The sequence below is a fragment of the Paenibacillus foliorum genome (assembly GCF_013141765.1).
Lineage (GTDB): Bacteria > Bacillota > Bacilli > Paenibacillales > NBRC-103111 > Paenibacillus_S > Paenibacillus_S foliorum.
This window is the reverse complement of the sequence record NZ_WHOD01000109.1, coordinates 57,672-115,342: the sequence shown is the minus strand read 5'-3', so window position 1 is coordinate 115,342 and position 57,671 is coordinate 57,672. Positions and strand designations below refer to the sequence as shown.

Below are 57,671 nucleotides of genomic sequence, written 5' to 3'. Positions count from 1 at the left end.
ACAGTCCGGAGCTGGCTTACCGCAATATGAAATGGGCAAGCCTATCGCAATAGATGCATTAAGTAAAACAGTAAATCCACAAATGGAGGTAGCGCTTCAGGATCTAGATTGGTTTGAAAATGATGGACAAAGCTATAAAACAGCTGTTGCCAAGATCAAATTTACCAACAAAAGCGACAACACAATTCCTGTGCCGCAGGTAGGTGCAGAAATCGTCTCCCCTAACGGGACTTCCTATGATGGAACGGGCATCGCCAGTACTGTAAAAGACGTTCTTCCTGGAATAGGTGCAGTGGGTACGTACACGTTCATCGTTCCTAAATCGGAGGAAGCTAATCAATATACACTCCGTTTAATGGAACAGCAAGGCCAACAGGTTCAACAAGGGCAAGCAGCGGGTCAGCAAGCTGAACAAGCACAAACACAGCCAACCTACAAAATGCCGATTGCCCAAGTCAATGTAACCATGAAAACGTTGAATCAGATAGGTAAAGTATACTCGTTCTATCCGTACGAGCTGACAATGGATAACTTTAATATTACCAATTATGCTGCAAAAAATGGGGTAACCAACTCCTATGGGTATAGCTACAAGCTGGAGATGGGGCTAGACATTAAAACAACGGATGCTGTATTAGCTGATCCGTCCAATCCCAAATTACTATTCCAACTAGAAGGTCCAGACGGTAAACTTTTAGGTTCCAAAACGTATTCACTAGGTGGGGAAAACCGTCTAATGAGCGGCAACCAGTCCGTCATGTTCGACAATGCGGGAGATACCTTAGAATCGCCAGTTTCGACAAAGGTTTACGAAGTCGTTAGCACGCCGTACGGTGATGCGAGACGTTTATTAGCAACATTAAAGGATTAAGATTAAACTAAACAATAAGCAATGATCAACATACGAGCACGATAAAAAATGAGCGACATGATGTAATAAGGGTTTCAGTCTTTATATATCAAGGGTGGGTGTCCTTCGAAGGAACTCCCATTCGATCCCATCGAAAAATAGGCTTCTCATGAGTTCGGATAATCGAACTTATTGAGAAGCCTATTTCTATATGGTCTTTGTGATGACCAGATACAAACGTTTTGTAGTCACGTCCTTCACGTCCTCCTGCAGCCCCAAACGTTCTCCGATCTTATGTATGTCAGGCCGCGATTATCCAAGCTCTGCTCCTTCAATGACCTTCATTTCGTTCTATTCAATTTGCTGAGTGCTGCGAGTCCGCGCTAAGCTAGATTCTCTAACGATCAGCCTTGGATCGAACTGCACCCGCTCATAAAGACCTTTCTTCTGCTCATGTATACGCTGCAGCAGAAGCTCCGTCGCAACCTTGGCTACTTCCGCCCCCATAATTGAGACTGAGCTGATCTTAGGTGTAGTGATCTTACACAATAAATTATTATCGACTCCAACGATAGCAATATCCTCTGGTACACGAACACCCAATTCTTTGAAGCGATTCAGCAGCCCGATTGCGACCATATCATTTCCTGCATAAATCGCATCAGGCATATGAGTCAGATTGACAAAATAATCGGCTGCTTTAGCTCCTGTCTGCAGTGAGAAATCATCACCGAAATAGACTAATGATCGATCCATCTGATCTAGAGCATCTTCATAAGCAAAAAATCTTTCCTCAATGATTTCTTTTGGAGCACCTGCGTAACCAATTCTGGTTCTTCCTATACTAATTAAATGCTCCATGACTAGCTTACCCTCAGGAGTGGAGAGACTTACAATATCCGCCTTCACATCTGTATCCAATGTTTTTCCGTAGTTGATGATGGAGATTGGAAGACTGGCTTTATTGATGAGATCTTTGAATGTTTTGGGGTAAGCAAGCGGTAAAATAATTAACCCATCCACATGAAGTTTCTTCATATCACGCAGCAGTTCTAACTCTGATCTTATATTCCCTAATGTATTAATCTGAACAACACGATAGCCATAATGCTTCGCCGCTTGTTCGACGGAATAGGCTATTTCCGGTATAAAAGCATTGCGAATATCAGGTACAGCCAAAGCAATCTGTTTGGTTTGACGAAACTTCAAGTTTTGTGCAAATGAATTTGGAATAAATCCAAGTTCCTCGACTGCGTTCAGCACTTTTTCCTTTGTTTTCGGACTAATACCGTCCATATTATTAATGGCTCTAGAAACGGTTGCTATCCCAACACCCGCCCGTGCTGCTACATCCTCTATTGTAACTTTATGAGTACCCAAATCCCAGCACTTCCTATTCGATATGAAATTGTTTCCATAATTGTTTATATATTATACCTTTTAATTATAACATAACTGACTTAAATGACGAATACAGTCTTGAAAATAGGTTGTAAACATTGACAATATATCAGTGATGTGACATAGTAGGTATCGGAAACGTTTCCGAAAATAATTAAATATTTCCGTAATTAATAAAGTCATATTCGTAATTCTACATTTATAGGGGATGAAACATATGAAAGCTTTAAGATGGCATGGCCTTAAAGATTTGCGTTTAGATAACATTGAAGAACCAACCGCTCAACCAGGTAAAGTGAAAATCAAAGTCGAATGGTGCGGAATTTGCGGCAGCGACTTGCATGAATATACAGCAGGCCCAATCTTTATTCCAGAGGCGTTACCACATCCAATCACTGGAGAAAAAGCGCCTATCGTGATGGGGCATGAATTTTCCGGTAAAGTCGTAGAGGTTGGTGAGGGTGTCAAAGTAAATGTTGGTGATCGTGTCGTTGTAGAGCCGATCTATTCATGCGGTAAATGTGATGCATGTAAATCGGGTTATTATAACCTATGCTCCACAATGGGCTTCCTTGGTCTTGCGGGCGGCGGCGGCGGTTTCTCCGAATATGTGGCGGCAGAAGAATACATGGTTCACAAAATCCCGGATACCGTCTCCTATGAGCAAGGTGCACTTGTGGAACCTTCCGCAGTTGCGCTTCACGCGGTTCGTCAAAGTAAACTCAAAGTTGGCGATAAAGCTGTAGTATTCGGTGCAGGTCCAATCGGCTTGCTCGTTATTGAAGCATTGAAAGCCTCGGGCGCTTCAGAGATCTATGCGGTTGAGCTGTCTGCTGAACGGAAGCAAAAAGCGACTGAACTTGGTGCTATCGTAATTGATCCGAAACAATATGATGTTGTAGAAGAAATCCATAAACGCACGAATGGCGGTGCAGATGTCGCTTATGAGGTTACTGGTGTTCCTCCTGTTCTTACACAGGCCCTTAACTCGACGAAAGTTGGCGGCGAATTGATGATAGTAAGCATTTTCGAGAAAGAAGCGCCTATTAAACCTAATAACATCGTTATGATGGAACGAAGTGTTAAAGGGATAATCGGTTATCGCAACGTATTCCCTGCTGTTATTAGCTTGATGGCTCAAGGCTACTTCTCGGCTGAGAAGCTTGTAACGAAACGGATTAAGCTTGATGAAGCTGTTGAAGAAGGCTTTGAAGCTCTCTTGAAAGAAAAAAATCAGGTGAAAATTCTTGTAAAAGCTGAATAACAGCTGTTACTAAAGATAAGTAGCTCATGTAAATCTACTGCATTATTCAATAGAAGCGCTAGGGAGTTGTCCCTAAGGCGCTTGGTTTAAGGCGTTTACAAAGAGGATACCACTGCTTTGATTTTACTAAATGTCATTGATGGATAGCATTTGCCCTGACAGTGAATTGATTATTGCCGATAGTTAAGGTAGCATCGTAATAACCACGCCCGCCAATTGGATTACATTTATAAGCACCGGAACATCCGGTCACAATAAATTTCGTTTTTGTAAAACCGGGATAGATGTTCTTGTATAGGGGAATTGTCCAATTTGTGAAGATTTAGACGATGAGATGACTCTGGAAGTTGTGGGCGGGTTTCAAAACTGCGAAAGTGCAGCTTTTTCAATCAAAATTGACCATCTTGAGAAAAAGGATACAATTGTGCAGGAATTTTGACGAATGCATGCCTGAAGTGAAGGGTGGGAGTTGAAAGGATGCATTATCGCAGGAAACTTATACACGGATAAAAACAGACTCGTAAAAACTGTAACATCGCAGGCTTTAGATAGTTGCTGCCTTTACTCACCTGATTTTTTCTGCTTTTGGCTGCTTAATGTTATTACAGGCACGAACGCAAACTGGACGAGTTGAAAGTGGGGGAATGGCGAGCGCATCTTAATTGGATTCATATATATATATATTGAAAACAAAAAATCCGAGTTGCTGTTAATGCTCAAGTGTGGGCAGGCAGGACTCGTTTTTTTTTGCGTGCGCAGGTCGTCTATCCTCATTAGTTTACTATAAACTTGTCATCGTTCGTAGTAACGTTTGAAACGGTTGCGAGGCATCGATACGGACGTTTTTTTAAATCCATAGTCACCTGCTGAGTCCACTAGTTTTTTTATTCATATACTGATTCCATGTAAAATTATTACAGTTTAGACTATAGGCAATTATTCAGCTAGCCCATGGGAGAGTGACAGTTGTGGATGATCAACACAATATGGCAGCATTGAAATCGTCGGATTGGTATACAGAGGTTTATGAAAAGGAAAACCCGTTGGTCACCGTTTGTGTTCCAACCTATAATCGGTCTTCCTTACTTGTGAACCGCTCGTTACAATCCATTATCAATCAAACCTATAAAAATCTTGAAATTATAGTAGTGGGAGATCATTGTACAGATAATACGGAACAGCTCGTTACAGGATTAGCTGACCCTAGAATTCGTTTTGAGAATTTGCCGCAGCGAGGACAGTATCCGTCCGAACCTCATCAGAGGTGGTTGGTTGCCGGAAGTATTCCATCTAATCGGGCATTAGATATGGCTTCTGGCGACTTCATTACACATCTGGACGATGATGATGAGTTTGTGTTAGACCGTATTGAGAAGCTGGTGGACTTTGCTAAAAAAACGAGAGCTGATTTTATTTTTCATCCGTTTTTGTGCGAGGTTTATCCAGGTCATTGGAACACTAACTATGCGGAAGCGCTGGAGTGCAACAGAGTAACGACCTCTGCCATTTTTTATCATAAATGCTTTAAGCATGTTCATTGGGATCCTACCTGTTATTTGTGGAGTGAGCCTGGAGATTGGAATCGAATTCGAAGGATGGTAGCGTTAGGTGTTTTATCAGCGAGACATCCGGAATCTTTGACCAAACATTATAAAGAAGGTGGGAACAGTAATGTTTGACATCCCCTTTCTTAAGCCAAAGCTAGTTGTAAAAGAAGATTATATGGACTATTTGAAACAGATTGATGATTCGAGATCCTATAGCAATTACGGTGCATTGAATACTTTATTTGAACAGCGTCTAATTCGTGAATTGTTTAATGGTCAAGGCAGCGCTGTAACTGTCAATAACGCAACTACAGGACTTATATTGTCAATTTCTCAATTAAAACGCCGAGGTAAATATGCTTTAATGCCCAGCTTCACTTTCGCAGCAACTCCTTTGGCAGCAATGTGGTGTGGCTTGGAGCCCTATTTTATAGATGTATGTGAAAAGGATTGGTGCATGAACGAGGAGCTGCTTGAGAAAGAAATCAACCGATTGGGAGATGAAGTTGCAGTCGTCATTCCATACGCCACATTTGGAACCAACCTGGATACCACTTCCTATGAAGCGCTGCAAGATCGTGGCATCCCCGTAGTTATCGACGCGGCGGCAAGCATGGGTTCGAAGCTGACTACCCATTTTGGCCAAGGCTTTACAGGTGCTGTTGTCTATAGCTTTCATGCAACGAAGGGCTTTGGGATTGGGGAAGGCGGACTTATATACAGCAGTGACAAAGAGATGATCAACAAGGTGCGACAAGCTTCAAACTTTGGATTTAATGAAGATCGAGAATCTAAACAAATGGGGATCAACGGTAAATTATCTGAATACGCTGCGGCCATCGGGCTCGCTACACTCGAAGTATTTGAACAGAAGAAGCTCAAGCGTGAACAGGTTTTTGGCTGGTATATGGAGGGGCTTGAGCAGTTAGGGCTGATGGAGCAAGGCTGGCAGCACCAAGAAGTAAAGGGAAGCGTTGCCTATTCGTTCCTTTCTTTACTATGTCCTGAAACATACAGGAATACCCACTTCGTAGAAAGGCTAGCCTCAAGTGGAATTCAAACCCGTACTTATTTTTCCCCGTCCTGCCATCAGCAAGCTCTTTTTCAGTCCTATCCTCGAACACTTCTTCATATTACGGAACAAATTGGAAGGCGAATCATCAATTTACCTTTGTGGGAAGATATGAACCAAGGCAATGTGGAAACTATTTTACAGGGACTTTCACATGAAGGATAGCAAACTTGTCATATGGGGCTGCGGTGGGATGGGCAGGGAGGTTAATCATCTGTGTGAGCAATTGGGGTATGAAGTGGTAGGTTTTCTCGATGAGCGACCGGAAATGCGCGGACAGATGGTGGATGAGACGCCAGTGCTTGGTGACTTGCCGGATATTATGCATCTACAAGATCAATTAAAGGTAGTTTGTGCGGGTGTCGGGAGTCCCCAATTAAAGAAAAGGCTTGTTCAGAAAACTAGAGATTACGGATTTTCGTTAGCAGAAACCCTTGTGCATCCCGCGGTACAACTCTCCAGAAAAATAAATTTGGGAATCGGGTCCATAATATGTGCAGGTACCATCATAACGATCAATGTTCACATTGGTCATTTTGTTATCGTTAACAGCAGTGTGACCTTAGCCCATGATGTCAGAATCTCCGACTACGTCACCCTATCTCCCGGAGTTAATATAAGTGGAAATGTCACCGTGGAGGAAGGTGTTTTTATCGGGACTGGATCAGCTCTGGGTGAAAAAATTACAATAGGTCCTTGGTCGATGATAGGCGGAGGTGCATTTGTAAAAGACGATGTCCCTGGGGGAGTTTTATATGCCGGGGTTCCGGCTGTATATAAAAAAGATTTGATTTAATAGTGTAGGTAAAGAGTTAATTACCGATAGACGGCGAGAAGAGCAGCGAGAAGAAATTCTTCTCGCCTATTTGCTTTTCAAATGTCATAGGTCAGTGACCTATGACAGTCCTGAACCCTCTTGTCCTGTGATAACCTCGACTCCGAGTTGTTCAATATGCTGAATGATGGTTTGATCTGTTTGATGATTGGTTATCAATGTATCCATTTCAGTTAACTCGGCAAACGAGATAAGAGCTGTTCGGCCGAATTTGGTATGGTCGGCAAGTAAAACCTTTTTATGTGATGACTTAATCATCCGCTTCTTCAGCTCCGCTTCCTCCCGATGAAAAATCGATAAGCCTCTCTCCAGATCAACACCCGAGCATCCCAAAAACGCGATATCCACATTAAGCTCACTCATCATGCTCAGAGCGCTGGGGCCGATGATCGTATAGGTGCTTTTTCTGCGGTAGCCTCCGAGGATACACAGCTCGATGTCATTGCTGTCTGCGAGAGCCGTTGCGATGTTGGTATCATTCGTAATCACCGTAAGCGAACGGTGCTGCATTAATTTGGCTAGCTCCAGAGTAGTGGAGCCTGCATCCAGCAATACGACTTGTCCATCCTCTATCAGCTCGTAGGCAGCAGCAGCAATCTGTTCCTTTTCCCCATATTGTCTAGTTCTTCTTTTGTGAATAGGCAGCATGGATTCAGAATGCTCGATGACTACGGCTCCTCCATGAACCCTTTTCAAGAATCCTTTTTCCTCTAGCTTTTCCAAATCTTCACGAATAGTTTTTTCGCTAACCTGTAAAGACTTGCTAATTTCAGAAACTTTTACAGAGCCGGTGCTGTTTAAAAATTCTACAATTTTAGTATGTCGGACGTCAGATAACAGGGTCAATCAACTCCATAGTATGATTTCTAATTCAGTTCAATGGTTCGAAAAGGTATATTTATGTTTGAATATGTTCGATTTATGTGGTAGTGTAGGAGTTAAGTATAACAAAACTTACTTGCAAAAGCGATATGGGATGTAAAGAGTACCATTTGGAATGAAAACGGAATAATTCGGAAGGGGAAATTAAAATGAAAATTGATTTGAGTAATAAAGTAGCATTGGTAACTGGATCCGGAGGAGGGATTGGCCGAGCTATCGCTATAGAATTGGGCGGCTGCGGTGCCAAGGTTGTGGTTCATTATCTTGGAAATCGTGAGGGTGCTGAAGAAACGGCTAATGAAATACGCAAAGCAGGCGGGGAAGCAGCTGTTGTGCAAGCGGATTTGACTGATTTAGAGCAAATTGAAAGATTAGTAGCAGAAGCTGAGAAAGCATTTGGCAGCGGTCTTGATATTCTCGTAAATAATGCGGGTAACATGGTGGAAAGACGTAGCATTGAAAACATGACCTATGAGCTTTACAAAGAAATTATGGATGTTAATGTATTGTCCACTGTTTTTGTTACGAAGGCCGCAATTCCTGGTATGAAAGCAAGAGGAGCAGGTTCTATTATCAATATGAGCTCACTCGCAGCACACAATGGCGGCGGACCGGGATCAGGCATTTATGCTGCTTCCAAAGGGGCTGTTCTTACGCTGACCAAAAGTCTGGCGAAAGAATTGGCGCCAAATGGCATTCGAGTGAATTGTGTAGCACCAGGCTTTATTGAAGAAACGAAGTTTCATGCTACCTTTACATCTGAAGAAGGCAAACGTGCATCCATTGCGGGCATTCCGCTCGGACGCAGTGGCGTACCTCAGGATATCAGCGGGATTGTAGCTTATTTTGCATCTTCTTACAGCTCGTTTATTACAGGGGAAACATTTGAAATTAACGGTGGAAATTTCATGCGTTAAGCCGTATCGCGAAATTCCAATTTATATCATTAACTTGCAAATGAAGATAGCTTTTGTCAAGATGTTATGACAAGAGCTATTTTTATTTTTTTATGAAAGTTTTCATACAAGGGGGGACATGATGGAATTGTAATAGAGGTAATGTGTTAATACAAACACAACAACATTGTTAAAAAACACATTCCTGATCTAACAAAGGAAGAGTAAGATGTGTATATATCCAACACAACGGATAATTTCGATAAAGAATGGGGCAGAAACTAATGAAAAAAGGGATGGTTGTCACATTGGCCTTCACTTTGACAGCTGGCACCTTAGCGGGTTGCGGTGGAGAATCGAGTCAAAAGTCTGGCGATGCAGCTAAAAAAGACGAAGTACAAAAGTTCTCCATGTCAATGAGTACAAGCGGATTCAAATATGCTGAGAAAACAGCAGATGTTAACAAGGAAAAATGGGTGAATAAGCTTGAGGAGCTTTCTAAAGTAGATCTTGATCTTCGTATGATCCCTTTGAAAGATTTCGACCAAAAAATGTCTCTTATGTTTGCATCCAACGATATTCCTGATGTAGTTCAGAATGTTGGCGGCGCTACTACCAAGGGGATGTCCGGGTCGGTTGAAGCTGGCGTTTTCATGCCTTTGGATGATTTGCTCAAGCAATATGCTCCAAACATAATGAAAGCGGTCCCAAAGGAAGCGTGGCAGGAAACAAGCTTTAACGGGAAAATTTATGGTATTCCATCATGGCTTTCCAATCCTTCACGCCGTGCGACTTTCATTAGAACGGATCTGTTAGCGAAAACAGGGTTTCCTGCTCCGAAAACAGTGGATGAATTCATGACCGTGATGAGAGCACTTAAAGCGAATGGGGTTGAGAACCCTTTCCAAATGCGTGAAAACTTCAAATATGCAGATACTATCCTAGGTGCCTATGATGTACTTCCTGCTCAGTTTGAAGTAAAAGGAGATCAAGTAGTCCCTAAATTCTTCGATGTGGAGAATATGACCAAAGCGCTTCAAACCTTTAAGACTATGTTCGATGAAGGCTTGATCCCGAAAGACTTTGCATCCATCAGCTCATCCGATTACAACAAAAATATTGAAGCAGGCAAGGTAGGCATGTGGTCTGCCAATGCTCAGGGCTTGTCCGGTTACAGAAGCAAATTGAAGAACCTAGTACCAGACGGGAAAATAGAGATTATTCCATCTCCTCGCGGACCGGAAAATTTCGGCGGACATTTGCTCTACTCCAGTATTAATACTTCTTATTACATTAATAATAAAGTATCGAAGGAAAAAGCAATCCGTATTATTCAATTTTTTGAATGGATGCTAACACCGGAAGCAGAGAAATACTTCTCTTTCGGAATTGAAGGCGAGACTTATACCATGGATAATGGCAAAGTTAAATTCACGCCTCCAACTGCAACTGAGGCAATTGAAGAGGATCAATTCCGTGGTATGTTCTGGTTTGTACACGATACAGTCTATAACAAAGCCAAAGAAGAGATGACAGCGGACGGACGCGACATGATCAAGTATTTTGATACGGTTGTTTCCAAAGAAGGTTTGGGTTCCATCCGTTTTGTGCCGGCACTTGAATCATACTCGAAATACCCTGACGTAGCACCTCAAGGTGATGACGTTGGACCTAAATTGATCATCGACCATATGGTCAAAATGATCTACGGCAAGGAACCGATTTCAGACTGGCCGAAAGTCATTGAGGAATACAAAAATAAAGGCGGTAACGATATCCTGAAAGAAGCTACTGAGCGTTATAAGAAAGGCAATGGAGCTATCGTTACTAAAAACATAAATTAATTCAAAGAAATAGAAAAAGGATTTGTTCCTGCAAGCGCGGACAAATCCTTTTTTTGAGCGTATAATTAGAAAGGATAGGCTATAATTCTAGCGATGACAAACGTGAAGGGTGGAGGCTGGAACAACATGAGATTGTTAATAGTAGATGATGAACCGGTAATTCGCAGCGGCTTGATGATGATGGCACAAAGCTATACCCATAAATTCCAACAAATCGAAACCGCAGTAAACGGTGTTGATGCGCTGGAGCGAATTATTCAGTTTGAACCAGACCTGCTGCTGACTGATATCCGCATGCCCAAAATGGACGGCTTGGAGCTTTGCAGGAAAGTACATGAAAGCTATCCCCACATTCTGAAGGTTGTTGTTTCGGGGTATAGTGATTTTGATTATGCGCAAAAGTGCCTGTCGTATGGAGTCAAGCACTACTTGCTAAAACCAGTTACACCGCCGGATTTGCATGATGTATTCGATATCATTATGAGATCCCAGTCAGAGGGCTATATTCCGGTATCCCGTTATGTGGATTGGGTTGAACGGATAGAACATAGTATTTGGTCACTTCAAGAGGATGAAATGTCTAAGATTATGGTTGAATGGAGAGAGCATTGCTCCCATTTATCCGCATCGCAGCTAAAGGATCAGCTGAAGGATGCAGCCGTACTGCTGCAAAAACACTTTCAGGAGAAGAACCGTCCGCTCAACACCGATTTAACAGAAGCCTTCAGCTCTTCTAGCAAAGCCGATCTTTTAAAGGAATTCGAGGAAAGGCTGCAAACGGTTATGACGGATATTTTGGCTGTGCGGCGGGGCAACTTTAAGGATCCGATGGAGGAAGCCAAGGCCTATATTGACAATAATTTGTCCGTCGATATTTCCTTAAAGGAAGTAGCGGATATGATAGGTATTACCCCGAATTATTTCAGTACATTGTTCAAAAGAATGAGCAACGAAACGTTCGTAAGTTACCGGATTAATAAGAGAATGGACAAGGCTCGTGAACTGCTGTCCATTCCCCATAAGCGTACGGTGGATATAGCGGCAGAGGTAGGGTATGATGATTACCCGCATTTCACGAAAACATTTAAGAAAATCTTTGGTATTTCACCTTCAGAATACCGGGCTTCGTTGGGGATCAAATGAGAAAGCTTAATTTATACCCGAAGCTGTTTCTTTCCTACTTGATTGTCATTATGATTTCTTTGACTAGCGTTGGTGTTTTTTCATATTGGACTTCATCCCGCGAGCTTGACCAGATTGTGGAGAACCAGCTGTCACAGGTGGTAGGCAATGCAGTTCACCATACAGACCTATATATTCGTAATTACGAGCGATCCATGGTGTCGTTATTGAACAGTAGCTATGTTAAGCGTTTCATTGATCTTCCCCAGGAAGAAACAGGGTATCCCTATTACGAACTGCGTAAGCTCATTAAGGAGCTTCTAATTGAGCCTGCGTTTGGCCGTAATCCGGAGATTGCCGATATTTTTATGATTAGCGCTGCTAATAATGCCATGTATTTTTATAATGATTCGAACGGCGAATCTTTCAATAAGCTGCAAATTCAACAACAATTGGATTTCTACAAAGCCAATACGGATATTGAGGGAAGCTTGAGTGTACTTAATCACAGCATCCTGGCAGGACAACAGAATATGATGGTAACCCTTGTTCGACAGATACGTGGACTTTCCTCTACAGAGCCCAAAGGGATTCTTGCAGTCGAATTGCGAGCGGCGGAGCTTTCGGAGCTGTGGAAGGGCATTGATTTGGGTGAAAATGGATACTTCTTCATAGCCGATGAGAATGGAAAATATGTGTACCACCCAGATAAAAACAGGATAGCCACAAGTTTACCCGACCAGATTCAAAGCCAGGTGCTGGAGGCGGGCACTAATGCGTTTATAGGTGTTATTGACAATAAGCAGCAGATGTTTATGAGCCGCCGCTCTAATTATGGCAATTGGAGGCTAGTAGTATCCATGTCGGTAGAAGAGCTGCGCAAACCGAGCGATACCATCCGGACAACGACGATCATCATCGGATGCTTAACACTTGGTATTGCTCTATGGTTAGCCTTCAGGTTCGGAAGATCGATCACTGGCCCTATACGCATCTTGAAAGGAGCTATGCGTCAGACGGAGCAAGGGAAGTGGATCACCATTCCGCTACCGGAATATCGAGACGAGATCTCAGAACTGATGAGTCGCTACAATCTCATGGTGACCCGGCTTTCGGAGCTGGTAGATAAGGTCTACCAAGCCGAGTTAAGTGATCAGAAGAGCCAGATGGAGCGGCAAAAGGCAGAGCTGCAATCATTGCAGCTGCAGATCAATCCTCATTTTTTGTACAATACACTGGAAACCATCGTGTGTTATGCAGTAATTAGGGATTCCAAGGAAATTTATGAAATCGTCAAAGCTCTTGCGTATATGCTGCGTTACTCCGTACAAACCAACTTGGAACAAATAACGGTGGCTAATGAATTAAAGCACGTCATGTTCTATCTGGTGGTGCTTAAGCATCGCATCGGGCGGGAATTTGAGGTAGACGTTGCTATTCATCCCGATTATTTGCTTCATGATATGGTCCGGCTGACGCTGCAGCCGTTGATTGAAAATGCTTTTCAGCATGCCTTTGCAGACGGGGTAGAGGATTATCATTTTATTCGAATCGATGCTGGCGAGGACAAGGATACATTCTGGATTAGCGTCGAGGACAATGGTCTTGGCATCCAAGAGACGAGGCTGGAGGAGCTGCGCGAGAAGCTCGGCACCAATCAGCTCGCAGATAAGGAGAAGGAGAACGGCTCTTCCCGAGGGATTGGCGGCATTGGTATTGTCAACGTTCACAGGAGGATTCAGATGGTGTTCGGTGAGCAATATGGCTTGCAGATCGAGAGCCAGGTGGACAAAGGAACGAAACTGACTATGATCATGCCTGCTTCACATCGAGGTAAAGAAGGTTGATGAGGTAAGCGGTTGATCTACGAAAACTCTGGGGGAGGAAAATAAATGCCGGAACAAGAAGATCTAATGGACAATGCAGGGCATAGCGAGCAGGAAGGTGTGCCTGCACACTCAATAAGAGCAGATCATGATGCCCGAATGGCTTGGTGGAGAGAAGCCAGAGTTGGATTGTTTATTCATTGGGGCTTATATTCGCTTCAGGGCGGTTTCTGGAAAGGGGAAGAGGTACAAGCCTCCTATGCGGAGCATTTGATGCTTCGGGCAAAAATTCCTGTACAGCAATATGAAGAAATTGCTTCCGAATTTCGGGCGGAACGCTTTGAAGCTCGCCAATGGGCTCGGTTGGCGAAGCAGGCGGGGCTCCAATATTTGATTTATACAGCCAAGCATCATGATGGCTTCGCCATGTACGATTCGGATGTGTCGGACTATAATATTGTGCAGCGTTCGCCATTTGGTCGCGATCCGCTTCGAGAGCTGGCTGAAGCATGTCGTGAGGAAGGTGTGAAGCTGTGTATTTATTATTCCCATTCGATGGATTGGCATCATCCCGACTCACAAGGAAACACATGGGATTTCCCGGATAACATAGGTGCTTATGACGATGTGGAATCATGGATCAACAATGAAGATAAACGAACCCGTTACGAAAATTATTTGAGCACCCTTGCACTTCCTCAGGTGAAGGAGTTATTGGAAAAATATGGGGATATAGGTCTGGTTTGGTTTGACTGCGGCCATAAGATAACGGCTGAACAGGGTACAGCTTTTGTGGAACAAGTTCGCGAGGTGCAACCGAATTGTTTGATTAACCGACGTGTTTGGCTTGAACCCTATGGGGATTATGGCAACTCTTCTGATAATCAGCCGCATGTACGGGTTCCACGTGAGGACTGGGAGTCAATCGCCACCTTCAATGATTCCTGGGGCTACAAGGCTACAGACCATAATTGGAAGACGGCTGAAGTGGTGCTGCGGCAAATGATTGACGTGCTCAGCCTTAACGGTAATTTTGTCATTAATGTTGGACCGACGGGGGATGGAGCCTTTGATCCCAAATCCATTGAATTGCTGGAGCAAATAGGAGCATGGATGCAGATCAACAGTGATGCTGTATACGGTACTCGTAAAAGTCCAATAGGTAAGCCTCCTTGGGGAAGATGCACGATAAAAGACAATACCTTGTACCTTCACATCTTCGAATGGCCGAAGTCCGGGAAACTGGTTGTGCCCGGTCTGCGCAACGCTGTTTTGAAAGCTTACGCGCTTGCAGATACAGAACACAGAGCCCTGCCGGTACATCGTCTAAGCGAAGATGATATGGTTATCGATGTTCCGCAAGAGCTTATGTCTTTGACTATTCCTGTGGTTGCTGTAGAGTTTGAAGGCGCTTGCGATGCCAGCTCGGTTTCTCTGTTGTACACGCAGGACTATCCGAATAAATTCGGTGCGTTCGACGCTGATATTGCAGGTCCAACCTTACGTTATGATACAGGGAAAAAGGACCGTGACAACCTTATTAATTGGAGAAGCTTAGACGATGAGGCTTCATGGAAATTCCGCAGCAATGGTAGGGGTATTTGGAAGGTAGCTCTAGAATATGGGGCGGATGATAAGAACGCAGCAGGAGGCTGCTACGAGCTATCTGTTTATTCTAAAAGCACAGGTGAGAGTGTAGCGCGTATTCTAGGACAAGTTTGCTCTACGGGCGACTGGTATGCCTTTGATACTGTTGATATTGGTAGCTTTACTATTCCTCATGCGGGAGAATATCTGTTGAAGCTCAAGGCTACGGCTATTGAAGGCGATTCGTTGATGTGTTTGAAAAGAATTGTATTGGAAGCAAATTAAAGTCAGGAATGAAGACTGCTTACATGGCGTATACAAAAACGAAGAGATATCCTAAGGAATGAAGAATAAGCGAGCACGCTCCCTTACTTACATGAGTGCTTAGCTTAGTAACGTCCCCCGTGATCAGGGGGAGTGTTAAACGGATGGCTTTGAAGTTGCTATGAGCCCTGAAGGGGTTGAATGGAACAGAGATTTCCGTTATTTCCGCAATCGCCTCCAATTAGAGGAGATAGCGGAAGTCGGAATTCCGCTATCAGGGGCAAAATAGGAGCGTAATGCACAAAAACAGAGAGATAAAGGAACTAGCTGTTCCTTTATCTCTCTGTTTTTGTGCATTCCAGCTGATAAAGGAACAAGTACTTCCGCTATTGTCCTTCGCTTCCATGGATGCAGCTAGGTTATTTAATAGGATAACGGATGTCCTCTCAAACTCAGCTTCTGAGATCGAATACGTATATACCAGATTAGCGAAGTATGTCTGAGTGATATAGGCATGTCACGGCTCAGCTTTGAAGCTGAATGTAAACGGAATTCTGAAAAAGGGAACGTAGTTGTGAAAAACGGATCGAAGACCGGTCAGGGAAGAATGGTCAGTTAGCACAGAGTAGAACAAGAGAGGTTATAGGTGTGGGTGGAGAAGCTTCAGCATCCGCCATAACTGCTCATGTTACCACTGCTGCAAGCTGTAGTTCTATCGCTGCATTGTTAAAAAACACATGTAGAATTGAAGTTTCTCCATGGTTTCGTAAAGGGGCTCATAGTATGATGAAACCATAAAACTTCAGGCATAAAGAAAGGAAAGACAATCATGGCGTCAAAAACGGATTCTTCTGGACAAACTTTATACACGTTTACATCGAAAAAGGCGAAAAGAGCGTTTGTTATTAAACATTGGCCTTTGTATTTGATTTCTATTCCAGGGCTTTTTTATTTTGTCATTTTTAAATATATTCCTTTGTTGGGATCATCCATTGCTTTTCAAAACTATAACATTTTTAAAGGGATAACGGGCAGCCCATGGGTTGGTTTTGAACACTTTAAACGGATGTTCGCTTATGAGGAATTTCTCGTTATATTAAAAAATACATTGCTTATCGGGATGTATGATCTGGTGTTTGCATTTCCGATACCGATTATACTGGCACTTCTGTTAAACGAAATTCGTTTCACTGGCTACAAGAGAGCTTTACAAACGATCATCTACATGCCGCATTTTCTTTCCTGGGTCATTGTAGGCGGGATTATCATCGGGTTACTTTCACCCACTACAGGGATAGTTAACCATATTCTAGGCCTCTTTAACATTGAACCTATCTATTTCCTTGGGGAAAACAGCTATATTCGTTCGATTCTGATTAGCTCAGGCATTTGGAAGGATAGCGGATGGGGCACAATTATTTATTTGGCTGCTATTGCGGGTATTAATCCAGATCTATATGAGGCAGCTGAAATCGATGGAGCAGGCAAGTTTCGCCAAGTCATGTCGATTACCCTGCCTTCGATCCTTCCTACGATAACTATTTTGTTCTTGCTGCACATTGGAAGCTTTTTAGATTTTGGCTTTGAACGCGTTTATGTATTTTTAAACTCGCTTAACAGTGAGAATGGTCAAATTCTGGATACTTACGTTTATCGTGCCGGTCTTCTTGATCGTCAGTATAGCTATACAACAGCAATTGGACTTTTCAAATCGGTTATTGGTTTATTGCTCATTATGCTGGGTAACACGCTGAGTAAAAAAACGACTGGAAACGGTCTATACTAACTTAATTTCAGGCAAAAGGAGGTAAAAAACGTGATTTTAACTAAAGGACAGCGTGCATTCCAACTATTTAATATGATTTTTCTGCTCGTTATCGGACTCACCATGGTTCTTCCAATCCTGAACGTGATTGCACAATCCTTCAGTAACGCAGGTTCGATTAACAGTGGAACGGTTGGGCTATGGCCAGTAGGTTTTACTCTTGAAAACTATCATATGATTTTGAAGGATCCTTCCATCTGGGTCTCTTTCCGAAATAGTGTCATAATCACCGTGTTTGGTACATTAATTAATTTGACGGCAACGGCAAGCTTAGCCTATCCGTTGTCCCGTGCCGAATATATTTACAGAAAACCGGCGCTGTTACTAGTGTTGTTTACGATGATTTTCCATGCACCTCTTATTCCGAATTACCTGCTGCTAAAAAATCTGCATATGCTCGATACTTTGTGGGTATTGATAATTCCAGGCGCAATTAGTGCCTATAACTTATTCGTTATGCGGTCTTTCTTCATGAATTTGCCGACGGAGATGTTTGACTCTGCCAAAATGGACGGATGTGGCGAGTTCCGTATGATTTGGAGTGTTGTTCTTCCGTTATCCAAGCCGGTTATGGCGACGATGGGGATCATGTACGCAGTCGGGAATTGGAATATGTATTCCCAAGCTATTTACTACATCAGCAGCAGATCTTTGATCCCCCTACAGGTACGGTTGCGTGAAATAGTAATCACGGACAACTTGGGTTCAGCTGACGTATCCTCCGAATTGCTGCTGTCCGTTTCACCAGAAGGACTGAAAATGGCGGTAATCGTTGTTGCAACCATTCCGATTATGCTAGTATATCCGTTCCTTCAAAAGCACTTCATTAAAGGTATGATGGTCGGATCTATTAAATCCTAATTGCTCGTTCGAGTTAGGAAGCAATTGTTTGAACTTAAATCAACGCACCATTAGGTTGATAAGCTTAGTAATGATCTGGTTTCTCCCAAGCGGAGTCCAGCTTGATTGTAGCCAATTAGGGATGAAATGTGCTTTATAGTTAACCACTGCAGAAATGGACTTCCACGATTGAGTTCGCTCTAGCTTGGCTAGTACAGCTTCAACGTCCGGATGTCCTAAATACTTGATAATAAACAGATGATCGGATTCCATTGTTGGAAATTGTTCCGGAAGTAATTCATCCCTCATTTTATTAAATGGGACAGCATTACCTGGATGAAGCCTGCGCTCTGAATATAGCAGTTCGTTTAATGGGTGATTGACTACGCCTTGAATCCTTATACCTTGCGGTAATATCTGCATCAGAGTTACACTTTCATTTCCTAGAACTTCACTCAATATATCACGGGCCTCCAAGGTTCTTTCATCTAATTGATGGAACGTTTGGATGGCCTCTTTTTCTCGTCCTACGAGTTCGGCGATATTCATATGAATAATACGCCAATCCAAATGATGATCCAAAATGACCGTAGGGGCAATCTGCTTTAAGGATTCGTAGAGAGGCTGATGAAAATAATCGCCGATTATTAGATCGGGCTTTACAAGCCGCAATTGTTCCAGCTGCGAGGTTAACCGTCGATTGTACTCAGCGTCATCCATCTATGGATATCTGTAACAATCGACCCCAGCTGCCACAACCATACTGATAGAAGCAAGGTTGTCTTGAAAGCAGGTACGAGAGGCAGTAGCTACTCTGGATATGGCACATCAAGTAGAAATATTGGACTTGCTTTATGATTTGAACCAGAATGAACAGCGTACCATTGTGATGGTGCTGTATGATTTGAATTTAGCTTGTCGGTACGCTCACCATATTATCGCAGTCCACAACAAGGGGATTCATTCTCAAGGCTTGCCGGAGTATATCGTAACCAAGGAGATGATTCGCGAGGTATACGGTATGGAATGTGAGATTGGAACGGATATGCTATTCGGAACGCCGGTGTGTATCCCGCATGGGAAAGGAAGGAAGATATCCGCCAAGACGGGAAGTCCGAATAATCTTGATTTAACTTCCAGCGTATCCTACTAACGAGGCTGTCCATTAAGTCTATGACTTACTGGATAGCCTTGTTCCTTTTAATATAACAGCGTAAATGATGACAAGTCACCGTAAATTATTCAATTCAGCTCTGCTCAATTTTTAGTTAAGATGAATAAGCGGATGAATGAAACCAAAGAGAACCAACGGAGAGGAAGAGAGCTTATGTCTCAGCATAGGGAACCATTTATGAAGGAAGTTGCCGGATTGCCTGTATTAGATACCCACACACATCTGGTAGGAGATCGACTTTGCGCAAAAGATTTTTGGGAGATAGCCCATTACTTTTGGTTTTTCCGTGAGCTTCAAGCAGCAGGCTACCCTGCGGATGCGATGGATTTGCCGGAGGAAGAAAGAATCATTCAGTTTCTTGCCGCCTATCGGGCTACAAGAAATACTTTGATGAACTGGGTCGTTACGAATCTGTTCCAAACACTTTATGACATAGAACTGTCGGATGAAGCTGCAGTTCGCCGAGCCGATGCTGCTGTACGTGAATCAAGTCAGCGTGATGGCTGGGCTCAACAAGTAGCGGATAAGCTGCAAATTCGCGGATTTGTCGTTAATATACCGGAGCATGCTGAATTTCAAGGGATGAATCGAAATGCGCTGCTCATTCCGCGTATCGACGGAAGACTGGGCGAATGGGTCAAGAGCATTCATCAAGCCGAGGATCCTTCTGCTGTGTTTGAGGAAATGTGCGCAGTTATTAGCAAGCTGTTGGATGACTATCAGCAGTTAGGCTGCACCGGAATAATGACTACCCTTCCTGCATACGAGGCTAGAGCCAATGAATCCTATCCATTAACACGCGGCATTACTAAGGATCAGATCATGATGAGGTTGCTTCATAAGATTTGCGAAGAGCTTGAAAGTAAGGGGATGTTCCTGCAATTATTTCTTGGCGTAGAGCGCTCTTGGTGCGGTACTGCGGTTCCGGTCAACGATCCGGCGCGCATTCTTAAGCTAACTGGACTTTTTGAGAGGTACAGCTGTAAGTTCGAGTTAGTTGTGGCTTCAGAAATTAACAATCTCGATGTAGTTCAGGCGGCATGGAACTTTCCCAATGTTCATCTGGGAGGCTTGTGGTGGTTTAATTTCCGCGCGAGTACATACCGTGACTGCATGCAGTACCGATCCGAAGCGCTCCCGGGCATCAAATGCTCACTAATCGCCTCGGACGCACGGTGCATCGAATGGAGCTATGGGAAAATATTGCTAGTAAAGCGGCTTATGGGCGAATATCTGTATGAGCAGGTAGAAGCCGGCTGGTTAGACCGGGATACTGCGCTGCAGCTTGCGGAAGCGTGGCTGTATAAAAGCGCGGCGCAAAGGTATGCTTTTACAACATAAAAAAACACAATCCGGCTGCAACTATTTCCATGGAATCATGAGCCTCTGCATCGTATGATTATACAAGGAAGATGAAACTGGAAGGTGAGGAAATTTATGGGCAATAAAACAGAGGCAACCAAGCAAGCATACGGGCTTTCAGCCCGTATGTCCAAGAAGCCGCTAGTGCTGCCGAAAAACTGGGTGCTTTACTTGATTTCGGTTCCAGGCCTATTTTACTTCATTATTTTCAAATATATACCGTTGATGGGCTCGGTCATTGCATTTCAGAATTATAACATCTTTAAGGGGATTTCCGGCAGTCCATGGGCGGGTCTTGAGCATTTTCGGCGGATGTTCGCTTATGATGAGTTTCTGACCATTTTGAGAAATACAATTTTGATTGGCTTGTATGATTTAGTGTTCGCATTTCCGGTACCTATTATATTGGCTTTGCTACTAAATGAGCTTCGGATCGTTATATTCAAACGCGTTGTGCAGACAGTTGTGTATATGCCACATTTCCTGTCCTGGGTAATTGTAGGCGGGATTCTAGTAGGTTTACTTTCACCGACAACTGGATTTGTCAATCATGTACTGGGGACGTTCGGAATCGAACCGATCTATTTCTTGGGAGATAACGAATATATCCGAAGTATTCTAGTAGGAGCAGGAGTCTGGAAGGATAGCGGCTGGGGAACGATTATTTATTTGGCAGCCATAGCCGGGATCAATCCGGACTTGTATGAGGCTGCTGTTATCGACGGAGCTGGGCGGCTGAGGCAGACTTTTTCCATTACAATACCGAGCATTATGTCAACGATTACAATCCTGTTTTTGCTGCATATCGGAAATTTTTTGGATTTCGGTTTTGAAAGGGTTTTCATATTTTTAAATCCTTTGAACAGTGAGAATGGAGAAATCATTGATACTTACGTGTTTCGAGCGGGTTTAGTAGATCGACAGTACAGCTATACGACAGCTATCGGGCTGTTCAAGTCGCTAGTCGGGTTCATGCTTATCGCCATTGGCAATACGCTGAGTAAGAAAGTGAACGGTGACGGGCTATATTAAGGATGCTTAGGAGGTGAACCTATTGATTATTAGCAAAGCGGAGCGAAGCTTTCAAAAATTTAATGTTATATTTATGATCGTGATCGGCCTGAGTATGATCCTTCCGATAGTGCATGTTATAGCGCAATCTCTTAGCAGCAATGCCGCGATTAACAGTGGAAGGGTGTCCTTCTGGCCGGTTGACCCTACATTGGGTAACTATAAGGTTATTTTGGCGGATAAATCGATGTGGTATGCATTTCGTAACAGTGTCATTATTGCGGGCTTCGGTACGCTTATCAATTTGACGGCAACGGCGTCGCTAGCTTACCCTTTATCCAGACCGGATTACAATGGGCGAAAAATCATCCTCATTTTTATTTTGGTCACACTTATTTTTCATGCGCCCCTTATTCCTAATTATTTGTTAATCAAACAGCTTGGGCTGCTAAATTCATTATGGGCGTTGATGCTGCCCACGGCGATCAGTGCGTTTAATTTGTTTGTGATGCGTTCCTTCTTTATGAATTTGCCAAGTGAGCTGATCGATTCTGGGAAAATAGACGGATGCGGCGAGCTGCGGCTCATATGGCACATCATTCTGCCGTTATCCAAACCGGCGATGGCAACGATGGGAATTATTTATGCGGTGTCCAACTGGAACGCTTACTCGGCAGCGATTTATTACATTAGCAACCGGACGCTTCTTCCTTTGCAGGTAAGGCTGAGGGAGATTGTGTTTACGGATAATTATGGCCAATCTGATATTAGTTCTGAGCTCATAGCTCAGCTGTCTCCCGAAGGCATTAAAATGGCCGTCATTGTTGTAGCTACTTTGCCGATTATGCTCGTCTACCCATTTCTACAAAAACACTTCATACAAGGTCTGCTCGTAGGTTCTGTAAAATCATAAAATATAACATATCAACATAAAATTTCCAATTTAATGCTAGGTTTGCTTGCGTTAAGATTAACAGTAATAGCGGTTTGTCACTTAGTTAATCAACTGATGACAGCGCATACATTTGCTGAAAGAAGGGGTATCAATGAGGAATAAAAAAGCAATCTGCGGATCACTGGTTGCGGTATTAGCAGTAAGCAGTCTGGCTGCCTGCTCTGGCGGTAATCAAGCTCCTGCTGCTGAAGCTCCTGCGACTGCTGCTAATAAAGGGCCAACGAAATTTTCGATCACCTTTCCAACGACAGTAAATACGGGCTACCATACCCGAATTCCGGATCTCAATAACGATAAATGGGTGAAGAAGCTGGGAGAACTCTCCAATACGGTTCTGGATGTGAAGGTTATCGAAGAAACTAAAATGAGCGTCATGTTCGCCGGAAATGACATTCCAGATGTAGTTGGTAATATCGGTACGCCCTCTAATAAAGCGATGTCCGGATCCGTTGAAGCGGGAGTGTTCATTCCACTTGACGACCTTCTGAAGCAGTATGGGCCTAATTTGATGAAAAAAATCCCCAAGGTCGCGTGGGAAGCCGTATCCTATAAAGGAAAAATCTACGGGATACCCGACTATTTGAACAATCCTTCGCGGCGCGGGACCTTTGTCCGAACCGATTTGTTGGAGAAGACTGGCTTGGCTGCGCCTAAGACTGTGGATGAATTTTTGAATGTTCTAAGGGCATTTAAGAAGCTGGGCGTGGAGAACCCGTATCAGATGAGGGAAAATTTCAAGTATGCGGATACCATTCTGGGAGCTTTCGATGTGCTTCCGTACAAAGATCAATTTGAGCTGCAAAACGGGCAGATTGTGCCGAAATTTTTCGACTCGGAGAATATGCAGAAGGCACTTCAGGTATATAAGACGATGTATGATGAAGGTCTGATAGCCAAAGATTTTGCCACCATCTCCTCAACCGATTATACGAAGAACATTAGCGGGGGCAAAGCGGGTATATGGTCAGCCAATGCAGCAGGTCTTGTCGGCTTCAGGGTAAATAACCAGCAGGTGCTGCCTACAGCCAAAGTAGATGTCATCCCATCGCCCAAAGGTCCTGAGGGTAAAGGGGGCTACTTCTATTACACGCCTGTTGTACGTTCCTTCTATATCAATAAGAATGTTAAGCCTGATACTGCAATCGGCATTGTGAAATATTTCGATTGGATGGCGACGGATGATGCGGCTAAATTCTTCACCTTCGGAATCGAAGGAGATACGTATACGATGGAGAACGGTAAAGTGAACTACAAATTTCCTAAGACGAAGGAAGAGAATGAGGAGGAAGGCTTCCGCAGTACATTGTGGGGAGCTCAGGATTCCACTTACAACAAGGCGAGATTAGAGATGGATGATAATGGAAGGGCTACGTTGAAGGCATTTGATGATGTATTGGCTAAAGAAGGTCTTCCAGGTATAGGCTTCAATCCGGAGCTAAGCACCTTTGCTAAATTCCCTGATCTGGCGACTCCACAGCAAGACGTTGGACCCAAATTAATAATTGATCATATGGTCAAAATGATTTACGGCAAGGAACCGATCTCCGACTGGCCTAAAGTCATTGAGGAGTACAAGAGCAAGGGCGGTAATGAAATTATTAAGGAAGCAACGGAGCGCTTTAACAAGAAGGATGGAGCTTACGATCTTTCTGTAAAATAATCACAAAAAAACACAACCCCCGGATACCTTTTCCCATTGTAGAAAATTGCACTAGGCAGTATGATCAAGCCAAGGGCAATGATGTACAAGGGAAGGTAGAAGGGGGTTATATGTATGCAAATACTCATTGTAGACGATGAACCGATTATTAGTTTAGGGCTTGTTAAAATGGTGCAAACCTATACACCCGCCTTCACAGGAATTCGGACAGCGATGAACGGGCAAGAAGCCTTAAAGCTCATCGATGAACTGACGCCAGATATTGTATTAACGGATATCCGGATGCCGAAAATGGACGGTTTAAGCTTGTGCCAATCGATCCATGAGCACTATGAGCGTGTTCAAACCGTTGTTATATCGGGCTATAATGATTTTGAATATGCACAAAAATGTATGGATTACGGCGTTAAGCACTACTTGCTGAAACCGGTTACAAAATCAGACATTCATGAGGTACTCGATAAATTAACGCAAAAAACGGTGCGGGGATATGTGTCGGTTGCCTTGTATGTGGAGTGGGTCGACCGGATGGAGCAGAGTATTTGGTCATTGCAATTGGATGAGCTGGAACGGTTGACGGGTCAATGGAGGGCAACCGTCTTGTCGTCTAGTATGACGCTAGTGCAAACCAATGAGCTGCTGCAGGATTGCTTCGCCTTGTTAATTAAACGCTTTCATACGAGGCGCTTTTCACCGTGTCTTGCCAAGACAGAAGTGACTGCGAACAGTGTGAAGGAAGCCATGGACATTTTTGAGTTCCGGCTTAAGCAGTTGGCGAATGATCTGCTTGCCATACGTAACGGAAATTTCAAAGATCCGATGGAGGAAGCCAGAGCTTATATCGACAGCCGCTTGTCCCAGGAAATCTCACTAGACCAGGTAGCTTTGATGGTGGGATTGACGCCCACTTATTTCAGTGCGCTTTTTAAAAAGACGACTCAAGTGACCTTCGTACACTACCGGATTCATAAGCGAATGGAAAAAGCAAAGGAACTGTTGGCTATTCCGCATATTCGAATCGTTGATGTGGCATTGGAAGTAGGCTATGAAGATTATCCGCACTTCACCAAAACATTCAAAAAAATTGTAGGTGTTTCGCCATCCGAATATCGGTACGGGATAGGTATCAGATAAATGAAAAGGAGAAGCCTATACCGCAAACTGTATATCTACTTTTTTATCGTCATTGTAGTTTCCTTAGCTAGCGTTGGTATCTTTTCCTACCGTACGTCTACTAAGGAATTAGATATTCTTGTACAAAACCAAATGACTCAAATCGTTACCAATGCGGTTAATCATACCGATCTGTATCTTAAGGCTTATTCACGCTCCATTGTTTCGCTGTTAACCATTCGCGAGCTGAAGCAATTCATTGACCGTCCACGCAATCTGCATGAGTACGAGTTTTATGAATACCGCAAACAAATTAAGGAGATAGGTGTGGATTCGCTGTTTATACGAAATCCAGAGATCGCTGCTATCTATGTGATCAGCTTTAATGGGAACGCCGTATATTATTATAATGAGGTCCCTGATCAGCCAACCTTTACAGCCGCTGAAACGCAGGCTCAACTGGATTATTTCAGGGAGAACACAAGTGAAAACGGACAATTAGGTATTTTAAATCATAGTATTATGAGTAATCAATCCAACCAAATGTTGACCCTGGTGAGGCAAACCCGCGGACTTTCCGATCCGTCGCCGCAAGGTGTACTGGCCATTGAAATCCGTTCTGCCGATCTGTCAGCTTTATGGAAAGGGGTTGAGCTCGGTCCGAATGGCTACTTCTTCATCATGGATGATAAAGGGCGTACTGTTTACCATCCACAAACGGATCAAGTTGGAACTACCATGAATAATGACTTAAGACAGAAGATAATTGAGGCAGGCCCTTCGATGTTCACGGATAATAGCGGCGGAGAGCAGCGTGTCTATATGTCAATGAAATCGGATTATTCGGGATGGAGTCTAGTTGTATCCATGCCTTTGGATGAGCAGCGTAAGCCTGTCGAGAACATCCGATCAACGACCTTAATTGTCGGCTTATTTACGTTGCTGTTTGCCCTTGGCTTAGCGTATCAATTCGGACGCTCGATTACCGGTCCAATCAAAATCCTGAAGCAAGGAATGCGCGAGACCGAGAAGGGGAACTGGGCGATCATTCCGCTGCCCAAGTATAGTGATGAGATCGTTGAGCTGATGATGCGTTATAATTTGATGGTCAATCGGTTGTCTGAGCTGGTTGAAAAAGCATATCAGGCAGATTTGAAAAATCAGGAAATCCAGTTGGAACGGCAGAGAGCAGAGTTTCAGTCGTTACAGCTGCAAATCAATCCTCACTTTTTGTATAACACCTTGGAAGTTATTGTTTGCTACGCATCCATCCGCGAATCGGAGGAAATTTCCGAAATCGTAAAGGCACTCGCTTACATGCTGAGGTATTCCGTTCAGACGAATTTGGAAGAAATTACAGTAGCGAACGAATTGAAGCATGTTATGTATTTTCTGGTCGTGCTGCGACATAGGATCAACCGGGAATTCGAAATTGATGTTGCGGTTAGTCCTAAGCTTTTATTGCAAAAGATGGTTCGTCTTACGCTGCAGCCCTTAGTGGAAAATGCTTTTCAGCATGCGTTCCCGGATGGATTGGAGGATTACCATATGATCCGGATTGATGGAGGTATGGATGAAAAGATTTTCTGGATAAGCGTGGAGGACAATGGGATCGGTATTGCAGGAGACAAGCTAATCCGCTTGCAGGAGCAGCTCAATACAAACAGATTGGCTGATGGAGAGATAGATGAGAAGGGAAGAAAAGGCGGGATCGGTATCCTTAACGTACACCGTCGGATTCAGATGGTATTCGGTGATCAGTATGGATTGCGAATTGAAAGCGAGCTGGAGCGGGGGACGAAAATAATTATGGAAATGCCTCATACAGGAATGGCTAGATCGGTATCCCAAGACTGGAGATGAACTAATAAGTATCTCTAAGTTGTTTCTTTGAGGGAAGCTAAACTTGCAATCATAGGCTAGGGTTATTCAAATTGTTTTGCAGCCCTAAAAGAAAAATCGATAGCAAGTAATGCATACAACGGTACATGAAGCGCAAAAAATATCGTTTTTGTAATTCAAGGCTGTGCTAGACTTAGAGAGTGATGAAGGCGCTTACGTAAGTAAGTTAGTAAGCTAGGGGGAAATCCAGCCTGACGCATGGCATGGGACGAAAACTATAATGAATTTTAAACACAGTTAATCAGTGAGTGAAAAATTCAGCCAGAGAAGGGAAGGGAATATAAATGCGGGTAATTCATACCGATCAAATTCGGGATACCATTGCAGTTATGTGCTGGGAGGCCTGTTATTATTTGCCCCAAGATATACTAGATGGGTTTCGCAGAGCGAGTGAGACAGAGGAATCGCCATTAGGCAAAAGTATCCTTGATCAATTGATTGAGAATGCTCAATTGGCGGCTACAGAAGACCGTCCTTATTGCCATGATACAGGGTTAACTGTGGTATATGCCGATATTGGGCAAGACGTTCATATTCAAGGCGGCGATTTCACTAGCGCTATCCATGAAGGGATTAGAAAGGGCTATAAGGAAGGGTATCTGCGTAATTCAATCGTATCCGATCCTTTACTTCGCAAAAACACGAATGATAACACACCGGGAGTCATTCATACCCGTATTGTTCCTGGAGAGCAGATTAAGCTGACTGTCTTGCCAAAAGGCGGGGGCAGTGAAAATATGAGTGCGATGAAGTTTTTACTTCCAGGTGACGGTGTGGCAGGTGTGAAAAAATTTGTTTTGGACACCATTATCGCTGCCGGAGGAAGAGCTTGTCCACCGCTTGTAGTTGGCGTAGGTATTGGCGGAAGCTTTGATAAAGTGACCGAGATTGCGAAGGAAGCTGTGCTGCGTGATGTAGGCTCATTCCATCATGAAGAACATATAGCCCAGCTTGAGAAGGAATTATTAGAGGATATCAATAAGACGGGAATCGGGCCGCAGGGCTTGGGAGGCTCCAATACGGCAATTTGGGTTGCTGTTGAGACCTATGGCTGCCATATTACTGCGCTTCCAGTAGCGGTCAACATACAATGTCATGCAGCTCGCAAAAATTCAAAGGTCATTTAAATAACCTGTTTAGGCAGTGGAAAGAAAGGAAGGTTTCTCACCATGGCAAAAGTTTATTTGGAAACGCCTCTCACAAGGGAGAAGGCTCTGAATCTGAAAGCCGGAGACGAGGTGTTTCTCAACGGTACTATATACGTTGCCCGAGATGCAGCGCATAAGCGAATGCTCGAATTGTTAAAAAATAACGAAGAATTACCGGTTAATTTAAAGGATCAAATTATCTTTTATGCCGGTCCAACACCCCCGAAGCCAGGCCAAATTATTGGTTCCATTGCGCCAACTACGGCATCCCGAATGGACCCCTACACGCCAGCTATGTATGAATATGGTGTCAAAGGAAAGATTGGTAAGGGACCGAGAAGCCAGGAAGTTAAAGATGCATGCGTGAAATACGAAGCTGTCTGCTTGTCAGCTATTGGCGGTTTATCGGCTTTGCTGGCAAACAAGGTGAAATCTGCCGAGGTTGTTGCGTACGAAGATCTGGGGCCAGAAGCGATTCGTAAGCTTACGGTTGAGGATTTTCCTGTTCTGGTAGTTTATGACGCTCATGGCGGTGATCTCTACGTGCAAGAGATTGCGAAATATAGAAAACTATAAACATTGTTTTGAATTATAGGATCCAATCCTTTTGTCGGTAGCATTCAGGCTGACAAGGGATATGGATCCTTATTCAGTTCAGCGAAGAAAAACCGGGGTATAATAAATGATCTTTTAGAAAACACTTAACAGTAACCACCATGTTAAGGAGGATTATCTCATGTTTGCTAAACTTAAAGCCGTACTCAAGGATTATTTTATTATGGAGCATCCGGGTGATGATTATGGATATTATCCAAATGAATATGGAAGCTATCCTTTTTATAAGCTTTCGGGTACAAGCGATGATTTGTTACACGATGAGATGGATAAGGACGCGCTTAAGTAAATTTAACCACCGATTTCTCCCCTGCAAAGGGGATTTTTTGCCTAATTCGATTTATCGTCCACGTATTTATCGATAGTATTTAGAACCTCACTCAATTTCGGATGGCTAATATTAATTTCTTGATTAGTCGCTTGATATCTTTTTTCGTCCTGGCTCACTAGGAATCCTCTGTAATTTTCATAAATGGTTCTCATAATCTTTATTCTCCTATTCTATACCTGTATAGTGGGTTGATAATGCTATATCTGCCATTCAGATAGATGGTTCTGGAGTTGTATTTGGATATTTTACATCAATATGCCCAATAAATATACGATGGAAAAGAGGAGGTTTTGTCGGATCTTGCCAAGCTGAGCATATACTTTCTGACAAGATTTTTATGCTATAGAAAGCTACCTCTAAGACACTCTTGACAGAGGTCCAAGGTTAATTGAATCGCCCCCTATGTTCAAGCAATTGGGAAGTAAAGGGAACTAGGATGCGTTATTTTAAGGTTTAGACGTGATCATTCAAGTGGAACGGAACTACGATCACTTATTTGCTTGAAAATGGGGGTTTTTATCCTATTAGAGAGGAGATAACGCATCGTAGTTCCGTGAGATCATGAATTCGATAGGATGCAAGACTAATAACGGATTGACGTTCCGTAAGAGAAAGAGGAACGTCGATCCTTAAGAGTAAGCGAGTGAGAGCTACACCCCAAGATTGCTGCTTGATTGATTTGCAAGTTCCCTCCCCACCAGATCGAGGTTTGGTTAGGAAGCGAGGGAGTACAGAGGAGTTAATACTAAATAAGAGTACCTGACAGCCTATTGGTGTCGGGTACTCTTTATTTTGTTACATGCTTTGTTATGCTTATTATTATTTGTTTGGATTCAATAATAGAGTTGTAGAAGTTTTATAATTGCTCGACTTTATTAATCGCTTCTATGAGCATGTCTGCAGTAACAAGAAATGGCATATTGCCCATAGTGCCGTCCGGTGATAAAGATACGCGCGCGATTTCATTCAATTGCTCAGCATTCAACGACTCTGTGATGCCAAGCTCACGTAGCTTGGAGGGAAGACCGATCTGCTTGTAAAATCTAAGCAGCTCATTAATTTCCTCAGCAGGGCGATTTTCAAGTACGAGCTGTGTGATGATGCCGTAGGCTACTTTCTCGCCGTGGTATGAGTGGTGTGACTCGGGCAGAGTAGTCAGCCCATTATGAACGGCATGCGCAGCGGCGGAACGGCAGTTATCCTCACCGAGCCCACCGACCAAGCCACTGAATAAAATAACAGCGTCGATTACTTTCTGCAAGGCTTCCGAGGATCGTCCCTCTTTAGCGTCGCGGATAGCTTCATCGCTGTGAGCCAGCAGAATATCAAAGCATAGCTTGGAGGCTTGTACGCCGCCAATGGTGGGAAGGTTCTGAGTCCGTCCAGTAGAGCAGGCTGTGGACTCGTACCATTTGGCGATTGTGTCACCGATACCAGCAACAAGATAACGTACAGGAGCTGCCGCTATCACATCGGTATCAATTAACACTAATAAGGTGTTACGATAGAATACTGGAAAGTCCACATATACACCTTCATCCGTATACATGACGGATAGATTAGTAACCGGAGCACATTGGGCAGCCAATGTAGGGATGGCAACCAGCGGCTTATTCAAGTCGTTGGACAGCTTTTTGGCGGTGTCGATAACTTTGCCAGCTCCTACGCCAACGATTAATTCGATCTCAGGCTTAACCAATGCTTGCAGACGAGCTACTTCATTATAGGAGCATTCTCCATGGTAGGGTGCCACCTCATACTCAACACCTGCTGCAGCTAGACTCTCGGTAAGCTGAGGTTGGACACTTTCCCAAGATTTGGAACCTGTTACAATAAAGATCTTCTTACCGAACTTGGCGATCCATTCACCTGCAGTCTTCATAAGACCGGGTTCTTGAATGTATGCATTAGGCGTACCCGCCACAAAATGTACTTTTGACATGATGGTTCCTCCTTGTGCTTGTATGGAATTACACAGAATACCTTATTATATTCCAAGTTCATTAGTTTCTCCAAGGTAATATATTGTGAACAGCTTCTATAAATGACAAACAAGCTGAACCGGATAGAGCTGTTGTCAGCAACGGCATGAATATCGGAAAAAGTAGGGCATGATCTAATTTTATCCAGAAGCCAAACATGTAGCTCGTGATGACTTCCGGATAACCTTTGAAAAGGCAGCGTGTTTCCATTATGATGAAAGCAGGTTGAAAACCGCATATTGCCAATTTGCAGAGAAGGGTGGTTTTGTTAATGACCATTGAAAATGAAAAACGGATGCAGGAATCGATTCAATTAGCTGTTGATAATGTACTGACTGGTCAAGGAGGGCCTTTTGGTGCCATTGTTGTAAAAGACGGCCAAATTATCGGGAGAGGAAGCAACCTGGTTACATCACTTAACGATCCTACTGCCCATGCCGAGGTACAGGCAATTCGAGAGGCTTGCAAGCACTTGAATGATTTTCAATTAAAAGGATGCGAGATTTACACGAGCTGCGAACCGTGTCCTATGTGTATTGGCGCTATCTATTGGTCCAGACCCGATGCAGTCTATTATGCTTGCAGTAAAGAAGACGCTGCCGCAATCGGTTTTGACGACCAATTTATTTACGAGCAAATCGCATTGCCTGTTGAAGAACGCTCCATTCTTATGAAACAATTGAAGCCGCATGATTATAAGAAGCCATTTGAACAATGGGCTGTTTCGGATATAAGGAAGGAGTATTAAATGAAGGATTACAAACAGGTTTGAATTTTTCAACAATCATGAGGAGCTGCAGAGGATGAAGCCGCGTTTTTATTTTATTATTGCTATATTTTTATTAGTGTTTACGCTTATTAATTTTTATATCGGCTGGCATGGACAATTATGGATTCAATATGTATTTCACTTCAATCCAGGACCGCTTTATTGGTTTTTCTTTTGGTCCATCGTTTTTTCCTACGTGATAGGAAGGCTTTGCTCAAGATTTCTACCGTATGGTCTTTCCAGCTTTCTTAAATGGATAGGAGCTTATTGGCTGGCGATCATGTTATTTACTTTTGTTATGCTGCCTTTTGCTGATCTCACTGCATGGGTGATGGCGCTATTGGCGGTTGAAAAAACTGTATATATCCCTTTCCTTGGACTGGTAATGATCTTAATACTACTGGTGCTAATGATTCGTGGTTCCTGGAATGCGCGTAATCCGGTAATTCGTCAATATGAGATAACAATTCCTAAAAGCGCAGGCGGTCGGAAGGAGCTAAGAATTGCAGTAGCATCCGACCTCCATCTGGGAACTATTGTTGGCAATAAGCAGCTGCAGGTTTTGGTAGAAAAGATGAATGAGTTGAAGCCAGACTTGATTTTACTGCCTGGTGATATTATCGATGATGATATCAAGCCGTTCATTCGTCAAGATATGGGAAGCATCATGAAGCAGCTGAAGTCGCGGCTAGGCATTTATGCAGTGCTCGGCAATCATGAGTATATCGGGGGCCATATTAACGAATTCGTCAGTCAGATGAGCGCCATTGGTATCGAAGTGCTGCTTGATCGTTCAGTGCTGATTGAGAATAGCTTCTATGTAATCGGCCGAAAGGACAAGGCTGTTGAGCGGTTTGGGTCGGATGGAAGAATGGATTTGGAAACATTGCTTACAGATGTGGACAAATCATTACCGATGATTCTGATGGACCATCAACCCTACGGGTTGGACAAAGCTGCTGCTGCAGGCGTGGACGTCATGCTCTCAGGTCATACCCATCGGGGACAAATGACTCCTAACCATTACATAACAAGTCGTATATTTGAATTGGATTGGGGGTATTTAAAAAAAGGTGACCTCCATGCTATCGTTTCGTCAGGATACGGAACATGGGGCCCGCCAATCCGGATTGGGAGCAGGTCGGAGATCATTGAGCTGGTTGTTCGCTTTGAAGAGGAATAGTTGGTTTCTGTGCTTATGAGCTCTATTGGGATATTCCTTTATATGGTATGCTATTTTGGTGGAGAAATAGTGTTTACGAAGGGCGGGGATTTTGATGGGATTGTTCGATAGTTTAATGGGGAATGCATCCGAAATAAAATTAGATGATATTCAAAAAGAGATGGCACATGTTCTGGCAAAGTCAGAACGGATCGAAAAAGCGTATAAACTCATTCGCGATTTGTTTATTTTCACAGATAAACGTCTGATCTTAGTAGACAAACAAGGCTTAAGCGGCAAAAAGATGGAGTTTCACTCCTACCCATATAAAAGCATAACTCACTTTAGTATAGAAACTGCAGGCACATTTGATTTGGATGCAGAGCTGAAAATTTGGATAAGCGGCAATCCGGTGCCTGTTGGAAAGAAATTTAACAAAAGCTTAAATATTTATGAGCTGCAAAGCGTTTTAGCTGATTACGTGCTCAAATAGTTAGAGTGAAAATGGTCATGTGAAGACTCATTCCATGATTGCGGGGGACTTTTTAAACAGATAGGGGAAAGCCTCTATGAGCCCTTTAGGAGTGGAACGGAATGGAGACTTCCTTTATGCAATTTACTGCCTCCAATTTAAGGAGATAGCGGAAGTCGGACTTCCGCTAGTAAGGCCAAATATGAGCACAATGCGCAAAAACAGAGGGATAAAGGAATTAGCGCTTCTTTTATCTCTCTGTTTTTGAAATTTTCAGGCTGCAATAAAGGAAGAGTTGTTCCGCTAAGGGCGCCATTTAAAGTACAAACACAGATTGTACATCAAGGAAGCGACAGGGCGGTTTCTTTAACATGCAAGAATTTATATGTTACAGGGTTTGTGTTGAGCAAAGCTTAATCCTTATTGTGATTGATGCGACGAATTAACACATAAAGCTATGCTGTAAATCAATCTAGACAACGCGTACATGTGGATTACTGCCACAACTTATGCAGGGTTGATTTGGAATTGGAGGGTCCTTTACAAATATCGTGCTTGAATGACGCTGCGATGATGAAGCTCATGTCCTGCAATTATGTAGCTCAACGCTCTTGTGGTAAACTTGCTGTCATTTGCTGTGCCCCAATATCCCCATGCTTCAGGCGTCAGACGTTCGAGCATGAATAGAGTCGATTTCCTGACCGTACTGAATTCATCCAGAATACTTTGTAGCGGGTAAGCCTCATAGTTAGCCTCTTTTGCATAAGCATCTTCATCAAATCCAGCCATGGGAGTCGCGTCTCCACGAGAGACACGAAGCAAACGATAGCTCATGATGCGTTCAGTATCAACCATATGTCCTACCACTTCGCGCAAGCTCCACTTGCCGGGGGCATAACGGTAGCTTGATTTCATATCGGGTACGGGTTGTAGCAGCTCCAATGTATCTGTCAGTTGGCTTCTTAAATGGGATATAAGGTCACCGGAGGGAACAAGCTTGATATATCTCTCGTAATAGGGAGCATACTCATCAGCTTCAGGGCGTTTAATCATCGTGAATCCACCTTTCATTAGTTTTCATTCATTATAACAAAGAGGTTGAGAAAAAATCTTGATTCCGGAGTTTCATTGCTTTAAAATTTAGAAATCAACTTTCCAGTAATAAAAGATACATATAGAGGAGCGCTACGGATGGAAACCAGACTCGTTAAGGAATCAAGATGCTACAAGACAGCAAGGGTTTTTCCTACAGATGTCAATAACCACAATACTTTGTTTGGCGGAAAATTAATGGCTTACATTGATGACATTGCCTCGATTGCAGCTTCAAAGCATTGCCGTGCTAGCGTTGTTACAGCTTCAACCGACTCCGTTGACTTTCTATTGCCTATCCACATGACAGACTCCGTATGCTTGGAATCGTTCGTTACCTGGACCGGCAGGAGCTCCATGGAGGTATTCGTAAAGGTTATCACCGAAGATTTGCAAAACGGTGAAAGAGCAATTGCGGCTACCGCTTTTTTAACCTTTGTAGCCCTTGATGAAAACAAGAAAACCGTACCGGTGCCCCAAGTCGTGCCTGAAACGGAAGAAGAACAAAGACTTCACGAGACCGCATTATACCGAGCTGAAGTGAGAAGGCATCGCAGAGAAGAAAGCAAGAAGTTCGCAGATTATCTGATCACGAAGTTTCCTTGGGAGTAAATATTTTTCTTATTGATGATTGAGGTAGTTCGTAACCTTTAAATGGACATTTATTCATTTCATGGAGGTGTATTCGTGGGCGTCGCTGAACTTAACCCTATTCTACTTTCAATACCCGAGAGCTTTGAAACGGATCGTTTAATTATTCGAGCGCCGTTATGGGAAGATGGAGCAGCTGTAAATGAAGCGATCAAAGAAAGCATAGAACAATTACGCCCATGGATGCCGTGGGCTCATGCTCTCCCATCCATCGAAGAGTCAGAGGCAGGAGTACGTCAGGCTCGATTAAAATTTCTAGAACGCACTGATCTTAGATTACACATAATGCTCAAGGAAACCGGACAATTCATAGGCAGCAGTGGCTTGCATCGGATAGATTGGAAAGCAAGGAAGTTCGAAATTGGTTATTGGGTACGTACGTCTTTTAGCGGACAAGGGTATATTACTGAAGCTGCTGATGGGATTACAAACTTTGCTATCCAACATTTGAATGCCAACCGTGTCGAAATCAGATGTGACTCTCGTAATAGTCGAAGCAGTCAAGTCGCGCAGCGTTTAGGTTTTACTTTAGAAGGCATTCTTCGCAGTGAAGAACGTGGTGTTGATGGTGCTTTAAGAGATACGATGATATTTTCAAAGGTTCGTGGAGCTGAATTTTGTTAGTATTTTTAAGCTAAATGAGGATCGATGGAGGAGGAGTAAGCTGCGGCTGCTGCTCCTTTTTTTGCATGAGGTGATTAAATGAAATTTAAAGAATTATTCGAAATCTAGCAGATAAATTAATTTGAGGAAAGCTGATTTGTGATTTACAAAGAGCCAAAGCCCCTCAAATGAGGGACTATGGACGTGGACGGGCTCGGTTTGTTGGCATCGCAACAAGAGGGTCATCCGGCCAGTAATGCTTCGGGTAGCGGCCTTTGAGGTCCTTTTTGACCTCAAAGTAGGCATTCTTCCAAAAGCTGGCTAGATCCTGAGTTACTTGCACCGGCCGCTGGGCGGGCGATAGCAGATGCAGGGTGAGTGGAACTTTACGACCGGCAATGCGGGGTGTTTCCTGCAAACCGAACATTTCCTGCAGCCTAACGTTAAGTGATGGTGAAGCGGGCTCGCTATAGTCGACAGGAATTCGTGAGCCGCTGGGCACAACGATATGTGTTGGAGCATTGGAATCGAGCTCGCGGCGCTGATCCCAAGAGAGTATGGATTCGAGCACTTCGATTGTATTCAGTCGTTGGAGTTCTCCTCGACTTTTCAGTCCATAAACATGAGGTCCGAGCCACTCCTTCAGCGAGGACAGCAGTGCTTGGTCGGAAACATCCGGCCAATTGGAGTCGTGGAGATGCATGAAGCTTAAACGCTCCCGATATTGTCGGGAGGCTTTCGTCCAAGGCAGCAGCTCCAGCCCTTCCTCTGCAATGCCGCTTAGCAGCGCGGCAAGTGTATCTTCTGCATGGGGAGCGGCGAGTGGAGCTTCCTTCAGAACTAGCGAGCCGAGCCGCAGCCGGCTTCGACCGCGAACCGCCAGGGCTGACTTGTCCCAGAGGATCAAAGCTTCCACTTCAATCTGATCTTTGAAGTGGCGCTCCAGATCGTCGAGGTCGACAGGTGCTGCCGAATAAATTCGGCTCTCTGGCCCGAGATCGTCTAACTCAGCTGCCACCAAGTAGGGAGCATTGCTAAGCACCTGCTGCTGTGTAAAAACAGCTCCGCGTCCGTTACTTAGAAGGAAGCGTCCTGCTGTTCTTCGCTGTGCAATACGGTCTGGATAGGCGAAAGCTAACAGCAGCCCACACATATTTACATCTGATGGCTGAGTTGTATGGATCGCCAGAGCTCGTTTCCATTGCTGAGCTTCTGTGCGGATACGCTTGCAGGCCGCTGTATCCACAGAAAACCCCAGATAAGATGCGGTCATCGATGATCCTTGAGCTTCGGCTTGGTTGCTCCTGAGTGCTTCTAGGCGCAGCCGCAGATCACAATCAAAAGCAGTGTCGCCGCGCAATATATCGCGCTCGTTCAATAGTGCAGCGAGATCGCATGCGAGACTACCCAAGCCGAGCGGGACGGCTTGGAGGATCATATGCGCGAGCCGCGGGTGAAGTCCAAGGTCGGCCATCTGCCGACCTTGGGCACTGAGCGTGCCGTTTGCCGCTAAGGCGCCTAGACGGCCTAGCAGCTCGCGCGCCTGCGCATACGCGGCCGCAGGCGGCGGGTCGAGCCACAGCAGCTCGTCCGGCGCTGCGCCCCATGCGGCGAGCTCGAGCGCCAGCGGCGCTAGATCTGCCTCGAGCATCTCGGGCGTACTGCGCGCGGCCAGCTGCCTGTCCTCCTGCTCCGTCCACAGGCGGTAGCATACACCGGGCTCAAGCCGCCCGGCGCGTCCGCGCCGCTGATCTGCCGATGCGCGGGAGACCGTAACCGTCTCCAAGCGTGTCATGCCGGTCCGCGGCGAGAAGCGGGGCACGCGCATTAGCCCGCTGTCGATGACGATACGCACGCCCTCGACGGTAAGGCTCGACTCGGCGATTGTAGTCGCCAGCACGACTTTCCGCGTGCCGGCTGGGCTTGGCGCAATCGCCAAATCCTGCGCCTCCTGCGGCAGGCTGCCGTGCAGCGGAGCGATCCGCACGTGAGAGCCCAGCTGCAGTGCTCGCAGCTGGGCTTCAGTCCGCCGGATTTCTCCTGCGCCCGGTAGAAACACGAGCAGATCGCCCGACTGCGTGTCCAGCGCGCTAACGATACAGCGCACCGCGGCTGCTTCGATGCGGCCTTCCATACGCTTGTCGAGATAGACCGTCTCGACCGGAAACATACGGCCTTCGCTACGGATGATAGGCGCATCGTTCAACAGCGCTCCTACAGGCTCCGCGTCCAGCGTAGCCGACATGACCAGAATGCGCAGATCATCGCGCAAAACAGCCTGGGCTTGCAAGCAGAGCGCCAAGCCTAGGTCTGCATGCAGGCTGCGCTCGTGATATTCATCGAAGATGACGATGCCCACACCCTCCAGAGAGGGGTCGCTCTGGAGCAGACGAGTCAGCACTCCTTCGGTGATGGCTTCAATTCTTGTATTCGGCCCGATCTTACTGTCGAGCCTCACCCGGTATCCGACGGTTTCGCCAACCTGCTCACCTAAGGCGGAAGCCATATAACGTGCTGCTGCTCTGGCAGCTAGTCGGCGCGGCTCCAGCATCAAAATACGCTGACCTGCGAACATCGGATTCTCCAGCAACGCAAGTGGAACTCGGGTTGTTTTACCTGCGCCTGGTGGTGCCACTAGTACGGCACTGGATGACGAGCTCAATGCCTCTATTAATTCCGGTAGTACCGGCTCAATTGGTAATTTGGTAATCATCGAATCACTCCACTTAGCTTTAGTTCCAAAACTCACATGGGTCTTTTTACGGTTCTCTGATTGTACCATCAATGAGCCTATAAATAGAAATAATAATAAACACTTTATTGTGTCCATCGTGTACAATTGACACTTGTATGTTTTGTAGGAATAGACGCGGATTGCTACCGCTTAGTTCATTCTTGTTCATTTTAACAGTTGTAGTCGTGTTTCTTGCGGAAGCAATCCTTCCTTTATTTCTAGCAATAAGCACAAAAACGAAGAAATACAGGAATCCATCGTTCCGTTATTTCTTCGTTTTTGGGGAAATTAGCCTGCATTCTCCCTAATAACGGAAGCAGGACTTCCGCTATTGTCTCGAATTTGACGAAGCAGCTTGAATAGCGGAACTTTCAGTTCCACCAAGCACAGTATTTTGTTGTTTATACTATGTCCACACTGGAATAGAGTAAGAGGCTTCAATTGAAGCCCTTTCGATGAAGGCACTTATTTTTGCAGTTACAGAATGGTTCAGATTGGTACAGCTATGCTGAAAACTTGTACATTCCAGCAGTCTCCCAGCAGTCCTTCAGCAGATCACGGCGACCATGGTGTCCTAGCAAGTCCTTGCAAGTCCTAGGAAGTCCTCCAAGCAGTCCATCCGATATTACAAAAAAAAGTCTCTCTTAATAGAGAGACAAGGCAAGCGAATCTGTTTCATTATAAGAATGGAGGATGGCTTCGCATCCAACGATTTCAATGCTTATTAATGAATCAAGGCATTTTTTGATGGCACGTTTGCCTTTTAACAGTTTAGAATCTAGTGCAGAAATCAATAGATTAAATTTCTTTTTATTTTTTTCATCGGAGTATACAGGTACGCTTTTATTCTGAATCGTAATAAATAATTTCATTCCAGTCACCCGCCTAATAATTGGATATGTAAATAGTTTATATTACGATTATTAAAATAACCTTAAAATTGTTTGACATTTTTATTAATTTCACAAATATTTTTGTGAAAATTGCTATATTTCTTCCATTTTTATTGAAATTAAGCTACTTATACAGCACTCTTGCCAAAATATCCTGATTGTAGTTGCCGAACTTGCTTCCATAAATGGTTAGGCCATGTAAGTTTTTGGCTTTGGAAGGAACGGAGAACCTCAGCTTAATATCACTTTTATAGTCGAGTCCGATGCTTGCAAGAGTGGTTTCCGATATTTTCTGGCCGTCAATGAAGGAGCCGTCCTTGTTAATCCGAATCATTTTCAGAACCCCGTATTGATTTAAATTAGGCAGCCACCAGTCTGGATTGAACGTGCCTTTCTCACCGCCAAAATCTCCGGGACTTGTCCAAAAGCCCAGCTCAATATCATTCAAATGAAAATAAATATCGGACGGCCAATTATTGCAATATCCAGGCGCCTCCGAACCAAGCTCCATAATAAACTGAAGCTCCTCAAATTGTTGATTAGGCTTCAAGTAATTCGGAATTCTGTATTCAAAATATCCCTCAGTCAGCCAGATGATTTCGGCATTAATATGCTCGGGGTCGGCAAAATAACGCGGATCGTCGAATTCACCAATAATCCTGTCCTTTGTGGCAAGCCCGCAGGTTGGATGTGCCTCGTATGCGCTGTAATGTCCGAGCTTAATCTCGACCTCATACAAGTTTTTGTTTTCTTTGTTCCGCAAATCCACCATGAGCTTGTCTTCGTTGAGATAGCATATTTTTTGAATGCCATGCTTGCCTACCGCGGTGTTAATTTTAATCAGTCCGCTCTCCTCAAGCTTCTTTATATGCATAGTAACGGCACCGTTGGTCAGACTCAGCTTGCCTGCGATATCATTCAGATTCAAAGAATCATGAGTGGCCAGTAATTCAATGATTTGGATGCGGATGTCTGAGCTGAGCGCCTTGAAAATAGGTAAGCCTGATTTCAGTTCTTTTATATAGATCATAGGGATGTCCTCGTTTGCATAGACTATTTTATAAAATTATAAAATAAAACAATTTAAAAAGAAAGAGCAAGCTTTTTGAATTATAACTTGTAACCGTCAACATTTTGATTGACATGGGCTGCTTGAATCTCATAAAATAATATACATAAGTATGAATTGATTTATATAAATATAAAATAAAAGATGAAATGAGGACATGATAATGGCAGAGATGAAGAAAGCGAAGATGATTTTGGAGAAGGATTATAAAATCGCTGAGGTGGACAAGCGCATCTTTGGTTCGTTTATCGAGCATCTCGGACGTGCGGTTTATGGGGGGATTTATGAGCCAGGACACCCAGAGGCTGACGAAAAGGGATTTCGTAAGGATGTTATTAATCTGATTAATGAAATTGGGGTGCCTCTTATCCGTTATCCGGGCGGGAATTTTGTTTCTGGATATAACTGGGAGGATGGTATAGGACCGGTGGAGCAGCGTCCGGCAAGGCTGGAGTTGGCTTGGAAAACGGTTGAGCCCAATTACGTAGGAACGAATGAATTTATGGAATGGGCCAAGCTGGTCAACTCCGAGGTTAATATGGCTGTCAATCTAGGGACACGTGGCATCGATGCAGCTAGAAACTTGGTAGAATACTGTAACCATCCCTCAGGCTCGTATTGGAGCGACCTTCGTGTTTCGCATGGCTACAAGGAACCACATAAAATAAAAACATGGTGCCTGGGAAACGAAATGGATGGTCCTTGGCAGATTGGTCATAAGACCGCTGATGAATACGGTAGAATCGCACAAGAGTCTGCAAAAGCTATGAAATGGGTTGATCCAACCATTGAACTAGTTGCATGCGGAAGCTCCAATCGGGCGATGAAAACCTATGCAGAGTGGGAAGCGACCGTTCTAGATCATACCTATGAGCATGTTGAGTACTTATCCTTGCATACCTATTATGGAAACCGTGATAATGATCTGCCGAATTTTTTAGGGCGCTCTCTTGATATGGATTATTTCATTAAGGAAATTATTGCGACCTGCGATTACATAAAGGCGAAGAAGAGAAGCAAAAAGACGATGTACCTGTCCTTCGATGAGTGGAATGTATGGTTTCACTCTAATGCTGCCGACCGCAAATTAGAGCCTTGGTCAATTGCTCCGCCCCAATTGGAGGATGTATATACATTTGAGGACGCGCTGCTTGTCGGCTGCTTGCTGATTACATTACTGCGTAACTCGGACCGAGTGAAAATTGCTTGTATGGCGCAGCTCGTTAACGTAATTGCTCCGATTATGACGGATAACGGCGGCGATGCTTGGCGCCAAACGATCTTCTACCCGTACATGCATGCTTCAGTATATGGGAGAGGCGTTGCGCTTAATCCGATCATTTCTTCACCAAAGTATGACAGTAAGGACTTTACGGATGTGCCATACTTGGAGTCGACAGCAGTGTACAATGAAGAAAATGAAGAGCTAACCGTATTTGCAGTAAATAAAGATACTGAAGCATCACTGCTTCTGGATGTGGATATTCGCGGGTTCGTAGGTTATCAGGTAGTCGAGCATATTGTGCTTGAGCATGATGATGTCAAAGCTACCAATACTGCTGCCCATCCTCATTCCGTGGTACCGCATAATAAAGGTGGCGCGGCTGCGAAGGATGGCTATATTCAAGCGAGCCTGCCTAAGCTTTCCTGGAATGTGATCCGTTTAAAAGCAGGTTCGTAGCACTCATTATAAAATGAAATAATGATGCCCTTTATTTAGCCGCGTAATATGGCTTTTATAAAGGGCATTTTGCGTGAATGTAATTTCTTAGTGCCATGTGCTTGAAATGCTTATCATTGCAGCAATCCTAGGGGCTAGATGCAATATAGTCCAAATTAAGCAAGAAAGTGCTAACAGAATGAGGCTGATTATTAAAAAAGGCTGATTGTTTGAAATTAAAATGGTTGTTATGTTGGTGAGAGGCGGAAAAGCAAATGGTCATTTATAAGAAAATAGCTGGGGGCTGAAAGTGAGGGTTTTAATTTAATGGAACATTTAAAAAGTGCTTTTTGGGAACCCGAAGATGAGTTTACTCCGATTCCATTCTGGTTCTGGAACGATGAATTGAATAAAAATGAGCTAATTAGGCAGATACATGATTTTAAATCCAAAGAGGTTATGGGCTTTGTCCTTCACCCGAGGATGGGGCTTCCAAGAAGTCAGCCTTATTTATCGGAACCTTTCATGGAGTTGGTTGAGACAGCTGTGTTGGAAGCAGAGGCTCAAGGAATGATTGTCATTTTGTACGACGAAGGGATGTATCCGTCTGGTGCTGCCAATGGCTTGGTTGTTAAAGCCAATCCTGAATATGCGAGCCGTGGTCTGCAAATGGTTGAATATCCCTGCAGCGGCTTGACGAACATTTCCTTCACACTGCCACCCGGGGATAAGGTTATTTCTGTACAAGCCGTCCGCAAACGTTCCGTGAATGAGATTGATCTTGATCACGTCCAGGTCATTGAAGACTATGATAGTGGAGGAGTCACCTTCCGGCAGCCTGATGATGGAGAATGGTCTGTGCTTGTTTTTATAGAAACGTTCTCGAAGGGGACGATACGTGGCATTCACGAGGGACAGGATGATGGGGAAGATGACGCGCCGCTTGCTGCGGACTTGTTGAGTTCTGATGCGGTACAGACGTTTATTACCCTCACTCATGAGGCATATTATGGGAAGCTTAAGAGACATTTTGGCAAAACGGTCATCGCGATGTTTACGGATGAGCCTGATTTGCTCGGTCGTAATCATAAGAAGGGATTAAAGCCTTGGACAACTGGATTTATGGCTGATTATAAAGCAGGAGGCAATGAGGAAAAGGAGCTTGGTGCCATCTGGTTCGAAGCAGGAACTCGTACTGCCGCGATTCGCAGAACCTATGAAACATCTGTCCATCACCGATTAGCTGCGAGCTACTATAAGCCGCTGCATGAGTGGTGCGAGAAGCATGGAATTGCGCTTACTGGACATCCAGCAGCTAGCGATGATATCGGTGCTCAAGCATGGTTCCATATACCCGGACAGGATGTAGTGTGGCGATACATTGCTCCAGAGGAAGGGAAAGCGGTAGATGGAGTGCATAGTACAATGGGTAAATGTGCTTCTGATGCTGCTCGCCATAGGGGACGCCGACGTGTTATTAATGAATGCTTCGGGGTTTGCGGCAAAGAGAGTGGATGGTCCCTCAAGGCCGACGAGATGAAATGGTATTTGGATTGGCTGTTTGTCAGGGGAACGAATATGATTTCGCCCCATGCATTTTATTATTCAGTCCGTGATTCTCGACGGGATGAGCGTCCGCCGGATGTCGGACCGAACAATATATGGTGGTCAGAATACCAGCAGTTTGCCCGCTATATTAAGCGAATGAGCTGGCTAATGACGGATAGTGTTAATCAAACAGAGCTGGCTGTGTTGGTGGGGGCGACCTCACTGCCTTGGAAATCAGTTAAGCCGTTTTTCGAGCAGCAGATTGAATTTAATTACCTCGAAACGGAGCTGCTTTCTTCTTGTAATTTTACTGAGGAAGGGCGAATTTGTATTGGACAGCAGCAGTATAAGGCTGTATTGATAGAGGATATTGGCATTATTGGCGCGAGAGAGCGTGAGCTGCTGAACGGGTTTGCCGAATGCGGCGGGCTAGTTATCGAAGCATCAGACGAAGATGTGTCAATAGTCAATGAGAAGGGAAAAGGTCGAAGGTTTTTCCGTCTGGATGAAGCGGAGAGGCTGCCTTCTCTTTTGAATGGACTGCTTTCCAGGGATATGGTGATTGCTCCAGCTTGCAGTTCAGTTCGAATTAGCCATGTTGTGAAGGATGGAGTAGACTTTTACGTTTTCGTGAACGAAGGTGAAGAAGTCTTTACAGGAGTTGTGCATACACCGTTATCAGGAAAAGCAGAGCTTTGGTGTCCTTGGTCTGGAGTTGTCCGTGCAGCAGCAGCTCTTAGAAACAGTGTGGGAGAGGGAGCCTTGATAGAGCTGACTCTGCAGCGTCGAGAATGCTTGTGGCTGGTTATCGATACTTCCGAGCAAGGGACGCAGAGAATGGGTGGCGAACCAGAAATGGTGGAGCTGCTTGATTTATCAACCGAGTGGCAAGCTGAAGGGGACTGTGGCAGTAAGGAATTGGAGCAGCTAAGTTCATGGACGGAGTGGGAAGGGAAGCAGAAGATATCGGGTACCGTGTTATATGAGAAACGATTTAACCTTTCTGAAGGGGTAGCAGATGGTTTCAAATCCATTGAATTGAACCTGGGGGATGTGCATGAGTTTGTACGAGTATCGCTTAATGGTCAAGAAATAGGTGTGAGAATGTGGAAGCCTTATGTTTTATCGGTTCGTGAGGCACTTTTGTCTGGATCCGGCGAGCACGTACTGCGGATTGAAGTTACGAACAGCTTAGCTAACCGATATGACGGTATGTCCCATCCATCCGGCTTGTTAGGCCCTGTAAAGCTTAACGGATATCGATGTTTATTTTAATGGTAATGGTTAGTTTAGGAAATGAATGGAAACGATGAGTTGGTATGTTAATTGGCAGCTTTGATGGAGAGTACATATATATGCTGGAAAAAACGTATCCTTTTGCACAAGGGAAGGTTTGCTATATTAAACCCTCCATTTCCATCGTTGAAAGGTATACATCTTGACCATTTTACGGTATAAATTGGATGTAGGCCTTGGCATGTACCTGCTGTGGCTGCCAATTCGGAATTTGGGGGACATTTGCTATGAGAGTGGATGCGCATCAGCATTTTTGGAAATTGGAGAGAGGCGACTATGGCTGGATTTCTCCTGATATGAAAGCTATTTACAAGGATTTTGGTCCGGCAGATCTAGCCGGTCATTTGAATAAGAATGGGCTGGATAAATCGATTGTAGTTCAAGCTGCGCCTACCTTGCAGGATACAGAGTTTATGCTTGATTTGGTTGGAAATAACGAATCGATAGCTGGAGTTGTAGGCTGGTTGGATCTCCAAAGCCCGAATTACCGCGAGCAGTATCAGTTGTTTAAACAACATCCGGCGTTTGTAGGGATTCGCGTCATGATACAAGCAATGGAAGACGCAGACGAAGTTCTGCAGCCTGCTATTGTGGAGGCTCTAAGGTACTTTGCCGAGGAAGGATTCCCTATCGATCTTCTGATGCTTTCCCATCAACTGCCGTCGGTGCTAAAGCTGCTAAAAGCGGTGCCGAATCTGCACGGCGTCATCGATCATATAGCGAAGCCGCAAATCATGGAAGGGCAATGGGAGCCTTGGGCATCCCAGATGGAAGAGATTGCTTCGTATCCTAACCTATACTGCAAGCTGTCGGGAATGGTGACGGAAGCGGATCATCAGCATTGGAAGCCGGAACAAATCACACCGTACATCCAACACATTGTACGCCTATTCGGTACTGACCGCGTCATGTTCGGAAGTGACTGGCCGGTATGTCTGCTAGCTGCAAGCTACGATCAAGTAGTAGAAGTGCTGGAGCAGGGGCTGCCTGAAGCGATAAGCGAGCAGGATAAGGAAGCATTGTTTGGCGGTAATGCGCTGCGGTTTTATCGTTTGGAGCATCTGAGATAAGGGGAGAGCAAGGCTTCAAGAAGATGTCGTTGATGAAGCGGCATGTCGGTTATATCAAGTTTTCTACTGCAACAGTGAATCGCCCCTTGGTCTGTAAGGGGCGATTTATTTAGGTTTGTGGGGATTAGGGTGAGCGAAGCTTATTCTTTTTTAACTACGTCAAGCGCGTTTCTCCATTCTTTAATTGGGCATGTGTAGGGAGGAACGTAGGTACACTATTCTGGTATGCACATGTGATCATTCAAGTGGAACGGAAGTACGATCCTTTATTTATATCAAAATGTGGCAGGTTGGACGCTAGGAATAATGTACCATAGTTCCGTGAAATCATGAATTTGAGGGAATCGAGACGTTCCGCAGAGAGAGCAAGTAAGATAAAGTTTTAATTATCTGGAATAAGTAAACTCATATTATCCCTATCTTGCTCAGCTCAGATCAGCCATACCGTTCCTATAATAATTAATGTGAGTTGTGGCAGGAATCAGCGTTAAAAACTCTAGCATTTGGCCATGAACCCTCCCGCGAATTTAGATCCAGCTTTGTTGTGACACCTGTGGACGCATGATGGGAACTCCTGAAGAGGCTTCCCTATTTCTATTGATATTTCAAACATAACATTCAGCAAACATTCAGCTAACACTCAACTGGGATTAATGTCCTTTTAAGAAAAAGAGTCTATACTTCTATTTGTAGGTAAATTCCATATAAAGGTGGACATGACAATGAAACTATTCGAAAAGAAAATTTTAACAGGTGCGATAGCAGCTAGTTTATTATTGGGAGGAGCCGGATTGCTGAGCCAAGCGAATGCAGAAAATGCAACAACTGGCACAGACGGCAAGACAGGAACTAAGGTTTCAGAAAAGGGCGCTCGTGGCGATCATCAAGGACCTGGCTTCCGTGGAGGCAATATTTTAGAAGAAACGGCAACTCTGTTAGGCTTGGAAAAAAGCGTAGTCTTCGATGCACTTAAGGAAGGCAAAACATTACTGCAGCTTGCCCAAGACAAAGGCTTGACTAAGGAAGTTTACTTACAAAAGCTAACGGATGCTGAGAAAACAGCAATAGCTGCAGCCGTTACTGCCGGCAAAATTACACAAACACAAGCAGATAAAGAAACAATTGCTTTGGCAGAACGTTTACAGAAGGACATTGAACGTGCAGGCTTCGGCAAACCAGGCGAAGGGCCAAGAGGCGGATTCCCAGGTGGACCTGGCGGTCCGGGTAAAGATGGTGGCTTCCATCAGGGCAGCAATTTAGTAAAGGAGACAGCTACATTGCTTGGAGTCGAGCAGAGTGTTGTTACTGACGCCTTGAAGGCCGGCAAAACATTATCTCAAATCGCTCAGGAGAAAGGGCTAAGCGAGGCTGACTACCTGCAAAAGCTAACCGATGCTCAAAATAAAACACTTGCTGAAGCGGTTACCGCCGGCAAGCTTACACAAGAGCAAGCAGACAAAGTGAAGACCGGTCAGGCAGAACGTTTGAAAAAAGAGATTACAAGCACGAAGACCAAAGGCGAAGGTAAAGAAGGTTTTGGCGGAAAACAAGGCTTTGGTGGCAAGCAAGGCATGGGCGGCTTTGGAAATCCAGAAGCATTGGCCAAAGCTCTAGGAGTCACTGGAGAAGAACTTCAAGCTAGCTTGAAGGCTGGTAAGTCGCTAGTAGAAATTGCACAAGAAAAAGGCATTAGTGAGGATCAATTGATTACTAAAATTAAGGATGGCTTAACTGACCATATCAAGCAATTCGTTGAACAGAAGAGACAGCCACGTAATTAAACAACTAAATAAAAACAGAGTGAAGCCGGTTGCTTGAAGCATCCGGCTTTTTGTTGATTAAAGTATAAGTCTTAACCCCTCGAATCGAATGTATGGGATTAAAATAAGACCTGGTCCTCGGCTAGGTTTATTTTGTATGGTGTGAGCTCATCTTGGCAAGTGAATGGAAACGTTTACAAATCGCAAAAGGAGAATAAAGTAGAAAAATGACGAAAATGTTTAGTATTTGTTGAGAGGCAAACCTTAAAATAGGAATCATAGTGGTTGTAAAGAACTAGTGAGAGTAATGAAAGCGATTATTGATGGTTCTTAAGGACTATTAGCTTGTAGAAATTTAGAAGGAGGTTGTAATGATGTTTAAGAGCAAGCTCATCAACAAGTGGATCGCAATAGCTCTAACGCTCTGTCTGCTTATTACGCTGCAGCCTAATTGGTTTGCGGATAAGGCCGAAGCGGCGAGTTTAACAAGTGAGGATAAGGAAGTACGTTTCGGGTCGGGAACAAGGCTTGGAAATTTGTCGTATGATGCGGACAATGCTTTTATTAATTTTAAAACGGGGACGGATGGGTTTACAAAAATAAACTCTGATGGAACAATCGATTGGGCTGACGGTGGTGTATTTCCTGTTGGTGACAATGGTGCTGGGATCAAGCTTGAAATTAATATCAAAGACAATCCAACCTTACTTGCTTTAGCCGAAAGCGGACACGCAGAAGCGATAGTAGGCTGGGACAGTCTTCTTTACAATGAATTTGGTTGTGTTTTTGGTTTTTGTAAGACGCGAGTTACATCAGCAGCAATAGAGATTGATGGTGTGAGATTATCAGACAGCTCGCATCAAGGTACCACATCCGCTAAAAGCATGAAGGTAGGGATAACCAAGGAGACTGTTATTAAACTATCCGCTGGAGTTGAAGGCCAAGGGGCTGGTGTAGAAGGTATGTACATCAAATTTCAGGATAAAACCCGCCCTAAACTGGAAGGTTACACTTTTACAGGCAACGGGGCTGAAAGATTAAATACGAAAATCAATCAGCAAGAGCTGTATGTGAAACAAAATGAGAATATCACATTAGCTTATGACTTCAGCGAGCCAGTTAAACCAACAACATTGGTTGCAGGCAATGCTGATTATTTTCTGCGTCATCCGCTGTTTGTCAATCCCGATGAGACGGGATTGCCTGCTGCTGGTGAGCAGCAATATTTGAAGAACCTAACCTATACGACTGGCAATTTAGGTACTGTAAATAAAAGCATCGTTTATCGTTACACGGGGTCGAAGTATCATCACAGCGGCAACCTTCCGCTTGAGCCCAAAATAACGGGAGCAACATCGGGTGTAGCTCCTATCGATATGACCTTGGAGGAGAAATTGCGGTCAGCCGATCTAACGGATGAGGCTGGTAATGCAGCAATCATAGTATCTCTCAACAAAGCCAGCAACTCAAGTAATGGTCATTTAAGAAACAAGACAGTTAATCCTTTTGACTACGAGAATCAGGGATATCGTGTCATTGTAGATGCGGTAGCTCCTAAATATACGAAGGTCGGCAACGGGATTCAACCGGAAATCCTCACTGGAGTGACGTTGAACAAGGACGATACCATTGATTTCACGCTTCAAATGACCGAAGAGGCTGTGGTGAAGGTAGGTTGGGATGTTGAAAAAACATTCATTTATCTCAACAATGGGATGAAAGCCTATTATGTATCTGGTCAGGGTACGGCCAATTGGACGTTCAGAACTAAGATTCCTACAGGACTGCCGATCGAAACTCCGCTGCTGAAGGTCATTGCCGTATCACATGATCAGAAGCTGGACGACTCCGATACTAACGTCATTCAGGATTATGCGGGCAATATGCTCATTCAACCAGCCAATTATACAGGCATCCATGTGGATGGCGACCAATCTAATGTCAACTCCAAGATAGATTGGGCTAAGCTTTCCATAGACAATACTAAACCGGAAATTTTCTTCCATTATGAAAATGGTGGGGCTAGCGATCAGATTTACTTAAAGAACGGTAAGGTTACTATCGACGCTAACGACCCGCCTTTACTTATACCATTCTTAGATCCGAATGTCAGCGAACGCGGAAAAGAAAAGCCGAGCAATGGCATCTATCGTCCTTCGAATCTGACCGGATCCGCTTCACCATCAGTAGGTCTCGTCTATTATTATTGGAGTCAGAGCCCAACAGATCCCTTTGCTTCCAAAAGCAGCGATCATTTTGCAGCGGTAAAAAGGTACGCAATAGCAGGGCTGCAGCCAAGACAAGATTTATATACGGAGAAAGAATTCCCCGATTTTAATTTCAGTGTTGTGAACAACAAAACCAACATGCTTGCTCCTCCGGCTGAGGCTCTAACTGAAGATAAGAGCGGTTTGTGGTACTTACACAGCTGGACAGCGGACATGACTTGGGATTCGGCAAGAGAGCTGATGCAATATGAAAAGAAGAAGAACTATGTACAGAGCCACTCAGATCAGTATGAGGCTTGGAAAGCTGAGGCTGCAGGTTCAGAAGCAGAGAAGGTGTTTTATGCGGATAATAAAGCACTTGCAGCTGTCGGGCAATATGGTGATATCGACGTCTGGCCTCTGGCAGATTTTAAAAAAGATGATTCCAACTGGTCTTACAATGTGGGAACTATCAAGCTGGACAATAAAGCTCCAACTATTACATTTGACCCGACTGTTAATGACAACACGATCGATGTCAAGGTGCCGGTAACCATCTCAGATGATCACAGCGGAGTTAAGAAAAGCTTTTATCAATGGGTTAAGCAAGGTCAGGTGCCGACTGAGCAATGGAATCCACTTGCGTCTGCAGCAGGACGGGTTGTACTTTCTACCTTAAATGAGGTTATAGAAGATGGATTGTATCAATTAAATATCAAATCGGAGGATTTGGCGGGCAATGAACGAGTTGTCAAATCTGAGAATGTAACCATCAACTCATCAGTTCGTATTCCAGTAAGCTTTGATCCTGAACCTAGTCCAAACTATGTGAAAAGCCATGATGTTAAATTCATAATCAGCGGCCTTGGTTCTCAGCAGACTGTTACAGGAGCAAGCTATGGGAATTCCGTTACCAATTCGACTTATGGATCAAATACAAAATCCGTTAGTTCAGTAACGTATTCCAACTACTCCAGCTTCCTAGCTGGTGTGCCGACTGTGAGTTACGCATTTAGTAAGGAAGTTTCACGACCTGCTAATGATACGGATTATACTCTGTTTACAACATATACAGAATTAAATGGAATCCGGACCTACCTAGTCCCGGCAGATGTGAAAAAAGAAGGCCAACAGTATATTCATATTAAGGTGAGGGAAGCCGATGGCCGGGAGAATTACTTCTACAAGTTATATAAGTTCGATAATAGTCCACCGAAGGTTACCTTCAGCTCGAATGGAGTTGCTTATCCACTTCCTTTCCATGAGGTAAAAGTATCGCTTGAAGATACTTACAGTGAAAAAGTGGTTGTAAAGAAATACCAGTGGATCAAGCAGGGAGAAGCGCCTCCAACAGAGAGTTCTGACAAATGGGATGATTTACTCATCGATGGTGTAACCAAAATTGAAAATAAGACTTTAGCAGCTGGAGACATTGTAGATTTCCAATTATACGTGTGGGCTGCAGACATAGCTGGAAACAGCGTTGTAACTGGCACGACCGGATTCTTCAAGGTTTCCAAAACCGGGGGAGCGGATGTGCCGCCCGCTCCAGGACAGTCTGATTTGATCTACGTCTATGGTGATGAGGAAGATGGCTATACCGCCATTGTGAAGTTGAGCCTCGACACCTTAGATAAAAGTGGCTATGAATACTCCGTATCTCCGGATGGTGGCCAAAGATGGTTGAAATGGCGCCCTTATACGAACTTTGTTGCGATTAAAGTATCTTCAAACAAAGTAGAGGAGCTCCGTATTAAGGTGAAGTATAAAACTCCTGGCGGAGCAATCGGAGAGCCTATCAATTTAATGACCGAAGCCGTAAAAGCAGCAGAACCTGTGTATGCCTTGGCAACACAAAGCACAACAACACCGGTAAACCCGACCAAAGGGGTAGATATTGACATCGCGGCTCCACTTGGCATTAAAGTAGTGGCCTCAGCTGTGAATCCTTCGGTTCCGGTTCGCACTGGCAATAAATTTAACGTAAAGGTTAACGGCTACTATTCCTTCGACCTTACGGATACGGCTGACACGAGCAGAAAAGATACACTTTATGTCGTAGTTAGCAATGTGGATGGGACAAAGCCTGTTGGCAGCATTACCAATCTAATCACAGCCAAGACTAATGGCAATGTTACAGTGAAGCTCGATGCTTCCGAGCCTATCCTGATTACGAATAATGATGGCAGAGCTGTCCGCACCTTCACGGAAAACGGGTCGTTTGAGTTTGAGTTTATGGATGAGGCGGGCAATACAGCCACAGCAAAGGCCACAGTCGACAACATTTACAAGGAAGGTCCTCAAGTCAAGATCGTGCGCTCTTACGCGTACGGTGAAAATGGAAGCAAAACCTTTCATACGATCAAGGATGGAAGCGGAAATGTGCTTCTAGCCTCAGGTGTGACACTTGAAGTGCAGAACATAAATCCTTCTGCACCTGCCTTTAAAGTGCCGGATGGAAAAAGAGTAATATCGCTGCAAGAAAACGGAGTAGCTGCCTTTACGGTTTACGATGATTATGGCAACATGACGACCATTAAAGAAGAAGTAAACAATATTGTCTCAGCGGCCCCGAAAGTGGATCAAATCGCCTATACATTTGTGGACGAGGCAGGTAACGAACTGCCTGCAGACAAGCTGGTGAACATCAACGGTCAGCCTTATGCACAGGGGAATGTGAAAGTGACACTGAGCGGACATATGGACGCGCCGAACAAGGTGTTTACCGGGGTTGTGCCGGATTTTGTAAATCACACGAATCAAATAAGCGGTTCGGATGGAAAGTTCACCATGTCCAAAACTTATTTGGCTCAAGGTTCAACACTTATCGGGCTAGTGGATGCATTAGGCAATGTCAATAAAGTGCCTATTGTGATCAAGGGGCTGGATAATAAAGCGCCGGAAATTCAGCTGAAAATGAAAACTGTTCCTGTGGCACAAAACAAACCCAATTTTGATTTCCGGGTTGATTTGGGAGGATTCACGGTGTCTGACAACATCTCCCAAGCGGATCAGATTAATGTTTCAATTAGTGGGCTTGATCTATCCAAGCTTGGACGCCAACGGGTAACCTATACAGCGAAGGATCAGGTAGGCAATACTTCGGTGGCCTATCAAGAGGTAGTTGTTGTCGGCTCAGACGGCATGCTGATCTTCGCCAATGACATCCTCGTATCGGGATCCAGCGGGGAAACGGCTCTGTTTGACAGCAATAAGCTAACCTTTAACGTTTCCAGATACAATTTGATGGAAGTTGAAGGGCAGGAGCGGGTCAATGAATGGGGAACCTTCGATCTGCTGTACCAGCCTGGCTTGTATCGTGAAGGACAAATGAAGTACATCGCAAGCAAAATTACGTACAAGCAATTGCTGGACGGCCGTTATGAAGTAACGTTCCCTAAGGTCGGCTGGTATACGCTGATAGTAAGAAACCAGGAGCGTGAGCGTGAATACGCAACCTTCTTTATAGGAAAGACAGAATAAATACGAATGGTGCGGCAAGAAGGTGAAGGACGGGACATGGGAGTGTCCCTTCTTCACTCGATTTGCTTAAATCAAAGGAATAGGAGGCGCTCAAGTGAAGCTGATGAAAAGAACGCTTGTGTTGGTTCTGGCTTTTCTTTTATTTTTTAGTTCCTTAGCCGGGGTTACGAATGTTCTTGCTGCAGAGATCAACACGCCTAAGCTGACGGTGCTGCAAAATGATTTTATAAAAATTACGGTTGACAATAATACAGGTCGCTTTGGGATCAGAACGGTAGAAGGGCAGCCAATTCGCAAGAAAGATCAGAACGTTAACATGCTGTTTAAAGGGGATGATCCGGAGACCTCGTTTACGACCTTTCGAATCGATGGGACCGATTATATTTTTGGTAATCCTTATAAATTTGCAGTTGATTTCTTCTCGGAGGTCACACAGCCCCAGATTGTTCAAAACAGCAATGGCACCAAACAGATAGAGACCATCTGGAAAATCAAAGGTGTTGAAATTAAACAAATTTTAATGCTGTATTCAAGCGTAGCTGATAAGAAAAATGCGGGTAATGTAAACATTCGTTATGAAGTTGTCAACCGAAGTGGGGCTGAGGTACAGATGGGGACCCGTGTTTTGCTCGATACAATGGTTGCGGGAAAGGACGGACCTGAATTCCAGATCGGAACAGCTTATAAAGTTCCTTTGATGGTTGAAAGGAAGCTGGTCCATAACCCGGAGAATGATCCGACAATTTCGGAAGAGGATAGAGCTTTGTACAAGCTGCCACCTTATTGGGTAATGCGGGACAAGCTGGATTTGACTAATCCATTGGCAACGAATGTCATGGCTTATGGATTTAACAACTTTGCTGAGAAAAATATAAATATTGTGGATGAAATGATCGTTGGGCATTGGAACGGGTTAGCCAACAGCAAGTGGGACTACACTCCTAATCCTAATCTCGATTTCACAAGAGATACCAATGATTATGGAACGGCTGACTCAGCAGTTGCTTTCTACTGGCAGCCTAAGGCGCTTGCAGATAAGGCTGTGCAGTCATTTGAAACGGTGTATGGATTAGGGGAAATTATTGAACCGGATAAAATCTTTTCCATCCGTTACATGGATACGCCACAGCAGTTGGCCACATTAAGTGATAACAGCAATTATGTCGGTGAAGGCATATTCGATATTATCTCAGAAGTAGAAAATTTATCTATGTTTGGTATGGAGCATTCCAGTATTTCTGTTAACCTGGCTCTGGAAAGCGGACTGAGTTTCGTCAAGCTCGACGAGGCGGGTAATGTGGTTCGAGATGCCAGTGGTAAGCCGCTAACAGAAGCGTTCCGCAGCAAGGTGCTTGAATTCAAGAAGACAGCGACGCCGGAGGAAGCGGCACTAGGGATTAAGCCAAAGTACAAGCCGGGTGACTCGATCACCGCTTCTTACAAAGTGCAGGCCAAGGGCAAGTCATGGCCTACAACCAAAGAATATATGCTTACAGCAAGCAGCCCGGAGACCCGAGCCAAGATCGAAGGGGTTGAGGATGAGGGAATCAAAGCGCAGTATGAGTCAAACAAGGCGAATTTTCTTCTATTGCCCGCGATTGGACAAGCTGCGGCAACCTATGCCTTCGGGATGTCGCCTAAGGAATTGTACAGCAGCGATGTGAAATATATTACGGTCAATCTGACGAACATTGAGGCTTACAATGCGGGTAATGATATTGCTCCACCGAATTTTGACTTGTTTCTGAAGGAGAAGGTGACAGGTAAACGGTATAAAGTTCCTGTTAAGCAATCGGTTATGCTCCAGCCGTCGGATGACGGTTTCTCAGGAGATATGAAGATCACGTACAGGGGTGGGGAGCTTGTAGATCGACTGGGCAATGTAGTACAAGCTGGTCTTGGACCGGAGCTGCCTCTAGGAGACTATCAGGTTCAAATTGATTTCAAAGGTGATGCCGGAGGTGATGCGGAGCTTGCTGCTCTGTTCGATATCACAACAGGACAAACCTTCTCTGTAACCGATAATCAGCAATCACGGGTTAGAGAGGCGGGTATTCTCGCCATTTATAAACAAATGGTTGATTTAAGTCATATTAGTCTTCCATTAAGCGATCGGCAGTTGAATGAAATTAACGAAGTCTTCCCGGGTAAGCCGTTTAAGAAAGGGGACGATTTATTCACTGCGGTGACGAACTTCAAGCAGTTCAAAATGTATTTGGGAGCGGCGAGCAAAGCTCTGGACCCGAAATTTGACCTTGCTGAATTTACGAGCAATGAATCGTTAGCCGAGGTACCGGCTTATAACTACCAGTTGTTTGAATCCGACGAAGATATGGAGCAATTCTTTGAGGATGAAGAGAAAGAATCTCTTGTTACTATTCGCGGTATGATTAAGGAAGTCGGAATAGACGATGATAAACAGGTCATTGTTGATACGAAAACCGAGCCTGCCATAATTAATGACTCTGTATCCTACAGAGGTAAAGATATGGTATTTGTCCGGGGTAAGCTGGATATCTTTGGAGCAAAGGATAAAGTGAAAGGATATAATTCTCTACCTTTCTTCGATACCCTATTTGTAAAAGGCGATGGAAAACTCAGCGTAGCGAACAGCGGCTTTGTATTCCATCAGGGGGAATGGACCTTAGACTTCTTCAATGGCTTCGATAAATCATTGGGCGAAGAGCTTGTTATCGAGAATGAGACTTTTCCTGATAGTGGAGACAATGAAGAAGATGATAGTCTGAACGGCTCGTTAAGCTGGGCTGTAGGCGCGCTTGGAGATCGGTTGAATCCGCTCAAGCAGCTGATGGTTAGTCAAATCTATTTCAACAAGCATACGTTGTTCTCTGGGCCGAGCTTTTACGTTTCGGGCTTCAGTTTTACCTTCAATGACTACATATTAAGACATGGAGGCATTTCCTTCGGCGGTAAGCTTTCAATGAAAGTTATAGAAGCAGAAGTTCGCAACGTTATTTTTAACGATAAAGGCTTTGTAGGGGTCGAGGCTGATCTTAAGTTTGACCTTAATAAAGAATTAGGACTATTTGAGCCGGACGATAAGCCGAAAAAATCCGAGGAAGAGGAGGAACCGAAGAAGCCAAGCGGTGAAATCAACATCGTTCACTACGTGCAGGATATGTCAGAGCATGACATTGCTAACCGGTACGGGATTAAGTTCCAAGCGCAGCTGAAAAGCATGCTGGAAATACAAGCAGAGCTGGCTTTTAAAAAGGTTCCCGATGGACGGATTTTACCGGATGTAGTTGCATTTGGTACTACGCTTGGCAAGCCGGGCGTGCTTATCACAGGAGCGACCTATTTAACGGCTGTACGTGGAGCAGTACGCGAGCTCGCTGATACTATCGCTGGCGGCACCAAGAATGACCCGTTCCCGCTTGTCGTGCAAGCAGGTGTGAGCATGAGGTTCGGAATTGCGCCGGCTTATCACTTCGGTGACATTGACCTTACGGTTAAGCGGACCGGGCTTGCACTTCAAGGGAAGCTTGGGTTCTCTACAGTGCCTGAGCCTGAAGACGACCAGCTTCTGCCGATGTTAAGCAAGGCGCTTCTCGAAGCCCAATGGGTGACTCCATGGTTTGTAAGACTGGAAGCGGAAGTAGATATAGGTGGCTGGGATCTTATCATCGGGAAAGCCGGAATATTCGTAGGACAAAATTTAGAGAAACACAGAACCGATTTTGAAGGGTATATCGGTGCCAGGGTGCAGATACCGAGCGATGTGCCAGTTGTAGGCGGAATGCCGCTGGCTAGCGTGTTCTTCGGAGTTAATAACGAAAAGATTTGGGGCAGTGTTGGGATTCTCTTTATTTCCCTAGGTGTCACATATTACTGGGGAGGCGGGGTCGAATTCGGGACGTCTGCTGAGGACTT

40 protein-coding genes and 1 pseudogene (2 of these 41 cut by a window edge) are annotated in these 57,671 nt (G+C 44.4%); 33 read left to right on the top strand and 8 right to left on the bottom strand.

Annotation, left to right across the window (positions count from 1 at the left end; all coding sequences use genetic code 11):
- Positions 1-871: the final stretch of an S-layer homology domain-containing protein gene (locus GC093_RS29320; RefSeq protein ID WP_171655485.1), read on the top strand. Its footprint begins 1,523 nt before the window's first position; only the last 871 of its 2,394 coding nucleotides appear in the window; its start codon lies beyond the left edge, outside the window; its stop codon occupies positions 869-871.
- Between the two features lie 330 nt (positions 872-1,201).
- Here GC093_RS29320 and GC093_RS29315 read toward each other — a convergent pair whose 3' ends face one another.
- The gene (locus GC093_RS29315; RefSeq protein ID WP_171655484.1) at positions 1,202-2,230 is read right to left on the bottom strand and encodes a LacI family DNA-binding transcriptional regulator; all 1,029 of its coding nucleotides are present in this window, start codon (positions 2,228-2,230) and stop codon (positions 1,202-1,204) included.
- Between the two features lie 238 nt (positions 2,231-2,468).
- Here GC093_RS29315 and GC093_RS29310 point away from each other — a divergent pair, with 238 nt between their 5' ends.
- From GC093_RS29310 to GC093_RS29295, 4 genes are all read left to right on the top strand, one after another.
- Positions 2,469-3,515 carry a 2,3-butanediol dehydrogenase gene (locus GC093_RS29310; protein WP_171655483.1) on the top strand — a complete coding sequence of 349 codons (1,047 nt, stop codon included), beginning with the start codon at positions 2,469-2,471 and terminating at the stop codon, positions 3,513-3,515.
- 968 nt (positions 3,516-4,483) lie between these two features.
- On the top strand, positions 4,484-5,194 hold the full coding sequence (locus tag GC093_RS29305) for a glycosyltransferase family 2 protein (RefSeq protein ID WP_312886631.1): 711 nt from the start codon (positions 4,484-4,486) through the stop codon (positions 5,192-5,194).
- Complete coding sequence (locus tag GC093_RS29300) at positions 5,187-6,299, top strand: DegT/DnrJ/EryC1/StrS family aminotransferase (RefSeq protein ID WP_171655482.1); 1,113 nt, start codon at positions 5,187-5,189, stop codon at positions 6,297-6,299. Before GC093_RS29305 ends, GC093_RS29300 begins: the two co-directional genes overlap by 8 nt.
- Complete coding sequence (locus GC093_RS29295) at positions 6,289-6,930, top strand: acetyltransferase (RefSeq protein ID WP_171655481.1); 642 nt, start codon at positions 6,289-6,291, stop codon at positions 6,928-6,930. Before GC093_RS29300 ends, GC093_RS29295 begins: the two co-directional genes overlap by 11 nt.
- Positions 6,931-7,029: 99 nt before the next feature.
- Here the strand turns inward: GC093_RS29295 and GC093_RS29290 are convergent, their stop codons facing one another.
- Complete coding sequence (locus GC093_RS29290) at positions 7,030-7,815, bottom strand: DeoR/GlpR family DNA-binding transcription regulator (RefSeq protein ID WP_171655480.1); 786 nt, start codon at positions 7,813-7,815, stop codon at positions 7,030-7,032.
- 185 nt (positions 7,816-8,000) lie between these two features.
- Between GC093_RS29290 and GC093_RS29285 the strand changes: the two genes are divergently transcribed.
- The 7 genes from GC093_RS29285 to GC093_RS29255 all read left to right on the top strand — a co-directional run bounded on the left by GC093_RS29285 (position 8,001) and on the right by GC093_RS29255 (position 18,076).
- Positions 8,001-8,768, top strand: coding sequence for an SDR family NAD(P)-dependent oxidoreductase (locus GC093_RS29285; protein ID WP_171655479.1), 768 nt, complete (start codon positions 8,001-8,003; stop codon positions 8,766-8,768).
- A 263-nt stretch (positions 8,769-9,031) separates the two neighbouring features.
- Entirely contained in the window at positions 9,032-10,591 is a 1,560-nt protein-coding gene (locus tag GC093_RS29280; protein ID WP_171655478.1) for a type 2 periplasmic-binding domain-containing protein, read from the top strand.
- 93 nt (positions 10,592-10,684) lie between these two features.
- A complete protein-coding gene (locus tag GC093_RS29275; RefSeq protein WP_246315618.1) occupies positions 10,685-11,734 on the top strand; it encodes a response regulator in 1,050 nt (349 codons plus the stop codon).
- The gene (locus GC093_RS29270; protein ID WP_171655476.1) at positions 11,731-13,560 is read left to right on the top strand and encodes a cache domain-containing sensor histidine kinase; all 1,830 of its coding nucleotides are present in this window, start codon (positions 11,731-11,733) and stop codon (positions 13,558-13,560) included. The genes GC093_RS29275 and GC093_RS29270 overlap by 4 nt, the downstream gene beginning before the upstream one ends.
- Positions 13,561-13,605: 45 nt before the next feature.
- Positions 13,606-15,411 carry an alpha-L-fucosidase gene (locus tag GC093_RS29265; RefSeq protein ID WP_171655475.1) on the top strand — a complete coding sequence of 602 codons (1,806 nt, stop codon included), beginning with the start codon at positions 13,606-13,608 and terminating at the stop codon, positions 15,409-15,411.
- An 808-nt stretch (positions 15,412-16,219) separates the two neighbouring features.
- The gene (locus GC093_RS29260; RefSeq protein ID WP_171655474.1) at positions 16,220-17,176 is read left to right on the top strand and encodes an ABC transporter permease; all 957 of its coding nucleotides are present in this window, start codon (positions 16,220-16,222) and stop codon (positions 17,174-17,176) included.
- A 72-nt stretch (positions 17,177-17,248) separates the two neighbouring features.
- A complete protein-coding gene (locus GC093_RS29255; protein ID WP_171655630.1) occupies positions 17,249-18,076 on the top strand; it encodes a carbohydrate ABC transporter permease in 828 nt (275 codons plus the stop codon).
- A 39-nt stretch (positions 18,077-18,115) separates the two neighbouring features.
- Here the strand turns inward: GC093_RS29255 and GC093_RS29250 are convergent, their stop codons facing one another.
- Positions 18,116-18,775: an ABC transporter substrate-binding protein gene (locus GC093_RS29250; protein ID WP_171655473.1), complete on the bottom strand. Its 660-nt coding sequence runs from the start codon at positions 18,773-18,775 to the stop codon at positions 18,116-18,118.
- A 79-nt stretch (positions 18,776-18,854) separates the two neighbouring features.
- Between GC093_RS29250 and GC093_RS29245 the strand changes: the two are divergent.
- From GC093_RS29245 to GC093_RS29200, 10 genes and pseudogenes are all read left to right on the top strand, one after another.
- A pseudogene (locus GC093_RS29245) lies at positions 18,855-19,208 on the top strand (ATP-binding cassette domain-containing protein); the annotation flags it as partial.
- A 132-nt stretch (positions 19,209-19,340) separates the two neighbouring features.
- A complete protein-coding gene (locus GC093_RS29240) occupies positions 19,341-20,570 on the top strand; it encodes a glucuronate isomerase (protein ID WP_246315616.1) in 1,230 nt (409 codons plus the stop codon).
- 147 nt (positions 20,571-20,717) lie between these two features.
- Positions 20,718-21,623: an ABC transporter permease gene (locus GC093_RS29235; RefSeq protein ID WP_246315676.1), complete on the top strand. Its 906-nt coding sequence runs from the start codon at positions 20,718-20,720 to the stop codon at positions 21,621-21,623.
- A gap of 22 nt (positions 21,624-21,645) precedes the next feature.
- Positions 21,646-22,515: a carbohydrate ABC transporter permease gene (locus GC093_RS29230; protein ID WP_246315614.1), complete on the top strand. Its 870-nt coding sequence runs from the start codon at positions 21,646-21,648 to the stop codon at positions 22,513-22,515.
- 133 nt (positions 22,516-22,648) lie between these two features.
- The gene (locus GC093_RS29225) at positions 22,649-24,217 is read left to right on the top strand and encodes an extracellular solute-binding protein (RefSeq protein WP_171655470.1); all 1,569 of its coding nucleotides are present in this window, start codon (positions 22,649-22,651) and stop codon (positions 24,215-24,217) included.
- A gap of 114 nt (positions 24,218-24,331) precedes the next feature.
- Positions 24,332-25,351, top strand: coding sequence for a response regulator transcription factor (locus GC093_RS29220; protein ID WP_171655469.1), 1,020 nt, complete (start codon positions 24,332-24,334; stop codon positions 25,349-25,351).
- Complete coding sequence (locus GC093_RS29215; RefSeq protein WP_171655468.1) at positions 25,352-27,193, top strand: cache domain-containing sensor histidine kinase; 1,842 nt, start codon at positions 25,352-25,354, stop codon at positions 27,191-27,193.
- Between the two features lie 323 nt (positions 27,194-27,516).
- Positions 27,517-28,359, top strand: coding sequence for a fumarate hydratase (locus GC093_RS29210; RefSeq protein ID WP_171655467.1), 843 nt, complete (start codon positions 27,517-27,519; stop codon positions 28,357-28,359).
- Between the two features lie 42 nt (positions 28,360-28,401).
- Positions 28,402-28,956, top strand: coding sequence for a Fe-S-containing hydro-lyase (locus GC093_RS29205; protein WP_171655466.1), 555 nt, complete (start codon positions 28,402-28,404; stop codon positions 28,954-28,956).
- A gap of 160 nt (positions 28,957-29,116) precedes the next feature.
- A complete protein-coding gene (locus GC093_RS29200) occupies positions 29,117-29,284 on the top strand; it encodes a hypothetical protein (protein WP_171655465.1) in 168 nt (55 codons plus the stop codon).
- Positions 29,285-30,182: 898 nt separating this feature from the next.
- Here GC093_RS29200 and GC093_RS29195 read toward each other — a convergent pair.
- Positions 30,183-31,268: an iron-containing alcohol dehydrogenase family protein gene (locus tag GC093_RS29195; RefSeq protein WP_171655464.1), complete on the bottom strand. Its 1,086-nt coding sequence runs from the start codon at positions 31,266-31,268 to the stop codon at positions 30,183-30,185.
- 311 nt (positions 31,269-31,579) lie between these two features.
- Between GC093_RS29195 and GC093_RS29190 the strand changes: the two genes are divergently transcribed.
- From GC093_RS29190 to GC093_RS29180, 3 genes are all read left to right on the top strand, one after another.
- On the top strand, positions 31,580-32,056 hold the full coding sequence (locus GC093_RS29190; RefSeq protein WP_216624905.1) for a nucleoside deaminase: 477 nt from the start codon (positions 31,580-31,582) through the stop codon (positions 32,054-32,056).
- A 55-nt stretch (positions 32,057-32,111) separates the two neighbouring features.
- The gene (locus GC093_RS29185; RefSeq protein ID WP_171655463.1) at positions 32,112-33,260 is read left to right on the top strand and encodes a metallophosphoesterase; all 1,149 of its coding nucleotides are present in this window, start codon (positions 32,112-32,114) and stop codon (positions 33,258-33,260) included.
- A 94-nt stretch (positions 33,261-33,354) separates the two neighbouring features.
- A complete protein-coding gene (locus GC093_RS29180; protein WP_171655462.1) occupies positions 33,355-33,732 on the top strand; it encodes a PH domain-containing protein in 378 nt (125 codons plus the stop codon).
- Between the two features lie 519 nt (positions 33,733-34,251).
- Here the strand turns inward: GC093_RS29180 and GC093_RS29175 are convergent.
- Entirely contained in the window at positions 34,252-34,764 is a 513-nt protein-coding gene (locus GC093_RS29175; protein ID WP_171655461.1) for a DinB family protein, read from the bottom strand.
- A gap of 138 nt (positions 34,765-34,902) precedes the next feature.
- Here GC093_RS29175 and GC093_RS29170 point away from each other — a divergent pair, with 138 nt between their 5' ends.
- Together GC093_RS29170 and GC093_RS29165 are read left to right on the top strand one after the other, a co-directional pair.
- A complete protein-coding gene (locus GC093_RS29170) occupies positions 34,903-35,415 on the top strand; it encodes an acyl-CoA thioesterase (RefSeq protein ID WP_171655460.1) in 513 nt (170 codons plus the stop codon).
- 75 nt (positions 35,416-35,490) lie between these two features.
- Positions 35,491-36,078 (top strand): GNAT family N-acetyltransferase, encoded by a 588-nt coding sequence (locus GC093_RS29165; protein WP_312886630.1) that lies wholly within the window; start codon positions 35,491-35,493, stop codon positions 36,076-36,078.
- 175 nt (positions 36,079-36,253) lie between these two features.
- On the opposite strand, the gene hrpB is transcribed toward GC093_RS29165, so the two are convergent.
- From hrpB to GC093_RS29150, 3 genes are all read right to left on the bottom strand, one after another.
- The gene (hrpB, locus tag GC093_RS29160; protein WP_171655627.1) at positions 36,254-38,770 is read right to left on the bottom strand and encodes an ATP-dependent helicase HrpB; all 2,517 of its coding nucleotides are present in this window, start codon (positions 38,768-38,770) and stop codon (positions 36,254-36,256) included.
- Positions 38,771-39,435: 665 nt separating this feature from the next.
- Positions 39,436-39,663, bottom strand: a complete 228-nt coding sequence (locus GC093_RS29155) for a 3-dehydroquinate dehydratase (protein WP_171655458.1) — start codon at positions 39,661-39,663, stop codon at positions 39,436-39,438.
- Positions 39,664-39,808: 145 nt separating this feature from the next.
- Positions 39,809-40,714 carry an ArsR/SmtB family transcription factor gene (locus GC093_RS29150; protein ID WP_171655457.1) on the bottom strand — a complete coding sequence of 302 codons (906 nt, stop codon included), beginning with the start codon at positions 40,712-40,714 and terminating at the stop codon, positions 39,809-39,811.
- Positions 40,715-40,916: 202 nt separating this feature from the next.
- Here GC093_RS29150 and arfA point away from each other — a divergent pair, with 202 nt between their 5' ends.
- The 6 genes from arfA to GC093_RS29120 all read left to right on the top strand — a co-directional run.
- Positions 40,917-42,434: an arabinosylfuranosidase ArfA gene (arfA, locus tag GC093_RS29145; RefSeq protein ID WP_171655456.1), complete on the top strand. Its 1,518-nt coding sequence runs from the start codon at positions 40,917-40,919 to the stop codon at positions 42,432-42,434.
- A 306-nt stretch (positions 42,435-42,740) separates the two neighbouring features.
- Positions 42,741-45,236, top strand: a complete 2,496-nt coding sequence (locus GC093_RS29140) for a glycosylhydrolase-like jelly roll fold domain-containing protein (RefSeq protein ID WP_171655455.1) — start codon at positions 42,741-42,743, stop codon at positions 45,234-45,236.
- A gap of 248 nt (positions 45,237-45,484) precedes the next feature.
- A complete protein-coding gene (locus GC093_RS29135; RefSeq protein WP_171655454.1) occupies positions 45,485-46,327 on the top strand; it encodes an amidohydrolase family protein in 843 nt (280 codons plus the stop codon).
- 722 nt (positions 46,328-47,049) lie between these two features.
- On the top strand, positions 47,050-48,108 hold the full coding sequence (locus GC093_RS29130) for a hypothetical protein (protein ID WP_171655453.1): 1,059 nt from the start codon (positions 47,050-47,052) through the stop codon (positions 48,106-48,108).
- Between the two features lie 353 nt (positions 48,109-48,461).
- Complete coding sequence (locus GC093_RS29125; protein WP_171655452.1) at positions 48,462-53,777, top strand: hypothetical protein; 5,316 nt, start codon at positions 48,462-48,464, stop codon at positions 53,775-53,777.
- A 103-nt stretch (positions 53,778-53,880) separates the two neighbouring features.
- Positions 53,881-57,671: the start of an S-layer homology domain-containing protein gene (locus GC093_RS29120; protein ID WP_246315674.1), read on the top strand. The gene runs 3,820 nt beyond the window's last position; 3,791 of the gene's 7,611 nt are visible here — the first part of the coding sequence; its start codon is at positions 53,881-53,883; its stop codon lies beyond the right edge, outside the window.

Bases quoted from the DNA above. Each gene is read 5' to 3' on its own strand.
- GC093_RS29220 (WP_171655469.1), top strand. From the start codon at position 24,332: ATGCAAATACTCATTGTAGACGATGAACCGATTATTAGTTTAGGGCTT.
- GC093_RS29265 (WP_171655475.1), top strand. From the start codon at position 13,606: ATGCCGGAACAAGAAGATCTAATGGACAATGCAGGGCATAGCGAGCAG.
- GC093_RS29200 (WP_171655465.1), top strand. From the start codon at position 29,117: ATGTTTGCTAAACTTAAAGCCGTACTCAAGGATTATTTTATTATGGAG.
- GC093_RS29150 (WP_171655457.1), bottom strand. From the start codon at position 40,714: ATGATCTATATAAAAGAACTGAAATCAGGCTTACCTATTTTCAAGGCG.
- GC093_RS29185 (WP_171655463.1), top strand. From the start codon at position 32,112: ATGAAGCCGCGTTTTTATTTTATTATTGCTATATTTTTATTAGTGTTT.
- GC093_RS29170 (WP_171655460.1), top strand. From the start codon at position 34,903: ATGGAAACCAGACTCGTTAAGGAATCAAGATGCTACAAGACAGCAAGG.
- GC093_RS29250 (WP_171655473.1), bottom strand. From the start codon at position 18,775: ATGGATGACGCTGAGTACAATCGACGGTTAACCTCGCAGCTGGAACAA.
- GC093_RS29190 (WP_216624905.1), top strand. From the start codon at position 31,580: ATGACCATTGAAAATGAAAAACGGATGCAGGAATCGATTCAATTAGCT.
- GC093_RS29260 (WP_171655474.1), top strand. From the start codon at position 16,220: ATGGCGTCAAAAACGGATTCTTCTGGACAAACTTTATACACGTTTACA.
- GC093_RS29285 (WP_171655479.1), top strand. From the start codon at position 8,001: ATGAAAATTGATTTGAGTAATAAAGTAGCATTGGTAACTGGATCCGGA.
- GC093_RS29140 (WP_171655455.1), top strand. From the start codon at position 42,741: ATGGAACATTTAAAAAGTGCTTTTTGGGAACCCGAAGATGAGTTTACT.
- GC093_RS29270 (WP_171655476.1), top strand. From the start codon at position 11,731: ATGAGAAAGCTTAATTTATACCCGAAGCTGTTTCTTTCCTACTTGATT.
- hrpB (WP_171655627.1), bottom strand. From the start codon at position 38,770: ATGATTACCAAATTACCAATTGAGCCGGTACTACCGGAATTAATAGAG.
- arfA (WP_171655456.1), top strand. From the start codon at position 40,917: ATGGCAGAGATGAAGAAAGCGAAGATGATTTTGGAGAAGGATTATAAA.
- GC093_RS29240 (WP_246315616.1), top strand. From the start codon at position 19,341: ATGAATGAAACCAAAGAGAACCAACGGAGAGGAAGAGAGCTTATGTCT.
- GC093_RS29205 (WP_171655466.1), top strand. From the start codon at position 28,402: ATGGCAAAAGTTTATTTGGAAACGCCTCTCACAAGGGAGAAGGCTCTG.
- GC093_RS29130 (WP_171655453.1), top strand. From the start codon at position 47,050: ATGAAACTATTCGAAAAGAAAATTTTAACAGGTGCGATAGCAGCTAGT.
- GC093_RS29155 (WP_171655458.1), bottom strand. From the start codon at position 39,663: ATGAAATTATTTATTACGATTCAGAATAAAAGCGTACCTGTATACTCC.
- GC093_RS29225 (WP_171655470.1), top strand. From the start codon at position 22,649: ATGAGGAATAAAAAAGCAATCTGCGGATCACTGGTTGCGGTATTAGCA.
- GC093_RS29300 (WP_171655482.1), top strand. From the start codon at position 5,187: ATGTTTGACATCCCCTTTCTTAAGCCAAAGCTAGTTGTAAAAGAAGAT.
- GC093_RS29295 (WP_171655481.1), top strand. From the start codon at position 6,289: ATGAAGGATAGCAAACTTGTCATATGGGGCTGCGGTGGGATGGGCAGG.
- GC093_RS29195 (WP_171655464.1), bottom strand. From the start codon at position 31,268: ATGTCAAAAGTACATTTTGTGGCGGGTACGCCTAATGCATACATTCAA.
- GC093_RS29210 (WP_171655467.1), top strand. From the start codon at position 27,517: ATGCGGGTAATTCATACCGATCAAATTCGGGATACCATTGCAGTTATG.
- GC093_RS29175 (WP_171655461.1), bottom strand. From the start codon at position 34,764: ATGATTAAACGCCCTGAAGCTGATGAGTATGCTCCCTATTACGAGAGA.
- GC093_RS29310 (WP_171655483.1), top strand. From the start codon at position 2,469: ATGAAAGCTTTAAGATGGCATGGCCTTAAAGATTTGCGTTTAGATAAC.
- GC093_RS29180 (WP_171655462.1), top strand. From the start codon at position 33,355: ATGGGATTGTTCGATAGTTTAATGGGGAATGCATCCGAAATAAAATTA.
- GC093_RS29135 (WP_171655454.1), top strand. From the start codon at position 45,485: ATGAGAGTGGATGCGCATCAGCATTTTTGGAAATTGGAGAGAGGCGAC.
- GC093_RS29235 (WP_246315676.1), top strand. From the start codon at position 20,718: ATGTCCAAGAAGCCGCTAGTGCTGCCGAAAAACTGGGTGCTTTACTTG.
- GC093_RS29215 (WP_171655468.1), top strand. From the start codon at position 25,352: ATGAAAAGGAGAAGCCTATACCGCAAACTGTATATCTACTTTTTTATC.
- GC093_RS29125 (WP_171655452.1), top strand. From the start codon at position 48,462: ATGTTTAAGAGCAAGCTCATCAACAAGTGGATCGCAATAGCTCTAACG.
- GC093_RS29275 (WP_246315618.1), top strand. From the start codon at position 10,685: ATGACAAACGTGAAGGGTGGAGGCTGGAACAACATGAGATTGTTAATA.
- GC093_RS29255 (WP_171655630.1), top strand. From the start codon at position 17,249: ATGATTTTTCTGCTCGTTATCGGACTCACCATGGTTCTTCCAATCCTG.
- GC093_RS29280 (WP_171655478.1), top strand. From the start codon at position 9,032: ATGAAAAAAGGGATGGTTGTCACATTGGCCTTCACTTTGACAGCTGGC.